The organism is Actinoplanes sp. NPDC026619 (genome assembly GCF_040638295.1).
GTDB lineage: Bacteria > Actinomycetota > Actinomycetes > Mycobacteriales > Micromonosporaceae > Actinoplanes.
This window is the reverse complement of the sequence record NZ_JBEZYA010000031.1, coordinates 1-57,671: the sequence shown is the minus strand read 5'-3', so window position 1 is coordinate 57,671 and position 57,671 is coordinate 1. Positions and strand designations below refer to the sequence as shown.

36 protein-coding genes (1 of these 36 running past the window's edge) are annotated in these 57,671 nt (G+C 71.3%); 22 read left to right on the top strand and 14 right to left on the bottom strand.

Annotation, left to right across the window (positions count from 1 at the left end; all coding sequences use genetic code 11):
* Together AB0E90_RS42865 and AB0E90_RS42860 are read left to right on the top strand one after the other, a co-directional pair.
* A protein-coding gene (locus AB0E90_RS42865; RefSeq protein WP_360418077.1) for an EAL domain-containing protein crosses the window boundary here: on the top strand, positions 1 to 407 show its final stretch. It extends 1,618 nt beyond the left edge of the window; 407 of the gene's 2,025 nt are visible here — the last part of the coding sequence; the start codon falls outside the window, past its left edge; the stop codon is at positions 405 to 407.
* A 124-nt stretch (positions 408 to 531) separates the two neighbouring features.
* Positions 532 to 3,885: a hypothetical protein gene (locus AB0E90_RS42860; RefSeq protein WP_360418076.1), complete on the top strand. Its 3,354-nt coding sequence runs from the start codon at positions 532 to 534 to the stop codon at positions 3,883 to 3,885.
* Positions 3,886 to 3,938: 53 nt separating this feature from the next.
* On the opposite strand, the gene AB0E90_RS42855 is transcribed toward AB0E90_RS42860, so the two are convergent.
* On the bottom strand, positions 3,939 to 5,309 hold the full coding sequence (locus AB0E90_RS42855) for an MFS transporter (RefSeq protein ID WP_360418075.1): 1,371 nt from the start codon (positions 5,307 to 5,309) through the stop codon (positions 3,939 to 3,941).
* Positions 5,306 to 8,674, bottom strand: coding sequence for an AMP-binding protein (locus AB0E90_RS42850; RefSeq protein ID WP_360418074.1), 3,369 nt, complete (start codon positions 8,672 to 8,674; stop codon positions 5,306 to 5,308). Before AB0E90_RS42850 ends, AB0E90_RS42855 begins: the two co-directional genes overlap by 4 nt.
* A gap of 75 nt (positions 8,675 to 8,749) precedes the next feature.
* Between AB0E90_RS42850 and AB0E90_RS42845 the strand changes: the two genes are divergently transcribed.
* The 3 genes from AB0E90_RS42845 to AB0E90_RS42835 are packed head-to-tail and all read left to right on the top strand — an operon-like array spanning position 8,750 to position 22,688.
* Positions 8,750 to 10,330 carry a PfaD family polyunsaturated fatty acid/polyketide biosynthesis protein gene (locus AB0E90_RS42845; protein WP_360418073.1) on the top strand — a complete coding sequence of 527 codons (1,581 nt, stop codon included), beginning with the start codon at positions 8,750 to 8,752 and terminating at the stop codon, positions 10,328 to 10,330.
* Positions 10,331 to 10,389: 59 nt separating this feature from the next.
* Positions 10,390 to 16,293 (top strand): SDR family NAD(P)-dependent oxidoreductase, encoded by a 5,904-nt coding sequence (locus AB0E90_RS42840; RefSeq protein WP_360418072.1) that lies wholly within the window; start codon positions 10,390 to 10,392, stop codon positions 16,291 to 16,293.
* Positions 16,290 to 22,688: a beta-ketoacyl synthase N-terminal-like domain-containing protein gene (locus AB0E90_RS42835; protein ID WP_360418071.1), complete on the top strand. Its 6,399-nt coding sequence runs from the start codon at positions 16,290 to 16,292 to the stop codon at positions 22,686 to 22,688. The genes AB0E90_RS42840 and AB0E90_RS42835 overlap by 4 nt, the downstream gene beginning before the upstream one ends.
* A 282-nt stretch (positions 22,689 to 22,970) precedes the next feature.
* Here the strand turns inward: AB0E90_RS42835 and AB0E90_RS42830 are convergent, their stop codons facing one another.
* Positions 22,971 to 25,076, bottom strand: coding sequence for a M91 family zinc metallopeptidase (locus tag AB0E90_RS42830; RefSeq protein ID WP_360418120.1), 2,106 nt, complete (start codon positions 25,074 to 25,076; stop codon positions 22,971 to 22,973).
* Between the two features lie 2 nt (positions 25,077 to 25,078).
* Positions 25,079 to 25,408, bottom strand: a complete 330-nt coding sequence (locus tag AB0E90_RS42825; RefSeq protein ID WP_360418070.1) for a hypothetical protein — start codon at positions 25,406 to 25,408, stop codon at positions 25,079 to 25,081.
* 74 nt (positions 25,409 to 25,482) lie between these two features.
* Here AB0E90_RS42825 and AB0E90_RS42820 point away from each other — a divergent pair, with 74 nt between their 5' ends.
* Together AB0E90_RS42820 and AB0E90_RS42815 are read left to right on the top strand one after the other, a co-directional pair.
* Complete coding sequence (locus AB0E90_RS42820; RefSeq protein ID WP_360418068.1) at positions 25,483 to 28,422, top strand: tetratricopeptide repeat protein; 2,940 nt, start codon at positions 25,483 to 25,485, stop codon at positions 28,420 to 28,422.
* A 98-nt stretch (positions 28,423 to 28,520) separates the two neighbouring features.
* The gene (locus AB0E90_RS42815; RefSeq protein WP_360418067.1) at positions 28,521 to 29,033 is read left to right on the top strand and encodes a peptidase M23; all 513 of its coding nucleotides are present in this window, start codon (positions 28,521 to 28,523) and stop codon (positions 29,031 to 29,033) included.
* A gap of 7 nt (positions 29,034 to 29,040) precedes the next feature.
* Here AB0E90_RS42815 and AB0E90_RS42810 read toward each other — a convergent pair whose 3' ends face one another.
* Positions 29,041 to 29,364 carry a hypothetical protein gene (locus AB0E90_RS42810; protein WP_360418066.1) on the bottom strand — a complete coding sequence of 108 codons (324 nt, stop codon included), beginning with the start codon at positions 29,362 to 29,364 and terminating at the stop codon, positions 29,041 to 29,043.
* Positions 29,365 to 29,508: 144 nt separating this feature from the next.
* Between AB0E90_RS42810 and AB0E90_RS42805 the strand changes: the two genes are divergently transcribed.
* From AB0E90_RS42805 to AB0E90_RS42790, 4 genes are all read left to right on the top strand, one after another.
* Positions 29,509 to 29,937 carry a hypothetical protein gene (locus AB0E90_RS42805; RefSeq protein WP_360418065.1) on the top strand — a complete coding sequence of 143 codons (429 nt, stop codon included), beginning with the start codon at positions 29,509 to 29,511 and terminating at the stop codon, positions 29,935 to 29,937.
* A gap of 2 nt (positions 29,938 to 29,939) precedes the next feature.
* Positions 29,940 to 34,460: a hypothetical protein gene (locus AB0E90_RS42800; RefSeq protein ID WP_360418064.1), complete on the top strand. Its 4,521-nt coding sequence runs from the start codon at positions 29,940 to 29,942 to the stop codon at positions 34,458 to 34,460.
* Positions 34,461 to 34,588: 128 nt separating this feature from the next.
* A complete protein-coding gene (locus AB0E90_RS42795; protein ID WP_360418063.1) occupies positions 34,589 to 35,821 on the top strand; it encodes a hypothetical protein in 1,233 nt (410 codons plus the stop codon).
* An 80-nt stretch (positions 35,822 to 35,901) separates the two neighbouring features.
* Positions 35,902 to 36,510: a response regulator transcription factor gene (locus AB0E90_RS42790; RefSeq protein WP_360418062.1), complete on the top strand. Its 609-nt coding sequence runs from the start codon at positions 35,902 to 35,904 to the stop codon at positions 36,508 to 36,510.
* A gap of 210 nt (positions 36,511 to 36,720) precedes the next feature.
* Here AB0E90_RS42790 and AB0E90_RS42785 read toward each other — a convergent pair whose 3' ends face one another.
* Complete coding sequence (locus AB0E90_RS42785) at positions 36,721 to 38,217, bottom strand: hypothetical protein (protein WP_360418061.1); 1,497 nt, start codon at positions 38,215 to 38,217, stop codon at positions 36,721 to 36,723.
* 569 nt (positions 38,218 to 38,786) lie between these two features.
* Here AB0E90_RS42785 and AB0E90_RS42780 point away from each other — a divergent pair.
* On the top strand, positions 38,787 to 39,590 hold the full coding sequence (locus tag AB0E90_RS42780; protein ID WP_360418060.1) for a hypothetical protein: 804 nt from the start codon (positions 38,787 to 38,789) through the stop codon (positions 39,588 to 39,590).
* A 92-nt stretch (positions 39,591 to 39,682) separates the two neighbouring features.
* On the opposite strand, the gene AB0E90_RS42775 is transcribed toward AB0E90_RS42780, so the two are convergent.
* Positions 39,683 to 39,934: a hypothetical protein gene (locus tag AB0E90_RS42775; RefSeq protein ID WP_360418059.1), complete on the bottom strand. Its 252-nt coding sequence runs from the start codon at positions 39,932 to 39,934 to the stop codon at positions 39,683 to 39,685.
* 133 nt (positions 39,935 to 40,067) lie between these two features.
* On the opposite strand from AB0E90_RS42775, the gene AB0E90_RS42770 reads away from it, so the two are divergent.
* Both AB0E90_RS42770 and AB0E90_RS42765 read left to right on the top strand, forming a co-directional pair.
* Positions 40,068 to 40,571, top strand: a complete 504-nt coding sequence (locus tag AB0E90_RS42770) for a hypothetical protein (protein WP_360418058.1) — start codon at positions 40,068 to 40,070, stop codon at positions 40,569 to 40,571.
* A 46-nt stretch (positions 40,572 to 40,617) separates the two neighbouring features.
* Positions 40,618 to 40,980: a VOC family protein gene (locus tag AB0E90_RS42765; protein WP_360418057.1), complete on the top strand. Its 363-nt coding sequence runs from the start codon at positions 40,618 to 40,620 to the stop codon at positions 40,978 to 40,980.
* Positions 40,981 to 41,021: 41 nt separating this feature from the next.
* On the opposite strand, the gene AB0E90_RS42760 is transcribed toward AB0E90_RS42765, so the two are convergent.
* Complete coding sequence (locus tag AB0E90_RS42760; protein WP_360418056.1) at positions 41,022 to 41,162, bottom strand: hypothetical protein; 141 nt, start codon at positions 41,160 to 41,162, stop codon at positions 41,022 to 41,024.
* On the bottom strand, positions 41,159 to 41,593 hold the full coding sequence (locus tag AB0E90_RS42755; RefSeq protein ID WP_360418055.1) for a hypothetical protein: 435 nt from the start codon (positions 41,591 to 41,593) through the stop codon (positions 41,159 to 41,161). Before AB0E90_RS42755 ends, AB0E90_RS42760 begins: the two co-directional genes overlap by 4 nt.
* A gap of 178 nt (positions 41,594 to 41,771) precedes the next feature.
* On the opposite strand from AB0E90_RS42755, the gene AB0E90_RS42750 reads away from it, so the two are divergent.
* Positions 41,772 to 42,548, top strand: a complete 777-nt coding sequence (locus AB0E90_RS42750) for a hypothetical protein (RefSeq protein WP_360418054.1) — start codon at positions 41,772 to 41,774, stop codon at positions 42,546 to 42,548.
* An 80-nt stretch (positions 42,549 to 42,628) separates the two neighbouring features.
* Here AB0E90_RS42750 and AB0E90_RS42745 read toward each other — a convergent pair whose 3' ends face one another.
* Complete coding sequence (locus AB0E90_RS42745; RefSeq protein ID WP_360418053.1) at positions 42,629 to 43,150, bottom strand: hypothetical protein; 522 nt, start codon at positions 43,148 to 43,150, stop codon at positions 42,629 to 42,631.
* Positions 43,151 to 43,367: 217 nt separating this feature from the next.
* Here AB0E90_RS42745 and AB0E90_RS42740 point away from each other — a divergent pair, with 217 nt between their 5' ends.
* On the top strand, positions 43,368 to 44,441 hold the full coding sequence (locus AB0E90_RS42740) for a PQQ-dependent sugar dehydrogenase (protein ID WP_360418052.1): 1,074 nt from the start codon (positions 43,368 to 43,370) through the stop codon (positions 44,439 to 44,441).
* Here AB0E90_RS42740 and AB0E90_RS42735 read toward each other — a convergent pair.
* On the bottom strand, positions 44,432 to 45,631 hold the full coding sequence (locus AB0E90_RS42735) for a M1 family metallopeptidase (protein WP_360418051.1): 1,200 nt from the start codon (positions 45,629 to 45,631) through the stop codon (positions 44,432 to 44,434). The genes AB0E90_RS42740 and AB0E90_RS42735 overlap by 10 nt on opposite strands.
* Positions 45,632 to 45,786: 155 nt before the next feature.
* Here AB0E90_RS42735 and AB0E90_RS42730 point away from each other — a divergent pair, with 155 nt between their 5' ends.
* On the top strand, positions 45,787 to 48,939 hold the full coding sequence (locus tag AB0E90_RS42730) for a LamG-like jellyroll fold domain-containing protein (protein ID WP_360418050.1): 3,153 nt from the start codon (positions 45,787 to 45,789) through the stop codon (positions 48,937 to 48,939).
* A 24-nt stretch (positions 48,940 to 48,963) separates the two neighbouring features.
* Here the strand turns inward: AB0E90_RS42730 and AB0E90_RS42725 are convergent, their stop codons facing one another.
* A complete protein-coding gene (locus tag AB0E90_RS42725; RefSeq protein WP_360418049.1) occupies positions 48,964 to 49,740 on the bottom strand; it encodes an XRE family transcriptional regulator in 777 nt (258 codons plus the stop codon).
* 227 nt (positions 49,741 to 49,967) lie between these two features.
* Here AB0E90_RS42725 and AB0E90_RS42720 point away from each other — a divergent pair, with 227 nt between their 5' ends.
* The 3 genes from AB0E90_RS42720 (at position 49,968) to AB0E90_RS42710 (ending at position 52,636) form a co-directional block, all read left to right on the top strand.
* A complete protein-coding gene (locus AB0E90_RS42720; protein ID WP_360418048.1) occupies positions 49,968 to 50,780 on the top strand; it encodes a methyltransferase domain-containing protein in 813 nt (270 codons plus the stop codon).
* Positions 50,777 to 51,796, top strand: a complete 1,020-nt coding sequence (locus tag AB0E90_RS42715; RefSeq protein WP_360418047.1) for an ABC transporter substrate-binding protein — start codon at positions 50,777 to 50,779, stop codon at positions 51,794 to 51,796. The genes AB0E90_RS42720 and AB0E90_RS42715 overlap by 4 nt, the downstream gene beginning before the upstream one ends.
* A 108-nt stretch (positions 51,797 to 51,904) precedes the next feature.
* Positions 51,905 to 52,636: an ABC transporter permease gene (locus AB0E90_RS42710; RefSeq protein WP_360418046.1), complete on the top strand. Its 732-nt coding sequence runs from the start codon at positions 51,905 to 51,907 to the stop codon at positions 52,634 to 52,636.
* A 10-nt stretch (positions 52,637 to 52,646) separates the two neighbouring features.
* Here the strand turns inward: AB0E90_RS42710 and AB0E90_RS42705 are convergent, their stop codons facing one another.
* On the bottom strand, positions 52,647 to 53,567 hold the full coding sequence (locus AB0E90_RS42705) for a superoxide dismutase (protein ID WP_360418045.1): 921 nt from the start codon (positions 53,565 to 53,567) through the stop codon (positions 52,647 to 52,649).
* Between the two features lie 137 nt (positions 53,568 to 53,704).
* On the opposite strand from AB0E90_RS42705, the gene AB0E90_RS42700 reads away from it, so the two are divergent.
* Both AB0E90_RS42700 and AB0E90_RS42695 read left to right on the top strand, forming a co-directional pair.
* Complete coding sequence (locus AB0E90_RS42700) at positions 53,705 to 54,028, top strand: helix-turn-helix transcriptional regulator (protein ID WP_360418044.1); 324 nt, start codon at positions 53,705 to 53,707, stop codon at positions 54,026 to 54,028.
* Complete coding sequence (locus AB0E90_RS42695; protein ID WP_360418119.1) at positions 54,029 to 54,556, top strand: DinB family protein; 528 nt, start codon at positions 54,029 to 54,031, stop codon at positions 54,554 to 54,556.
* Here AB0E90_RS42695 and AB0E90_RS42690 read toward each other — a convergent pair.
* On the bottom strand, positions 54,537 to 57,566 hold the full coding sequence (locus tag AB0E90_RS42690) for an NPCBM/NEW2 domain-containing protein (protein ID WP_360418043.1): 3,030 nt from the start codon (positions 57,564 to 57,566) through the stop codon (positions 54,537 to 54,539). The two genes, AB0E90_RS42695 and AB0E90_RS42690, sit on opposite strands and share 20 nt — an antisense overlap.
* Between the last annotated feature and the right edge of the window lie 105 nt (positions 57,567 to 57,671).

Genomic DNA, 57,671 nt, shown 5'->3' with positions numbered 1-57,671 from the left:
AGATCACCGAGAGCCTCCTGCTGGACGAGTCCGACATCGTCACCGCCGAACTGGGCCGGATCAAGAGCCGGGGCGTGCGGCTGGCCATGGACGACTTCGGCGCCGGCTACTCGTCGGTGGCGTCCCTGCTGCGCCTTCAGGTCAGCGTCCTGAAGATCGACAAAACCTTCCTCGACCTCGACAACAGCAACCAGGGAACCCTCATCCGCGCCGTGACCGAGCTCGGCCACACGCTGGGACTCACGGTGGTGGCGGAGGGCGTGGAAACCGAGGACCAGCTGGCGCACGTACGCCGGGCCAACTGCGACAGCGTGCAGGGCTTCCTGCTGTCCCGCCCGCTGCCGGAACACGAGGCCCACAGCTACCTGTCCGGGTCCGTTCCCGAGGGCGTGCCGCTGCGCGGATGAGGCGGCCGGACCAGAATTTCGGCGAATGGCGCGTGGAGGACGTTTCGCCGCCATAACGTGAGTCTGCGTCGACATTTCTCGGATTTGTCGTGCATTCAGACACGGCTCACGGCGGGACGACGAGATGTTCGGATCTATTCCGCGGCGCTGGTGCGCCGCGCTGCTGACGGTGCTCGTGGTCGGCCTGGTCGGTCTGGTCGGCGCACCACCGGCCATGGCCGAGCCGGCGGTGAACGGGCTCGGCGAAGCCATCCTCTACTTCACCGCATCGGACGGGCTCACGCGCGTCGGGCCGTACGGCAGCAATCCGAAGACCTTTCCGGTCGCGGATCCGGCCGGCGTGGCTCTCGACGTAGACGGCGCCGTCTACGTCGCCGGCGGGTCCGGGGCCGGCCCTCTCGTCCGCGAGTTCAAGCCGGACGCCACGTGGGGAGAGTCCCTGTTCCCCGATCTGTCGAGCGCCTCCGACGTCGCGGTCCGGGACGGCCGGGTCGTTGTGGCCGATTCCGACTCGCTGCAGGTCAAGGACCCCGACGACGTGGCGGCGATCTTCGCGCCGGGTGTGCACCCGACCAAGGTGGTCAGCACGGCGGCCGCCGTGTACTTCATCGACGGCGACGACGGCGGTGTCTATCGATACCGGAGCGGCGACGGCGTGCAGGTGGTCGTGCCGAGCGAATCCACGTCCGGCCTCGCGGCGGATGCGGCGGGAAATCTCTACCTCGGCCAGCCCACGAGGATCGTCAAGTACGACCCGGTCCAGGAGTCGGAAACGGTCCTCGTCGGCAACCTGGACGACGCGCCGGTCGACCTGGCGGTGAGCGAGAGTGGCGACCTGTATTACGCGTCGAGCGATGGCAAAATTCTGTGCCGGCCAGCTGCGGAATTCTCCTCGACGACGGTCGCCACCGGTATCGAGGGGCTGACCTCCATCGCCGTGCGGACGGCCCCCACTATGCCGGGCGCCGTCTCGGCCGAGGGCGAAGACGGGCAGGTACGGGTCTTCTGGAGCCCCTCCGGGACGAACGGCGGCGGCTCCGACATCCGGTACGAGGTCGCCACGTTCGTCGGTGACGAGATCGGTGAACCGGTGCCGGCGCCGGATGTTCCGGTCTGCGCGACCCGAGAGACGACGTGCACCATCGAGAACCTCGAGAACGGCAAGACCTACATGTTCGGGGTTGCCGCCTTCAACACCGCGGACGGGAACGACACCGGCGGCTCGTTGCCGAACCAGTCCAACAGCGTCTCTCCCCACATCGGCCCCGACAAGCCGGTCTTCGGTACGCCGGTGCCAGGCAACGCCGCCGCGACGGTGACCTTCACGCCGGGGGCCGACAACGGCGTTCCGACCAGGGGATGGATGATTTCGGTCGATCGCGTCGAGTGGCGCGGGGTCAACGTCGTCCCGACCGCCGAGAACGAATTCGAGGTGGTCTTCGACCGGCTGGTGAACGACGAGACCAACACCCTGTACCTCCGGGCCTACGACCCGGCCACCGACATGACGGGTGCGGTGGCGAGCACCACGGTCACGCCGGACAGTGACTTACCGGCAGTTCCGTGGTTCTCCGAGGTCCGGGCGGGCGAGAGGTCGGCGACCCTGTTCTTCCCGCCGATCGATCCGGGCATCAGCGAGATCACCGGCTACGAGGCGAGCGTCAACGGTGCGGTCTGGACTCCGGTGGCGGCCACGGACGGACTTCCCAGCGACGACGAGAGCTCGCCCACGGAAACGCCGAGCACTCCGTCCGAGGACGTGAGCCCACCCGCCGACGAGCCCACCACACCCTCGGACGACGAAAGCCCGCCCGCCGACGGAGACGATCAAAGCGCGCAGAGCGAGGGTACGGACGACGGGTCGGACACGCTGAGCGTCGTGATCGAGAACCTGACCCAGCCGGCGAACCTGATCCGTCTGCGCGCGAAGAATGCCGAGGGTGCCGGCGTCTACGCCTCCACCATGGTCTTCCCGACCCAGGTCGTCGCGCCCGGCGCCCCGGCCGACGTGGCGCTCGAGTCGGGCGACGAGCGACTCACGGTGGTCTTCATGCCGAGCCGGTATCCGGCCGACCGCTTCGAGGTGAAGGTCGGCGATGGCGAGTGGACGCCCTTGACCCTCGACGACATCGACCGGGGAGGACGACAGGGCGGCGTCGTCACCGGTCTGCAGAACGGCACGACCTATGAGGTACGGGTGCGGGGCGTCAACCAGGTCGACGACGGCGAGGAGAGCGAGCCCGCATCCGGCACCCCGGCGGCGCGGCCCTCGGCGCCGAGGGAGCTGCAAGCCACGCCCGCCGACGCCTCGGCCCGGCTGAGCTTCCTCCCACCGGCCGACGACGGCGGTGATCCGAGCCATCTGACCTACCAGGTCCTCCTCGAGAACAGCGAGGACTGGGAGCCGCTCACCACCGAGCCGGGGACGGACGGGGCGCTGATCGCCACGGTGTCCGACCTGTCGAACGACGAGACCTGGAACATCCGGCTGCGTGCCCACAACAGCAGCGGCGGGAGCGAGGAGGCGACCGTCGCGGTCACGCCCTCGACCCTGCCGCCCACGACCCCGCCGACCAGCGAGCCGACCACAACTCCGACAACCCCGCAGACCAGCGCTCCGACCACGACCGCGCCGGCCTCCTCAGCACCGGCCACCACCGCACCCGCGGCGACGCCGACTACAACGGCACCGACGAGTACGGCGCCAACCGTCGCGCCGACCACGACGGCACCCACGACCGCACCGCCCACAACCGCACCCACGACCGCGCCGACGACGCCCGCGCCGGTGACCCCGCAAGCGCCCACCGGCGTCAGCGCCACCGCCGGCCTCGCTTCGATCACCGTGTCGTGGAACGCGCCGGCCGCCAACGGCGCGGTGATCACCGGCTATCGGGCCACCGCCTTCCCGGGCGGAGCCAGCTGCACGAGCACCGGCGCCAGCTGTGTGGTCGGCGGGGACGCAGGGACCTCATACACCGTCAGTGTGGTGGCCGTCTCGGCCGCCGGCGACTCGCCGAGCTCGGCGTCCTCGAACGCCGTGACCCCGACCGAGCTGACGGTGCCCAACGCGCCTCCGGTCACCAACCTGCCGCTGGAGATGCCCGACGGCCCGGTCACCTCGGCCGCGCCGGGTGGAAAGCTGAAGATGTCCGGACGCGGCTACGCGCCGTTCTCCGTGATCACGCTGGCGGTCTACTCGAAGCCCACCGTGCTCGGCACGGTCACCGCCGACGCCGACGGCGCGTTCGAGACGGAGGTCGACGTTCCGGACAACCTCAGCGTCGGCACGCACTCGTTCGTCGCCGCCGGCGTCGACAAGTCCGGCAAGTTCCGGGCTCTGCGCCTCGACCTTCCCATCGCGAAGTCCAGCACCGGCACAACACTGCCGACGACCGGATCGGCCCTGCTGTGGCTGTTCGTCGCCGGTTTCGCCAGCGTCGTGACCGGCGTGGCGGTGCGGCGGCTCGCGAGATGAGACAGGCGGCCGACGCGGCGGTCCCGCAATCCCACATTCTCGGCACGCGGAGGTCAGTCGCCGGTGGCCAGCAACTGCGCCCGGCGAACTCCGGGGAGCAGCAACGCCAGGGCCGTTCCGGCGGCGACGATGACGGCGGCGGCGGCCAGGGCCGGGACCAGGCCGTCGACGAAGGTGGTCGGGGTGTAGCCGCCCTCGGTGGCGAAGATGGAGACCAGCATCGCCACGCCGACGGCGACGCCCAGCTCGCGGGCGGTGTTGTTGACGCCCGCGGCCACGCCGCGTTCGTGTTCCGGGACGGCCTCGAGGGCGACCGCGCTGATCGGCGGGTAGCTCAGTCCCAGCCCGATGCCGGCCAGCAGGAACGGGCCGAACAGCACCGGGAAGGGGACGTCGGCGGCGAAGACCGTGGCCATCCAGACCAGTGAGAGCGCCACCAGCGCCTGCCCGGCGACGACCAGGCGGGGCGCGCCCCACCGGGCCATCAGCAGGCCGGTGGCCGGGCCGACGAACAGCGGGACCAGCGAGCAGGGAAGGGTGCGCAGACCGGCCTGCAACGGGTCGGCGCCCTGAACGACCTGGAAGAACTGCGCGAGCAGGAAGATGCTGCCGTAGACGCCGATGTTGAGGCTGAAGGACAGCGTGTTGATGACGCTGAACTCCCGGGAGCGGAACAGGCGCAGCGGCAGCATCGGCGCTGCGCTGCGCGACTGCCACCAGAGGAACAGGCCGAACACCGCCGCACCGCCGGCCAGAGCGGCCAGGACCCGGGGCGAGCTCCACCCGTGTGCCGGCGCCTCCACCACGCCCCGGACCAGCACGAAGATCGACGTGGTGAGCAGGGCGATGCCGCCCAAGTCGATCCGCCGTGGTTGTCCACGGGATTCGCTCAGCAGCCGGCCGGCCAGCAGCATCGCGACCAGTCCGACCGGCACGTTGAGCCAGAAGATCCAGGTCCAGTGCAGCCCCTCCACCACGGCTCCGCCGAGCACCGGCCCGATCGCGACGCCGAGACCGGTGAACCCGCTCCACAGGGCGATCGCCAGGGGCCGCCGCCCGGCCGGCACGCCGGCGGCCAGCAGGGCCAGCGACAGCGTCATGACGAACGCGCCGGAGGCGCCCTGCACCGCGCGGGCGATCATCAGCGCGCCGACGGTGGTGGCCAGCGCGCAACCGGCCGAAGCGCAGGTGAAGACGACGATGCCGATCATGAAGATCAGCCGCCGGCCGAATCGGTCACCGAGCGCCGCCGCGGTGAGCAGCAGCGCGGCGTACGGCAGGGTGTAGGCGTCGACGATCCACTGAAGATCACCGGTCGAGGCGTCGAACGCGGTCCGCATCGCCGGCAACGCGGTCGTGACCACCAGATTGTCCAGCGAGACCATGAACGCCGGCAGGCCCACCGCCGCGATGACCGCCTTCACGACTGGTCGGTCATCAGGCCGCGCAGCTCGCCCGCGAACCGGGCCGTCCACTCGTCGATCTCCGCTCCGGTCCACCCCAGGTGGTGCGGCGAGTACCACCAGTCGAGGCGGGTCGTCCCCTCGATGATGGAGCACTCGAGGTAGAGCGGCGGCTGCTTGAGGCCGCACTCGGCGTCCCACATGTCGCCGAGCGGGGCGTCCCGGGGCGAGAAGAGGCCGCTGCGGCTGCGCGCCGGCACCTCGCCCTGGAAGTTGAACCAGAGCGTCGGGACCGGCGAGCCGGCGAGGCCCGGGTCATCGGTCAGGTACTGCAGCGCCTCGAACGAGACGCCCGCCGAGGGCACGAGGGTGAGCCGTTCGGCCACCGCGGTCAGCGTCTCGCCCGGGCTCTGGCCGGAGCTGTCCTCGAAGGCGAGCGGGAAGGTGCAGTGCATGTCGCCGGCCGTCCGCGACAGGTCGAGGCCGTGCACCGCCGCCTGCCGTCCCGAGCTGGAGAGCCGGATCGCAAGACGACCGCAGCTCCACCGGTGCTGAGCGGTCCGCACCAGCGCGGTGAGCAGCGTGGTGGCGATCGGCGAGCGGCGGCCGTCCCTCCGCACGGCACGGAGCGCGCGCGTCTCGTCGGGACTCAGGTATTGGCGTACGAAAGTGACGTCTTTCTCTTTGAGGCCCGGATGCACCCGGGAGTCGTAGCCGGCCGGCGGCGGCGCCTCGAGTTGCGCGCGCCAGAAATCCAGATCGGCAGCCGCTCCCCCGCGAGCAAAATCATTCATCCAGCGGGTGTACGCGTCGAACGGCGCCGACGTCCGCGCCAGAACCAGCGGCTCGCCCCGCTCGTCCAGCCGGCAGAGCTGGTCCAGTTCGTCGACCAGGATGCCCAGCGTGACGCCGTCCATGACGAGGTGGTTGAGGACGATGAACAGCCGCTGCGCGGGGCCCGCCCCGATCAGCAGGAGCCGCATCACCGGGCCGTTCTCGACGTCGAGGCGGTGATGCTGGTAGTTCAGGAGCGCTTCACCCCCGTCGGCGTCGACCGACTCGACGGCGAAACTGCTCTCGGCGTCACCGTAGTGCTGAGCGAACCGGCCGCCTTCGCGGCGGAACCGCAGCCGCAGCGCGTCCTGCCGGGCGACCAGCGCGGCCGCGGCCCGGCCCAGGCGCTCCGGGGTGAGCGGCCGGTGCACGTCGAGCATGATCGCGCGGTTCCACCAGTTCCAGTGGTCCAGCCGCAGGGCGTGCGCCTGAGCGGGGCTGAACGGGACGTCGCCCGGTTGCGGGGCTTCCGGCGGCTCGGCGGGCGCCCGGTCGAGGCCGGTCATGACGAAGGCCGCCATGTCGCGCAGGGTCGAGCCGTCGGAGACGGTCGCCGGCGAAACGTGCGCTCCGGTCCGGTCCTCGATGCGCTTGGCCAGGTCCATCATCCCGAGCGAATCCAGGCCGGCATCGCGCAGCGGCTGATCCACCGGCACGTCGTCCGGGGCGGGCAACTGCAGCAGGGCCGCAACCTCGGTCTGGAGCAGCCGGAGCACGTACTCCCCCGACGGCGCGTCCGCCACGGTGCCCGACCGTTCCGGGCCGGAAAGCGCCGCCTTACGCAGCGAGCCGTCCGCCCATCGGTCCCGGCTTTCCCCGCGCCGCGGCTTTCCGCTGGTCGTCTTGGGAAGGCGGCCGGGCCGCAGGAGCAGGACCTCGTGACACTGCACGCCGCTGTGCGCGGCCACCGCGGCCCGGATCGACGCCACCGCGCGATCGAGCGGGACCGCCTCGCCGCCGTCCAGGGCCTTGCGGCGCACCTCGGCCGCCACCACGACCCGCTCGGCGCCGCCGGCCCGCACGCCGAAAGCGACCGCGCTGCCCGGCCGCAGGATCGGATCGGCCGCCACCACCGCCGCCTCCAGGTCCTGCGGGTGGATGTTGCGGCCGCCGACGATGATCAGATCCTTGCGGCGGCCGCAGATGAACACCTCGCCGTCCGCGCCGATGGCCCCGAGGTCGCCGGTGCGCAGAAATCGCCGCTCGTCCCCGGTCGCCAGGCGCGCGGCGAAGACGGCCGCGTTCTCCTCGTCGCTGCGCCCCCAGTAACCGCTCGACACGCTGGCGCTCGACACCCAGAGCTCGCCCACCACGCCCGGTGGCCGGGGCTGTCGTGTCTCCGGGTCGACCGCCAGCACCGAAACGCCGAGCTCGGCGTCGGGGACGCCGCTGCCGACGAGCGTCACCGCGGGCGCGCCCGGCGAGGCGGGGACGACCACGCCGTCCCGGTCCAGCGTGGCCCGGTCCGCGTGCAGCAGCGTCGGCGCGTGGCCGACCGGACCGCTGATGAAAAGGACGGCCTCGGCCATGCCGTAGACGTTGACGAACGACGCCGGATCGAAGCGCATCGCCGCGAGCCCGGCCGCGAAGCGATCCATCGTCGCCGCCAGCATCGGCTCACCGCCCTGGAGGGTGGCCCGCAGCGAGGACAGGTCGAACGCGTCGTCCTCGCGAAGTCCACGTAGGACGTACTCGTAACCGAAGTTGGGTCCGGCGATGTGCGTGCCGCGGTAGCGGTCGATCGCTTCGAGCCAGAGGCGCGGGGCGGCGAGGAAGGTCAGCGGGGAGAAGACGATGCACCGGGCCCCGGTGTACATCGCGTTCAGGATCCCGCCGGCCAGGCCCATGTCGTGGAAGAGCGGCACCCAGCCGACCAGCACCGAATCGCCGTCGACTTGGGTGTTGCGCGCGATGAGCTCGAGGTTGTGCACGAGGTTGCGGTGGCGCACCACGACACCCTTGGGCGCCGACGTCGAGCCGGAGGTGTACTGCAGGTACACGATGTCGTCCGGGCCGAACCGCTCCACCGCGCGGGCGAGCCGGGCCGCGGCCGCCGCCGGCGCCGCCCGCTTCACCCGGTTCGACAGGAGCCAGGAGAGCTCGGGCCAGCTCGCGGTATCCCGGCCGCGCAGCCGGTTCGCCACGCCGTCCCGCACCGACGCGAGCCGGGTGAACGCGCGGTATTTCGCGTGCGTCAGCGCGACGCGGGCGCCGCTGTCCTCGGCGACATGACGCAGCTTCGGCAGCTCCCGGTCGAGATGTCGCGGATCGGGGCTCGCCACCGGAACCGCGATCGCGCCGAGCAGCATGCACCCGAAGAAACCCGCGACGAAGTCGAGCGCGTCGTCCGGCGGGAAGACCAGCAGGACGCGGTCGCCCGGCCCGACCCCGGCCGCCTCGAGAAGGTCGGCTGTGCCGGCCGCGCGCCGCACGATCTCCGCGCAGTCGGCCGCGTCGGCCTCCCGGCCGTGCCGGTCGAGAACGGTGTAGAGCGGTGCCCGAGCGGCGGCGTCGAGGCGCTCGGCCACGGTGATGAGCAGGCTCGGGGTCACGCCGCCATCTTAAGTGGACCAAGGCAAGCGCCGATGCACTAACGTGAGGGGCGCCTGCCGGGGGGAGGTGTCGCGGTGCGCTGGTTGCCGGGAGAACGTGCGGCCGACTTCTCGCCCGCGGGCATCGCCGAGTGCGTGCACCGCTTCCGCGAGCCTGCGCACCTCGTGCGCGATCGCGCCGGCCACGAGCCCGGGGTCGCGCTCGGCGGCCGGCTCCACACCGCCTCGGCCGGCCCGGAGCCGGGGCTCGAACTGGTCGGTTCGCTGCCCCCGCTCTATCCCGAGTGGCTCGGCGACCGCTCCTTCAATCAAACCCACGGCGTGCGATTTCCGTACGTCGCCGGGGAGATGGCGGGCGGCATCGCGACCGTCGCGTCGGTCGTGGCGATGGCCCGCGCGCAGATGCTCGGATTCTTCGGCGCCGCCGGGCTCGCCCTGCCGGCCACCGAGCGGGCGGTGGCGGAACTACGCGACAGCCTGCCCGGCCGGGACAACTGGGGGGTCAACCTGATCCACTCGCCGAGCGAGCCCGGGCACGAGGAACGCCTGGTCGACCTGCTGATCCGTGCCGCGGTGCCCAAGGTCTCGGCCTCCGCCTACATGGAACTGACCCCGGCGGTCGTCCGCTGCGCGGTCGCCGGGCTGCGCCCCGAGGGCCGGGCCCGGCAGCTGTTCGCCAAGGTCTCCCGCCCCGAGGTCGCCGCGCGGTTCCTGTCCCCCGCGCCGCCTGAGATCCTGCGCCGGCTCGTCGAACGCGGCCAGATCACCCCGGACGAGGCCGGCCTCGCGGCGCGGGTGCCGCTGGCCGAGGACGTGACGGTGGAGGCGGACAGCGGCGGCCACACCGACAACCGGCCGCTCGCCGTCGTCCTCCCGGTGATCCGGGCGCTGCGCGACGAGCTGACCAGGAAATACGGATACACCCGGCCGATCCGGGTCGGTGCAGCCGGCGGGCTGGGCGACCCGGCCGGGGTGGCGGCCGCCTTCGCCGCCGGCGCCGACTACGTCGTGACCGGCACCATCAACCAGCTCTCCCGCGAGGCCGGGCTCTCCGCGGCCGCGAAGGAGATGCTCGCGCAGGCCGATCTGGCCGACGTCGCGATGGCGCCGGCCGCCGACATGTTCGAGTACGGCGTCAAGGTGCAGGTGCTGCGGCGCGGCACGATGTTCGCGGCGCGCGCCGGTCAGCTCTACGACGTCTATCTGGCCCACCGGTCGCTCGCCGAGATTCCGGACGCGACCCGCGAGCGGATCGAGAAGGAGATCCTGCGCGGCACCTTCGAGGACTGCTGGCAGCAGACCCGCCAGTTCTGGCGGGAACGCGACCCACGCGAGGTCGAGCGGGCGGAGCTGGATCCGTACCATCAGATGGCCTTGGTCTTTCGCTCTTATCTGGGCCTGTCGAGCCGCTGGGCGATCACCGGTGAAGCGACCCGGCAGACCGACTTCCAGATCTGGTGCGGCCCGGCGATCGGCGCGTTCAACCGATGGACGGCGGGCAGCCCGCTCGCCCAGCCGGCCCACCGCACGGTCGTGCAGATCGCCCTCAACCTGCTCGAAGGCGCAGCCGTCGTGACCCGCGCCCACCAGTTGCGGTCCTACGGCGTCCCGGTGCCCGCCGAGGCCTTCGCCCCGCGCCCACGTCTGCTGTCCTGAGTCGCGCCCACGTCTGCTGTCCCGAGTCGCGCCCACGTCTGCTGTCCGGAGGAGAGGCCATGGAACCGATCGCCGTCGTGGGGCTGGCCGCCCTGATGCCCGGGGCGCGCGACGCGACCGAGTTCTGGCGCAACATCGTCACCGGCCGCGATCTGATCACCGAGGTGCCGCCCGGCCGCTGGCCCGCCGAGGGCTTCTACGATCCCGACCCGGCGACGACCGACACGACGTACAGCAACCGGGGCGCGTTCCTGCCGGAGATCGAGTTCGACGCCCTCGCCCACGGGCTGCCGCCGAGCACGCTCGGCGCCATCGACCCCGCCCAGTTGCTCGGCCTGACCGTGGCCGACGCCCTGCTGGCCGACCTCGGCCGCAACCTGGCCGCCCCGCTCGACCGGGAACGGGTGAGCGTCATCCTGGGCAGCTCCACGCTCAGCCGGGTCGGCACGATGGACGCGCGCATCCAGCGCCCGCTGTGGCTCCAGGCCCTCCATTCACTCGGGACGTCGCTGCCCGAAGCAAAAAAGATCTGCGACCGGATCGCCGAGCAGTACGTGCCGTGGCAGGAGGATTCGTTCCCCGGCCTGCTGTCCAACGTGGTGGCCGGCCGGATCGCCAACCGCCTCGACCTGCACGGCACCAACTGCACCATCGACGCTGCCTGCGCCAGCTCGCTCGCCGCGGTGGCGGCCGCGGCCAACGAGCTGGCCCTGGGCCAGGCCGACCTGGTGGTCACCGGCGGGGTGGACGCGACGAACAACCCACTGATGTACGTGTGCTTCAGCAAGACACCGGCCCTCTCCCCCACCGGCGACGCCCGCCCGTTCGCCGCCGACGCCGACGGCACCCTGCTCGGCGAGGGCCTGGCGATGCTCGGCCTCAAACGCCTGGACACCGCCGAACGCGCCGGCGACCGGATCTACGCGGTGATCCGCGGCTTCGGCACCTCCTCGGACGGCCGGGGCGGAGCCATCTACGCGCCGATGGCCACCGGGCAGGTCCGGGCACTGCGCCGGGCGTACGAGGCCGCCGGCTACGGCCCGGAGACGGTCGGCCTGGTCGAGGCGCACGGCACCGCGACCCGAGCCGGCGACGCCGCCGAGTTCGAGTCGCTGCGCCGCGTCTTCGGCGAGACCGGGCGGCCCGGCACCGGCTGGTGCGCGCTCGGCAGCATCAAGTCGCAGATCGGCCACACCAAGGCGGCGGCGGGCGCGGCCGGCCTGGTCAAGACGGTGCTGGCCCTGCACCAGCGAGTGCTTCCACCGACCATCAAGGTGCGCGAACCCCATCCCGGCCTCGGCATCGAGGACAGCCCGTTCTACCTGAACACGGTCGCCCGCCCCTGGACCCGGCCCACCGCCCATCCGCGGCGGGCGTCGGTCTCCAGCTTCGGTTTCGGCGGCGCCAACTTCCACGTCACCCTCGAAGAGCATGCCAACAACAATTCGCCCGTACGCCTCCGGGCCGGCGCCGCCGAACTCGTCCTGCTCAGCGCCGATTCCCCGGCCGGTCTCGTGCGGAGCGACCACTTCGACGCCCGTGACCCGCACCGGCTGGCCGTGGTGGCGAACGACGCCGCCGACCGGCGCGAGAAACTAGACCGGGCCGCGGAGATGATCGCCAGGCAGCCCGGAGTGCCGTTCACCCTGCCCGGCGGCGTCTTCTACGAGTGCGGGCCAGCCGACCCCGGCCGGATCGCGTTCGTCTTCCCCGGGCAGGGCTCGCAGTACGTCGGGATGGGCGCCGAACTCGCCCTGGCTCTCCCCGCGGCGCAGGACGTCTGGGACTTCACCGCCGGCCCGGAGCTGGCCGACGTCGTCTTCCCGGCACCGGTCTTCACCGACGAACAGCGGGCGGCACAGGAACGCCGGCTCACCGACACCCGCTGGGCGCAGCCGGCGCTGGCCGCGCACAGCCTGTCGCTGCTCGCGGTGCTCACGTCGATCGGGCTCGCCCCCGACTGCGTCGCCGGCCACAGCCTCGGCGAGCTGGTCGCGCTGCACGCGGCCGGGGTGATGGACGCGACCGGCCTGCTGCGCCTGGCCCGGCACCGGGGCGAACTGCTGGCAGGGCTCGCCGCCACCCCGGGCACGATGCTGGCGGTCGACGCCGACGCGGACACCGTCGAGTCGGCGCTCAAGGACGGCACCGCTTGGATCGCGAACCGCAACGCACCCCGGCAGACCGTCGTCGCCGGGACCGTGCCGGCCATCGAAGACCTGCAGGAACGCCTTGCTGCGGACGGCATCACCGCCCGGCGACTGGCGGTCTCCGCCGCCTTCCACAGCCCGTTGATGCGCTCGGCCGAGGCCCCGATGCACGACTTCCTGTCAAACCTCGAGCTGGCCGCACCGCGCCTCGACGTCTACGCGAACGAGGACGCGGCGGTCTACAGCCGATCACCCGCGGAGATCCGGCGCGCGCTCGCCCGGCATCCCGGCGCCCCGGTCCTTTTCCAACAACAGATCGAGCTCATGTACGCCGCCGGCGTGCGCACGTTCGTCGAAGTCGGCCCCGGCGCCGTCCTCACCGGGCTGATCGATCGGATCCTCGGCGACTGCGCGCACCTGGCGGTCAGCCTCGACCGCCGCGGCCGGCACGGCGTCACCGCGCTCTCCGAGGGCCTCGGCCGGCTCGCCGTGCACGGCGTAGCGATGGACCTGACAAAGCTGCCGCTCACCGACGACCCAGCGCCAAGCGCAGCGCCGCCCCGAATGCCGATGCGCGTCAACGGCGCCGGCTACATCGCTCCTCCGGCCCCCACCCGAACCCAGCCGGCCCCGACCCCGACGACCCTGCCAAGCCTGCCGACACCACCAGTCCTGCAAAGCCTGCCGACCCGGCCGAGCCCGCCGACCCTGCAGAGCCTGCCGACCCGGCCGAGCCAGCCCAGCCCGCCGACCATTCAGGAGCCTGTCGTCCCGATGACCCAGCCGAACCCCCAGCCCAGCGCCGAGTGGCTGGCCGCGGTGCAGGAGATGCAGCGCCAGACCGCCGAGGCGCATATGCATTTCCAGCGCGTTCTGGCCGACTCGCACCTGGCCTTCCTGCAGATGGCCGAGAACACGTTCGCCGCATTCACCGGGCAGCCGCCACGGCCGGATCAGTTCCGCCTGCCTGCCCCGCCACCAGGGGCCCCCGAGCCCTCGGCCTTCCAGCCCTCGGCCTTCCAGCCCTCGCCCTTCCAGCCCTCGCCCTTCCCACCGCCGCCCTTCCCACCGCCGCCCTACCAACCGCCGCCCTTCCAGCAGCCGGCTGTTGAGCCGCCTGCCTTCGAGGCACCCGGCCTTCGCCCGCCCGCTTTTGCCCCCGCGCCACCGCCACCGCCGGTCGAGCAGGTCGTGGCCGCCGAGCCGGTGAGTCTCGCGCTGCTGTTGTCCGTGGTCGCCGACAAGACCGGCTACCCGGCGGACATGCTGAACGGCGGCATGGATCTGGAGTCGGACCTCGGCATCGACTCGATCAAGAAGGTGGAAATCTTCGCCGCGGTCCGGGATCGCGCCGAAGGGCTGCCGGCGACCGACTCCACACAGATGGCCCAGCTGTTTCAGGCGCGCACGCTCGACGACGTCATGCGCGGCGTCACGACGGAGACCACCCAGGCCGCGCAGGCCGCTGAGACCGCGCAGGCCGCTGAGACCGCGTGGATCACTGCGTCCGCCCAGACCGCCGAGACGGCCGAATCCACGCTGCCGGCCTCCGCGCCGACCGCGAGCATCGGGACCGGCTCGGCGTCGATGCCGGGTCGTCCTGGGCTGCCGCGATTATCGGTCCAGCCGGTCGCCGCACCGGCTTGTGGCCTGGCGCTGGCCGGCCTCGGTGACGGACCGGTCGTCGTCATCGACGGCGGCAGCGCGCTGGCGTCCGCCGTCGTCGAGCGTCTCCGGGCGCATGGCATCGCCGCGACCAGCGAAGACGTGCCGCCGAGTGACGCGTATGGCGTGATCCTGCTGGGTGGGCTGGCGCCGGCCGCGGACGCCGGACCGGCTGGCCGGCTCGCGTTCCAGGCCGCCCGGGCGGTCGCGGCCGGCATGGCCGAACACGGCGGCGTCTTCGTGACCGTGCAGGACACCGGCGGCTGTTTCGGGCTGACCGACCCCGATCCGCGGCGCGCCCGGTTCGGCGGCTTCGCGGCGCTCACCCGGACCGCCGCGCTGGAATGGCCGGCGGTTGCGGCCAAGGCCATCGACTGCGAGCGCGGCGGCCGCGAGCCGGACGAGATCGCCGCCGCGATCGTCACCGAGCTGCTGACCGGCGGCCCGACCCTCGACGTAGGCCTGCGCGCGGACGGAACCCGATGGGCCCTGGCCGAACACGAGGCAGCGGGCGAGGCCACTGCCGGCCTGGCGGTAACCGCGGAGTCGGTCCTCGTCGTCAGCGGCGGCGCGCGCGGGGTAACCGCGGCCGCGATGCTCGCGCTGGCGGAGGCGGCCCGGCCGCGCATGCTGCTCCTCGGCCGCACCACCCTCGCCGACGAACCCGAGTTCCTGGCCACGGCCCGCGACGAGCCGTCCCTCACCCGCCTGCTGGCCGGACACGACCCCACCGCCACGCCGGCCCAACTGACCACCCGGGCGCGCGCCGTCCTCGCCCGCCGAGAAGTGCGCACCACGCTCGCCGGTCTGAAGCGGGCCGGGTCAACCGTGCGGTACGCGACCGCCGACGTCACCGACCGCCCCGCCCTGGACCGCGAGCTGGCCCAGGCCCGCCGGGAGTGGGGCCCCGTCACCGGGCTCGTGCACGGCGCCGGCGTCCTGGCCGACAAGCGGATCGCGGACAAGACCGATGAACAGTTCGACCGCGTCTACGCCACCAAAGTCGACGGGCTCGGCACCTTGCTCGAAGCGACCGCCGATGACCCGCTGGACCTGTTGTGCGTGTTCTCCTCGGTCGCAGCCCGCTTCGGCAACCCCGGGCAGTGCGACTACGCGATGGCCAACGAGGTGCTCAACCAGATCGCCCTGGCCGAACAGCGGCGACGGCCGTCCTGCCAGGTCCACGCGATCGGCTGGGGACCATGGGAGGCAGGCATGGTCACCGCAGCCCACGCCGCCCAGTTCCGCACCCTCGGCGTCCCACTCATCCCGCTCGCCGCCGGCGCACGCGCCTTCGTCACGGAGCTGACCACCCCCGGCGACGCAGTCCAGGTGCTGATCACCGGCGAAGACGCCACCGCCACAGACCAGCCCACCGGCGCAGGGTGGCCGCGCTTTGCTGCCGTGGCCTCGGTTGATGTGCGCACGCATGGCTTCCTGGCTGACCATGCGCCGGCCGGTGTGCCTGTGCTTCCGCTGGCCATGGCGGTGGAGTGGTTCTTCGCCGTTGGGCAGGCGCGGCAGCCGGGGCGCCCGGCCGCGCTGGCTGACGTCCGTGTTCTGCACCGGATCGAACTGCCCGGCCTGGCGACCTCCGGCCACCGCTTCACGATCGAGGCCACGGCCGACGAGCTGCGGGTCGGCGACCACTACCGGGCCCGGCTCATCACTGCGAAACGGCCGCGGGCGTGGACCACGCCGGCCTCGATGGGACCCATCACCGCAGTGTCCGCCTACGACTCGGCCGCGCTGTTCCACGGCCCTCGGTTCCAGGTGCTGCGAGAGGTGCGAGGGCTTTCCCAGGACGGCGCCGAGGCGTTGGTCGCGGGCGTGCGGGAGGCCGGTTGGCCCGATCACTCCTGGTGGACGGACCCGGCCGCGGTCGACGGCGCCCTGCAGACCGCGGTCCTGTGGGCCTGGCACGCCACCGGCTTCGCGACGCTGCCGATGGGCGTCGACGCGATCCACGTCCACCGTCCTGGGCCGGCGCCGGCCGCGCTGCGCTGCCTGGTGCGCGCCACGGCGGCGGCCACCGACGAGATGCGCTGCGACATCGCGCTGTTCGACGAGGACGGCGGGGTCCGCACCGAGCTGCTCGGCGTCCGCCTCATCCGGCGGCCCGACCTTGCGCCGGCGGCCCCGGCGTGACCGAACCGCAGTTCGAGCCGATCGCCATCGTGGGACGCGGTTGCGTGCTGCCCGGGGCGCTGAGCCCGGAGCAGTTCTGGGACAACATCGCGGACGGCCGAATCGATCTGGCGACGCCGCGACCGGACGAGTGGCGGATGCCGCCGGGCTCGTTGCGCACCGGCGTGATGGCCGGTCTCGTCCGGGGCTTCGACGAGGTCTTCGATCCGGCGGGCTTCGCCGCCGCGGCCGGGGACGTCGCCGCGTACGACCCGGCTCTGCAGTGGGTGCTGCACGCCGGGCGCGCCGCACTGCGCGAGGCCGGTGACCACGCAAGCCCGGGCCGCACCGGGCTGGTCCTCGGCAATCTGGGTTATCCCAGCCGGAGCCTGGCCGCCTACGCCGAGCGGATCTGGCTGGGTGACCACCCGGACGGCCTCGACCCACGGGATCGCTTCTGTTCGGGACTGTGGGCGCACACGGCGGCGGCCGCGCTCGGGCTGGCCGGTGGGTCGCTCGCCCTCGATGCCGCCTGCGCCTCCGCGCTGTACGCGATCAAGATCGCCTGCGACCGGCTGCACGACGGCTCGGCCGACCTCATGCTGGCCGGAGCGGTAAGCGGCTGCGACGGGCTGATCATCGATGCCGGGTTCGCGGCGCTGGGCGCGCTGAGCCCGTCCGGCCGCAGCCGGCCGCTGCAGCGCGGGGCCGACGGGCTGATCCCGGCCGAGGGCGCGGCCCTGCTCGCGTTCATGCGGCTGCGCGACGCGGTGGCCGCGCACGTTCCGATCCTCGGTGTCGTACGCGGCATCGGCCTGTCGAACGACGGCCGGACCGGCGGGTTCCTCGTGCCGTCGGAAGAGGGCCAGATCCGGGCCATGGACGCGGCGTACCGATCGGCCGGCTTCGGCCCGGGGACAATAGAACTGCTGGAATGCCACGCCACCGGTACGCCGATCGGCGATGCCGTGGAGGCCCGGTCGACCAGCCGGTACTTCCATGGGCGGGCGGAGCCGCTGCCGATCGGCTCGGCGAAGTCGAATGTCGGCCACCTGCTGACCGCCTCCGGCGCGGCCGGACTGCTGAAGCTCCTCGCCGCAATCGAGCACGGCACGCTCCCGGCGACGGCCGGCGCCACCGACCCGATCGACGAACTGCGCGACGCCCCGCTGCGCCTGCTCCGGGCGAACGAGCCGTGGCCCGGACCGCGGCGGCGCACGGCGATCAGCGCTTTCGGTTTCGGCGGCAACAACGCACACCTGATCGTCGAGGCCTTCGACGGCCAGCCGCCGTCCACCGCCGCAACGCCCAGCCAGCCGCCGTCCGTCGTTGCGGTGCCGAGCCGGCCGCCGCTCACCGCCGCAACGCCCAGCCAGCCGCCGTCCGTCGTTGCGGTGCCGAGCCGGCCGCCGCTCACCGCCGCGGAGCCCGACCGGCCGGCATTGCCGGAGATCGCGATCGTCGCGATCGGCGCCCGCATCGGGGACATCGGCGCCGACGGGCTCCGGGACGCCGTGCTGAGCGGGCGGCCGCCCGGTCCGGCGCCGGACACCATCGAGGTCGCGCTCGACGACCTGCGTTACCCGCCGCGCGATCTCGGCGAGACGCTCGGCCAGCAGATCCTCGTGCTGGAGGCCGCGCGCGAAGCCGTCCGCGGCATCGACCTGCCGCCGGAGCGCACGGCCGTCCTCGTCGGCATGGGCTGCGATCCCGAGATCGCCCGCGCCCACGCCGCTCAGCGCCTCAATGCGGGCGACGAGTTCAGCCCGCCCCTGACCGCCGCCCGCGTGCTCGGCGCCATGGCCAACATCACGGCCAACCGCATCGGCGGCCAACTCGGCCTCTCCGGGCCAGGCTTCGCCGTCAGCGCCGAGGAAGCCTCCGGCATCGTGGCGCTGGAGCTGGCGGCCCGGGCCCTGCGGGCTGGAGAGATCGACGCCGCGCTGGTCGGCGCGGTCGACCTCTCCGACGAGCCCGTGCACCGAGCCGCCGTCACCGGGCTCCACCGAACCGACACCACCGAGCCCCGCCAGACCAACACCACCGGGCCCAACCAGACCAACACCACCGGGCCCAACCAGACCAACACCACCGGGCCCAACCAGACCGACACCGCCAGGCCCGGCCAGACCGACACCGCCAGGCCCGGCCAGACCGACACCGCCAGGCCCGGCCAGACCGACACCGCCAGGCCCGGCCAGACCGACACCACCAGGCCCGGCCAGACCGACACCACCAGGCCCGGCCAGACCGACACCGCCAGGCCCGGCCAGACCGACACCGCCAGGCCCGGCCATACCGACACCGCCGGACCTGGCCGGGCCGGGGAGCCGGTCGACGCCGCCGTCGTCCTCGTGCTGAAACGCCGGGACGACGCGCGCCGCGACGGCGATCAGGTCCTGGCCCTGATCGACCGCGAGCCGCCGGCCGGCGGCGACTTCCCCACCGGGCTGCTCGGCGCGCCGCATGCCGCCGCCGGGCTGCTCGACGTCGCGGTCGCGGCCGTCGCGCTGCGGCACCGGGCTCGGCCACGCGCGGGACAACCCGCACAGCCCGACCCGGGCATGACCGCCGACGTGGTCACGCCGGTGCTCGGCGCGCCACCCGCCCGGGTCCGGCTGCGCGCGGCCGACGCCGCGCCGTGGGCGCCGGGTCCGGTGCCCACGCTGCACGTCTACTCGGGTGCGGATCGGGCAGAAGTGCTCGCCGCCGCGGCGGCCGGCGTCGAGAGCGACATCGGCCCGGCCCGCCTGGCCGTCCCCGCCCGCGACGCCGCCCATCTGGCCGCGCAGCTCGCGGGCGCACGAGCCTGGCTGCGCGGCGAGGCGCTGCGGCCGGCCGGTGTGGCCTTCCGCGAGACGCCGATCGGCAGCGAGACGGCCTTCGTCTATCCCAACGGCGCGTCGTTCTACCCCGGTATGGGCGCCGACCTGGCGTTCGCGTTCGCTCCCCCGGCGTCCGGCGCGGAGCACGACGGCCGTACCGGATCCGAGTTCCTTGACCAGATCCTCGCCGTCGGCGCCCTCGCGAGCTTGCACACCCGAATCTCGCGCGGGGTTCTGGGTCTCGAACCGCAGGCCGCGCTCGGCTACTCGGCCGGCGAATCGGCCGCCCTCGTCGCGCTGGGGGCCTGGACCGACGTGGCCGGCATGGTCGCCGACGCCCGGGCCGACGGCCTGTTCACCCACGATCTGAGCGGCGAGCTGCGTGCGGTCCGCCGCTTCTGGGAACGCCACGGCATAGCCGGGGAGCGCTGGGCCGGTTACCTCCTGGCGGCGGACCCGGAACTGGTGCGGGCCATGGTCGCCGGCGAGCGGGCCGTGTACCTGTCGGCGGTGTGCGCGCCCGGGACCTGTGTGGTCGCCGGGGAGGAGAAGGCCTGCACGGCGTTCGCCGAGCGCTTCGACCCGTCCGCCCGCATCCGGCTCCCGCTGCTGGTGGCGCACGTGCCCGAGGTGGCCGAGGTGCGCGATCGCTGGCGGGCGCTGCATCGGCGGCCCACGGCGAGCGTGCCGGGCATCCGGTTCTACCGGGGCGCGACCGGCGACTGGTACCACCCGGACACCGAATCGGCCGCCGACGCGATCACCGAGCAGATGCTCTCCCCCGTCGATTTTCCCCACCTGATCGATCGGGCCTGGCAGGACGGCGTCCGGGTCTTCATCGAGCACGGTCCGGGCGCGCAGTGCACGGGCTGGACGCGCCGCATCCTCGGCGGGCGGGATCACGTCGCGGTGGCGCTGGACGCCGTACCCGGTCAAGGTCTGTGGTCTTTGTCGGTGGCGGTCGCCGAGCTGGCTGCCGCCGGCGTTCCGGTGCGGCACGACGCGCTCGCGAAGCATTTCGGGTTTCCGCCCGCGGGCGGCGGCGCGACGATCAGCCTGCCCAAGCGGCTCCCCGCCCCGATTTTGACCGAGACGGCGCAGGAGTACGAGGTGATGGCGCCCGCCCCGGACCTCGCGCCGCAGCGAGCACCGGCGCCGGCTTTCGCCTGGTGGGCCGCCATCACCGCCACGCACCTCCAATATTTGGAGCTCCAGGCCGCCGCGCACGCTCGTTTCCTGAGCGGCCGGGCCGTGGTCGCGAGGCCCGAGGCGACCACCGGATTTCCCGGGCCGAAGTTCGACCGCGCGCAGCTCGAACACCTCGCGCACGGCCGGATCTCCGACCTGTTCGGACCCGCGTTCGCCGGGCAGGACGCCGATCGGCGGCAGACCCGGATGCCCGGCCCGCCCCTGCTGCTCGCCGATCGCGTCCTCGGGATCGACGCCGAGCCCGCCCGGCTGGGCACGGGCGTCATCTGGACCGAGACCGACGTGCGCCCCGACTCCTGGTACCTCGACCCGGCCGGCCGGATGCCCGCCGGACTGGTCGTCGAGGCCGGCCAGGCCGACCTGCTGCTGATCAGCTGGCTCGGCGCCGACCTGCACAACCGGGGCGACCGGGTCTACCGCCTGCTCGGCAGCGACGTCACCTTCCACGGCCCGCCGCCCGGGCCCGGGCGGACGCTCCGCTTCGAGATCCGGGTCGTCCGGCATGTCACGCACGGCCCGATCCGGCTGTTCTTCTTCGAGTACGACTGCCACGTGGGCGACGCGCTGCTGCTCACTGTGCGCAACGGCCAGGCCGGGTTCTTCACCGACGACGAACTGCTGAACACCGGCGGCGTGCTGTGGGACGCGCCCGAGGTCAGCCCGCCGGATCCGTCCGCCGCCTCCTTCGACGCCGGAGCCGTGGCCGCGTTCGCCGAGGGGCGCCCGGACGAGTGCTTCGGACCCGGCTGGGCGCGGACCCGCGCCCACGTGCGAACGCCTCGCATCGGATCGGGCCGGCTGCGACTGCTCGACGAGGTGCCGGTCTTCGATCCCCGCGGCTACCTGCGCGCGGAGACGGCGGTCCACCCCGGCGACTGGTTCTTCGACGGGCACTTCCACCACGACCCCTGCATGCCCGGCACGCTCATGTCGGAGGCCTGCTTCCAGGCGCTGTCGTTCTATCTGGCCGCCTCCGGTCACACCATCGATCGCGACGGCTGGCGCTTCGAACCGGTGCCGGGGCGCGCCGCGCGGATGCGCTGCCGGGGCCAGGTCACCCCGAAAAGCCGCAAGCTGACGTACGAGGTGTTCGTCACCGAAATGTCGGCCGACCCGTTCCCGACCCTCGTCGCCGAGGTGCTGGTCACGGTGGACGGCGTGAAGGCCCTGCACATCGCCGACTGCGCGGTGCGGCTGGTGCCGGACTGGCCGCTCGATCACTGGCGGCATCTCGGGCCGCCCGTCGTGCAGCCGACCGCCCAGCCTTTGCCCCTTCCGGAGCTCGGCGGTCTGGCCGGACACCGCGAACCACGGCCGGTGGCGCGGCTCGGGGACCTGCCGCTCGGTTACGCCTCGCTGCTGGCCTGCGCATGGGGCCGGCCGGCCGACGGGCTCGGGCCGATGGCCGACGCGTTCGACGGCGCCCGCCGCGGACCGCGTCTGCCCGGGCCGCCGTACCACTTCCTCAGCCGGATCACCGCCGTCGATGGCCCGTATCAGGGCATGGCGGCCGGCACTGCGGTTGTGGCGGAGTACGACGTACCGGATGAGGCCTGGTATTTCGTCGGTGGCTCCATGCCGGTCGCCGCGCTGATGGAGATCGCCCTGCAGCCCTGCGGCTGGCTGGGGTGTTACGTCGGCAGCCCGGTGCAGATCGACGCTGAGCTGCTGTTCCGCAACCTCGACGGCGACCTGGTCGTGCGGCGCGAGGTGCGGCCGGCCACCCGTGTCGTGCGCACCCGCGCCGAACTCACCAACATCTCCCGCGCCGCCGGAATGATCATCGAGACGTTCCGGATCGAGTGCCACGCCGACGGCGAGCCGCTGCTGAGCGGCACCGCCGTGTTCGGGTATTTCCTGACGACGGCCTTCGCGCAGCAGCCCGGCCTGCCCACGACGCCAGCCGAGCGCGAGCGCCTGACCGAACCGTGCGACAACATCCCGTCGCTCGCCCTTACGGCCGGTCCGATGCTCTCGATGCTCGACCGGATCACCGGCTACTGGCCCGGCGGCGGGGCGGCCGGTCTGGGCCGGTTGCGGGCCGAGAAGGACGTCGATCCCGGCGACTGGTTCTTCAAGGCGCACTTCTTCCAGGACCCGGTCATGCCGGGCTCGCTGGGCGTCGAGGCGATGTGCCAGCTGCTGCAGTGGTACCTGACCGACCGCGCGGACCGGCCCGGCGCCCGCTGCGAGCCGATCGCGCTCGGCGAGCCGCTGAAGTGGACCTACCGTGGCCAGGTCGTGCCCACCGACCGCCTGATCACGATCGAGCTGGAGATCCTCGAGATCGACGACCGCACCGCGTTCGCCCGGGGCTGGCTCTGGGTCGACGGCCGCCGGATCTACCGCGTCGACCGGCTCGGCGCCCGGCTGACCGGATAATCGGATGACCGATGAGTTCGACCGGCACGCTGGGTCAGTCACAGCAGAACCTACGGAAGGACAATCCCATGGCTGAGCTCAACGCCGAGCACGCCCGGCAAGCGATCGTCGAACAGACCCGTCACCTGGCCGAATCAGCCCCCTCCGCGTCGCCGGCGACACCGCCCTCGCCCAGTATTGGCTGGACAACACCGCCCATCTCAGCGGCTGACGGCCGGTCGAGCTTTTCACTTCATCCACCGGCGACAAACCGGGCCCGCTCCGAAGATCGGTGCGGCCTGCTCAGTACTCCGTCCGGAGCGGCGAGCCGAGCTCCGAGCGCAGCCCGTTCTCGGTGAGCTCGTACGGATGGCGGGGGTCGATCCGGTCCGGGGTGGACGGGTCGAAGTCGTCGTCGATCGGCAGGCCGGCCGCCTCGCGTTCGAGATTCGGCACGCCCGGATTGTCGTCGCCGGTGTAGTCGCCCGGGACCCAGGTGTCGTACGTGAAGTCGTACACGTGGGCGAGCTCGTGATAGAAAACCGCGACCGGCGGCCCGCTGTGGTTGGTGTCGTGCGACGGGTTGATGGTGACCTCGGACGAGTCGAAGCCGGGCGGAATCATCGTGGTGAGCTCCATGCCGTTCTCCGTCGCGTACTCCCGGATGGTCACCCCGCTGCCCTCGTAGAACCAGCCGGCGGTGTCGTCGTGCATCTGCTGGAGCTTGCCGAGCAGTTGCTGCCCGGTGGGCGACGTGCGCAACAGGTCGAGATCGGACTGGACCCGGTCGACGAACTCCGGCGAGCCCTCGATCACGAAGTACTTCGCCTGGTCGGAGATCTGCACGTCGACCGCATTCTCGGCACTCTGCACCGAGTCCTCGCCCGCCTGGTGGTAGACCGTGTCGAGACCCGCGCCGGCGTCGGCGACGTCCCGGCCGGCGCCGGTGTAGATGACGTCGTCGTCCGCGCCGCCGTGGATCACGTCGTCGTCGCGGCCGCCGGAGAGCGTGTCCGGGCCGGCGCCACCCTCCAGCAGATCGTTGCCCGCGCCGCCCTCCAGGTAGTCCTGCCCGAAGCCGCCGTCGAGCCGGTCGGCGCCGGCCAGCCCGTAGAGCGTGTCATCGCCGAGCCCGCCGGCCAGCACGTCGTCGCCCGCGCCGCCGTCGACGTAGTCGCGGTCGGCGCCGCCGGCGAGCGTGTCGTCACCACCGCGACCGAAGACGTTGTCGATGCCGGACCCGCCCCGTGCCGTGTCCACGCCCTCGCCGCCGTCCAGCGTGTCGTCGCCGCCCCCGCCCTCGATCAGGTCGTCGCCGTCGCCGCCGAGAATCCGGTCGCCGGCGACGTCACCCCCGGCCGGCCGGGTGAGGATCTCCTTGCCGCTGAGGCTCCCGTAGAGCCGGTCGTTACCGGCGCCACCGTCGATCTGGTCGAGAACCCACAGGCGCTCCCCGTCCGCGGTGGCCGGCGGCGGGCTGCTCGAGCCCGCCGTGATCAGGTCATCGCCGCCGCGGCCCTCGATCACGTCCCGTCCGGCCAGGCCGAGCAGGCGGTCGGCGCCATCGCTGCCACGCAGGACGTCGTCGCCGTCGCCGCCCAGCACGGTCAGCGCGATCCGGGTGCCCGGGGCGACGTCCACCACGTCGTTGCCCGCGCCGGCCCGGATCGTGATCGCGTCGCCGGCCGGGAACCGGGTGGTGATGCCGTCCACCAGGACGATCTGCTCGCCGGTGACCGGATCCCGCGAGATCAGCACCTGATTGTCGCCGGGGCCGGTGTTCAGCACGACCGAGTCACCGTCGTAGATCCAGTTGAGGCCCTGCGCCTCGGCGGGCGGCGCCCAGCCGTCGTCGTTGCCGGCCGCCTGGTCACGCCACGGCCCCGCGAGCGACCGCAGGTCCAGCTCGGCCTCGTCGATCCGGGACCGGAAACGGCTCTGGTCGGCGTCCAGGCCGCCCCGGGTCCGCATGGCCTCGTCGATCGCGACGTTCAGCCGCTCGACGTCCTCGGCCGAGGCGAACCGGAAGGTGATCCGGTCGCCCGACACGGTGGCGGGCACGCCGACCCGGCTGAGGCCGGCGTCCAGTTCGTGCTGGGCGGTGGTCAGCGCGTCACCCATCTCGGCCAGCGCCGCCCCGACCTGCCGTGCGTCGTCGAGCAGCTCGGTGACGCCGGCGTCCAGCTTGTCCAGGTGATCGTGATAGGTGTCGGACGCCTCGCCGCTCCAGGCATCACCGCGCAGCAGCTGGGCGGCCGGCGGCACCGGGTCCCGCGCGGCATCGGCCGCCTGCACGAAGGTCAGCCACAGCTGCCCCGCCCGGTGCACGGCGGCCGGGTCGGCGGCCAGGTCCCAGAGGTTGTCCATGGTGGCGGGCGCCGGCGGCGGGGGCGGCGGCTCGGCAGGCATCGTCACAGCGGCCCCCGTATCCCGCCGCCGGTGCGCTGCCGATCCGCCGCCTCCTGATCGGACTGGAGGTACGCGAACGCCACCCGGTAGAGCCGGTCGACGTCGCCCTCGTACACCCCGGTGATCACGCGCCAGGTGTCGTCGGCCGCCGCCTCCGCCTGCGCGGTCAACGTGGCGCACCGGCCGGCCTGCTCGGTGTTCCCGAAGGCGGTCACCGGGGGCGCCAGCGCCTCCTGCGCCGCCGACCAGGCGGTTGTCATGTCATCGGCCGCGGCCAGTGTGGTCTTCGCCAGCCGAACCAGTGCACCCGGCTCCGCCCGTACCTCATCCATGTCCTTCATGGTGTGATCTGCCGGTATGGTGAATCCTTAGTGGATTGCTAACGCCCACTCCGGGGAAGTGCAGCGTGGAGCTGAGACTGCTGGGCGCGGTCGAGTTCGACATCGACGGCCGGTCGGTGACCCCGCGGCGTCCGCAGGAGCGCCTGGTGCTGGCCGCTCTCGGCCGCGACGCCGGCCGGCTGGTCAGCACCGAGACGCTGATCGACCGGGTGTGGGACACCGCCCCGACGAACGCCCGGCGCACCCTGCACGTGCTCATCGCCTATCTGCGGGGCCTGCTGCGAGACGCGGGCGAACCGATCATCGAGACCAGTTCCGGCGGTTACCTGCTGCGGCTGCCGCCCGACCGGGTGGACGCGCACCGGCTCCGCCGCCTGGTGGACGCCGCGGCCGCGGCGACCGGCGAGCGCCGCCGCGACCTGCTGCGCGAGGCCCTCGAACAGTGGCGCGGCGAACCGCTGGCCGGGCTGCGCGGCGCCTGGGCGGACCGCACCCGCGAGGCGCTGTGCCAGCTGCGGATCGACGCGGTCGTCGCCTGGTCGGCGGCCGAGACGCAGCTGGGCCGGCCGACCGCCGCGATCGAGACGCTCACCGAGCTGATCGGCGCGAACCCCTACGTGGAGACGCTGCCGGCCGCACTCATGCACGCACTGATCGCCGCCGGCCGGTCCGCCGAGGCGCTCGAGGTCTTCGGCCGCACCCGGCGCCGGCTCGCCGACGACCTCGGCATCGACCCGGGCGCCGAACTCCAGGCCGTGCACCATGAAGCCCTCACCGGTGGCCCGGCCCGGGCGGACCGCGCGCCGGTGCCCGCCGAGCTCCCCGCGCCGGTGCCGTCCTTCGTGGGCCGCCAGGCCGAGCTCGCCGAGCTCGAATCGCTCTCCGCCGTCTCGCCGGTGACGGTCATCTCCGGAACCGCGGGCGTCGGCAAGACCGCGCTGGCCATGGTCTGGGCCCACCGGGTCGCGGACCGCTTCGGCGACGGCACGCTCTATGTCAACCTGCACGGCTACGACCCGGCCCAGCCGATGAGCGCCGCCACCGCGCTGGAACACCTGCTCGCCTCGCTGGAGGTGCCGCTCGCCGACATCCCGGCCGACCCGGACGCGCGGGCCACCCGCTACCGCACGACCCTGGCCGGGCGGCGGGCGCTCATCGTGCTCGACAACGCCGCCGGGGTGGAGCAGATCCGCCCGTTGCTGCCCGGGGCGGGCCGGTGCGCCGTCGTGGTGACCAGCCGCGACCGGCTGTCCGGGCTGGTGGCGGTGGGCGGCGCCGGGCGGGTCGACCTCGGCGTGCTGCCCGCGCTCGACGCGATCTATCTGCTTCGCGAGCTGATCGGGCAGCGGGTGCTCGACGAGCCGGAAGCGGCACAACGGCTCGCCGCTCAGTGCGCGCACCTGCCGCTGGCGCTGCGGATCGCCGCCGAGCACGCCGCCGGGCGGCCCGGGTTGAGCCTGCGCGACCTGGCCGAGGAGCTGGACGACGAGCAGAGCCGGTTGGACGTGCTGAGCGCCGACCCGGATGCGTACGCGGCCGTCTCCGCGGTGTTCTCCTGGTCGCTGCGCCACCTGCCGGCCACGGCCGCCGCGACCTTCACCGCGCTCGGGCACCACCCCGGCGTCGACTTCACCACCCCGGCCGTCGCCGCCCTGACCGGCGGCACCCTCGACGACGCACGGGCGGCACTGGCCACGCTCGGCAAGGCGCACCTGGTCTTCCCGGCCGGTGGTGGCCGGTTCGGCCTGCACGACCTGCTGCGCGCCTACGCCGCCCGGCTGGCCGCGGCGACCGGCGCCACCGCCCCGGCCGAGCGGATCTGCGGGCACTACGTGGACATGGCGGCCCGCGCTGCCGACCACTTCTACCCGGCCGAGGCGCACCGGCGGCCGGCCGTTCCCCCGGGCGCCGCCGTCATCCCGCTGCCCGATGCGGCCGCGGCCCAGGCGTGGCTCGACGCCGAACGGCAGAACCTGGTCGCGGTGGCCCGCACCGGCATCGGCCGCTATCCAGTCTGGCTGTCGACGATCCTCTATCGCTACCTCGACGGCCGGGCCCGCGACGAGGCGGCCGCCATCCACCAGCACGCGTTCGACGCGGCCGAGGCGGCCGGCGACACCACCGGGCAGGCCCATGCCGCGCTCGGGCTCGGCGCCACCGAACGGCGGCACGGCCGGTACGACGTCGCCGCCGACTGGTTCGCCCGCGCGAGCGAGCTCTTCGAACGCGCCGGGAACGTCGGCGCCCAGGCCCGCGCGCTGGGCAATCTGGCCGGCGCCGAGGAGCAGTGGTGCCGCTACGCAGATGCGGCCGAGCATCTGCATCAGGCGCAGCAGCTCTACAATCGGGCCGGCGACCGCACCGGACAGGCCCTGGCGCTGTGCCACCAGGCCGTCATCGAGATCCGGCTGGGCGCCTACGACGACGCCGGCCGGCACCTGCGGCAGAGCATCGGCATCGCGCGGGCCCTCGGCGACCGGCCGGCCGAGGCGACCGGCCTGGCCAACCTCGGCGACGTGCATCTGCGGCTCGGGCAACTGCCGGAGGCCGAGCGATGCCACCGCGAGGCGCTCGACATGCACGTGCACGACGGCGATCGGGTCGGCGAGGCGTGGGGACTGACCGCGCTGGGCACGACGCTGACCACGATGGGCGATCCGCGGGCCGGCGCCGACCACCACGAGCGGGCGCTGCGGCTGCTGCGCGAGGTCGGCCAGCTCGACGGCGAGGCGTGGGCGCACAACGGCCTCGGCGAGGCCGCGCACGCCGCCGGCGACCACCGCGCCGCCATCGAGAGCCACCGCGCGGCCCTGGACTGCGCGACCCGCACCCAGGCCCGGGACCAGGCGGCTCGCGCCCACCACGGCCTCGGCCGGGCGCACGGCGCGCTCGGCGACGCGACGACCACACGCGAGCACCTCGGGCAGGCCGCCGACATCTACCGTGACCTGGGCGCGCCCGAACTCGCCGAGGTCGAGGCCGACCTCACCGCCGCGGCGGGATGAGTCCAAACGGCTGATGTGGACCCACCGGGGTGGACCGGTAACCTTCGCCGGACCCCCACCCCCGAAAGGCTTCTCTCGTCGTGCGCGCGTTTTTCGTTGTGGTAGTCGCTGTACTGGTCGGTTTTTTCCTCAGCTCCCTGCGGCACGCGGACGCCGACGCGGCCTGCACCCCCGCTCCCACCGCCTCCGCCGCCAAGCCGGCCACCGCCAACTGGAGCGACGAACAGGTCGCCAACGCGCGCACCATCATCACCATCGGCAACCAGCGGCGGGTGCCGAAGGCGGGCCAGGTGATCGCGATCGCCACCGCCCTGCAGGAGTCCCGCCTGCGCAACCTGCGCGGCGGCGACCGCGACTCCATCGGACTGTTCCAGCAGCGCCCCAGCCAGGGCTGGGGCACGCCCAAGCAACTGTCCGACCCGGCCTATCAGACCCAGAAGTTCTACGACAAACTGCTGCGCACGCACGGCTGGCAGAACATGCGGGTCACCGAGGCGGCGCAGGCCGTGCAGGTGTCGGCCTTCCCGGAGGCGTACGCGAAGCATGTCCCCGCCGCCACCGGCCTGGTCGAGATGCTGAGCAGCCCGGCGCCCTGCACGGCCGCGGCCTGACGGCGGGTCAGGCCAGGTCGTAACCGATGTCGATCAGGTACTTGCTGGTCGGACAGGTCTTGCCGATGATCGAGCTGTCCCCGGTGTGGTTCCACGGGCCGTAGTAGAAGGACCCGCCCGAGGTGCCCTGCACGTTGGTGGCGCAGTAGACCATGGTCCGGTAATAGCCGTCGCCCTTCTGGCACCAGTAGGCGCCACCGCCGCCCAGACCCCACTTGACCGAGAGCCGAGTGCAGCCCTGCGCGCTCGCCGAGGCCGGTGCGGCGGCAACCCCGATGCCGGTGCCGGCCAGCAGAGCCACCAGCAGTGTGCGCTTGATCAGATTGCGCATGCATTCCCCCACGTCGATCTTCTTGATCTACGAGCGGCCGACGGTACACGGAGATTCCGGCCGCAGCAGCCCCGGCCGGCGGGGTCTCGGGGCAGTCGAGATTGGACGGTTAACGGTAGAATCCGGGGCGGCGAAGGGAGTTCGGTGGACGTTCAGATCGTTCTGGCGGGGGCGGCCGATCCCGATGAGCTCGCAACTCTGCACCAGTGGCTGGCCGGTGAGCCGGAGCTGCGCGGCCGGGTCACCTCGCGGCACGCGCCGCCGCTGCCGGGGACGCTCGGGCCGGTCCTCGAGGCGCTGCTGGTCGCGATCGGGCCGGGGAGCACCGCGGCGGCGCTCGGCGCCGCGCTGGTGACCTGGGTGCGGGGCCGCCGGGGTCAGGTGTCGGTCATCGTGACGAGGGCGGACGGCACCACCGTCACGCTGGAGGCCAAGCGCGTGCGAAACCTGAATACGTCCGCCCTGTCCGCCGAGCTGAACCGGATCGTGGCGCTGCTCAACGAGACGGAGCGCCCGCCCGCCGACGATCCCGAGCCGCCCGCCGATCCCGAGCCGGCCGGCCCGTCCGCCTAGCGATGACCGAGCTTGCCGGCGCGGAGGCGACGATGCCGGGCCGTCCATCCACCGGGCTGTCCGGGTCGGGTGTGCGGATCCTGGTGATCGGCACCGCCGCCCATGACGGGCCCACCCTCACCCCGGTGCCGGCGGCGCGGCGCAGCGCCGAGGCGGTCCGCGCCGCCCTGATCGAGGTGGGCGGGGCCGATCCGGAGCGGGTGCGGCTGGTCGTCGACCCGCCGGACGCGGACACGATGTCCGACCTCGTGGCGGAGGCCGCGGCCGAGGCCGAGTCGGTGCTGCTGATCTACTACGTCGGCCACGGACTCATCGGGCCGGACAACCAGCTGAACCTCGCGGCGTGCGCCACCGACGTGCTGCCCCCGGCTCAGGCGAGACGCCGGGGGCTGCCGTTCAGCGAGATCGGCGAAAGGCTGGCCGGGAGCCGGGCGGCGACCCGCATCATGATCCTCGACTGCTGCTTCTCGGCACGGGCGGCACTCCCCGAAACACCGTGGCCGACGATGCCGGGGTTCAGCCCGGCGGCGGCCTCCGGAACGTATCTGCTGGCCTCCGCCGAGCGACTGGCGCGTGCGCCGGAGGACCGGGAGCTGACCACATTCAGTGAACGGTTCGTCCGCCTGCTCACCGAGGGCGACGCCCGTACCGGCCCGGTGATCAAGCTCGATGTGGTCTACCGACGTCTCCGCGCGGAGGCAGAAGCCGTCGGCGAGGCCCCGCCCCGCAGCAAGTCCGGGGACCGGGCCGGGTCGTTCGCGCTCGCGGTCAACCGCGCCCACCAGATCCCCGGACCGGAGCAGCTGATCCCGCCGACCCCCGGCGATTGCCCCTATCTCGGACTGGCCGCGTTCGGGCCGGAGGATGCCGACAACTACTTCGGTCGCGAGGAGACGGTTGCCGCCCTCGTCGGCGGCGCGGCGAGCGCGGCCCGGGCCGGCTCCCCGTTGATGCTCGTGGCGGCGTCCGGGGCCGGCAAGACGTCACTGCTCAACGCGGGTCTGCGGCCGGCGCTGGCTGCGGGGACATCCGCGCTGGAGGGTTCGCCGGGCTGGCCGGTGCTGCTGATGACCCCGGGCGAACATCCGATGTCCCGCCTGGTCACCCCGCTCGAGGCCGCAGCCGCGCGGGCACACCGGATGCCCGAGGACCTCGGCGGGGAGCGGGCGGCCTCCACCGGGCCGACCGACGTCATGCACCTGGCCGCGGACGCCTGCGAAAAGCGGAGCGCAAGCCGGCTCGTGTTGATCGTCGACCAGTTGGAGCAGCTCTTCACGCTCTGCGAATCGGCGGCGGAACGCACCCCCTTCCTGGCCACGGTCCGTGCGCTGGCGCAGCAGCAGCATGTGGTCGTGCTCGCGCTGCGCGCCGACTTCTACGGCGTGGCGGCCGAGCGCCCCGAACTCACCGATGCGCTGCGCCACCACCAGACGCTGATCACCGCGATGACCCCCGGCGAGATGCGCGCCGCCATCGAGGGACCGGCCGCGGCCACCGGGTGGCGCGTCGATGACGGGCTGGCCGACCTGATCCGGCGCGATCTCGGCGAGCACGACCGGTTGCCGCTGCTGTCCCACGCCCTGTGGGCGACCTGGAGCAAGCGCGAGGGCAACCGGCTCACGGTGGGCGGTTACGGCCGGGCCGGCGGGGTGGACGCGATCGGCGCGACCGCCGAGGCCGCGTGGGCGAGCCTCGCCGAGACGGAGGCCGGCGCGCTGCGCCACCTGCTGCCGCGGATGGTGCGCGTCGGCGGCGAAGGGCCGGAGACGATCCGGCCGCTTCCCCTTGCCGACCTGTTGCGCGGCCTGAGCGATCCGGCGGCGGGAGAACGCGCGCTGGAAAGATTCACCACCGAGCGGCTGGTCACCCGGGACAACGAGTCGGTCCGGCTCAGCCACGAGGCGCTGCTGCGTTCCTGGCCACGGCTGCGCGAGTGGATCGAGGAGGACCGGGAACGCCTGCGGACCGGCCAGCGGCTCACCGCGGACGCACAGACGTGGCGCGACGCCGGCCGCGACCCGGCACTTCTCTACCGCGGCGCCCGGCTCGGCGTGGCGGCGGAGGCAGCCGCCGAACTCGGGCCGGCTGCGACCGCGTTCCTCGCGGCGTCGCGGTCGGCGCAGCGCCGCTCCGACCGGATCCGCCGCTCGGTGATCTCGGTGCTGGCGGCGCTGCTGGTGGTGGCGGTGGTCGCAGCGATCACCGCGGTGGTCTTCCAACGGCAGGCCTCCGCGCAGCGCGACCTCGCGCTCTCCCGCCTGCTCGCGGCCGAGGCCGACCAGCTGCGCGATCGGCAGCCCAACCTGGCCAAGCAGCTGAGCGTGCTCTCCTACCGGCTCGACGCGGCCACCGGCACCGGCCCGGTGCTGGCCAGCCTCGCCAGCCACGGCCTGCTCCACGGCGGAACGGTCGCCTACGACCTGGCGCAGTCGGGCGACGGCGGGTTGCTGGCCATCTCGACCGGCGACGCGCTCGTGCTGCAGGACCCGCGATCGGCCGCGGTGGTCAGCGCGTTCGGCGGCGGCGAGTTGAACGGCCCGGTCGCTCTCAGCACCGACGGCAAGTTGCTGGCGGTCGCGGTCGGACCGGACTCGCCCGGCGCCAACAGCCAGAACATGCGCGACCTGTCCCGGCCGCAGGTCCGGCTCTACGGGCTCGCCGACCCGGCGCACCCGACGCCGCTCGCCGTGCTGGAGACCGGGGACACCAGCATCACCAGCGTGGCGCTCCGGGCCGACGGCAAGACCCTGGCGGCGGCCGGGCACAACGGCCGCATCCGGCTCTGGGACGTGACCCAGCCCGCGCAGCCGCGCGACGCCGGCACCATCGACGCGCACCAGGGCGTCGTGGACTCGCTCGCCTTCTCCCCCTCGGGGCTGCTGCTCGCCAGCTCCGGCCTCGACAAGAAGTCCCGGCTGTGGGCCCTGCCCGACCGGGCGAAACGCGCCGAGATGACGTCGCCCGCCGACTGGCTCATCAAGCCCCGCGTGTTCACGCACCGGGTCGCCTTCGACAAGAGCGGCCGATACCTGGTGACCGTGGCCGGCGCCAAGGGCCACGAATATCCGCGGATCTGGGACGTCGGCAATCCCGGCCAGGTTTCGGCGATCAGCGACGACAAGAACGCGTCCAGCAGCACCTGCAGGTACCTCAGCTCGCTGGCGTACAGCGTGGACAAGGTCGGTGACAAATACGGCTACGTCGTCGCCGGCAGCGACGGCGACCTCTGCGTCTGGCGGATGCTCAGCGACGGGCTGTGGTTCGCCAACCGCACACCGGCCGGCACCAGCCAGAGCCTCGGCGCCGTGGTGATCCTCAAGTCGGCGCAGCCCGACTATCCGGTGGTCGCGACGCCGACCGACGCGGGCGTGCTGCTCTGGGACCTCGCCGACGCGTGGCGGCCGGGCGCGACCGGGTCGATGCCGCTGCTGAAGGCCAGCCTCCTCAACGGAGTGACCTTCAACCCTCAGGGCCCGGCACTCGTGGCCGACACCAGCTCCAACATCGGCACCCGGGTCTGGAACGTCACCAACCCCCGCTTCGCGGTGCCGATACGCGACTTCCCGTCCCACGGCAACAACATGTTCACCGACACCGGCGAAGGCATCGACGCGTCGAGCTCCTTCAGCCCGGACGGCGCCCTGTTCGCGGTCCCCCGCACCGACGGCGACGAGGCGCTCGTCGACATCGTCGACACCAGCCGGCTGCTGGCGGCCACCTACAGCAAGCCCCTGGAGCCGCTGGCGACACTGACCGACTTCACCTCCGGCGCCATGGGCCTCACGTTCGGCGGCGCCGACGGCCGAACGCTCGCGGTGGCCGACGTCTCCCACCGCGCCGACGGCAGCCCGTCGTCGATGCGCCTGTTCGACGTGCGCGACCCGGCCGCGCCGAAGCTGCTCGTCAACCTGCCGACGGTGGCCTTCCACTTCGCGTTCTCACCGACCGGCCCCTACCTGTACAGCTTCAGCGACAACGAGATCCTGGCCTGGGACATCAGCGACCCGGCCAACCCGCGGCCGCTGGGGTCACGCCCGGTCACCGCCGACAGCCTCGTGGTCGACGGCCGGCTGACCTCCGACGGCCGCTACCTGATGGCCGGCGACTCCGGCCGGTTCGTCCGCATCTTCCCGATCGCCGGCGACGGCCGGCTCGGCGACCCGATCCTGCTGGGCGGCCAGGCCGTCTTCAAGAACACCGACCTCGCGGTCAGCCCCGACGGCAAACTCCTCGCGCTCCCGGGCGGCGAGTTCGGCTCGGACGGGGTCGTCGACCTCTACGACATCAGCGATCCCAGGACCCCCCGGATGAACGCGAGCCTCGCGGTGAACACCGACGTGAACGGGCTCGCCTTCAGCCCGAACGGCAAACTGCTGGCGGTACGCGGAAGCGACGGCGTCGACTTCTGGTCAACCGACCCCGCGGAGGTCATAACCAGGGTGTGCGCATCGTCCGGCGACCGGATCACCGCCGCCGAGTGGAAGACGTACGTGCCCGGTCTGCCCTACAAACCGCCCTGCTGACCTGCTCGATGCGTGTCATCGTGCCGGGAATGGGTAAGCAAGTCTGAATGCGGAGCGGAATCACGCGAGCAGAGCACGGCGCACCCGGGGCAACCCGGCGCGTTGTCCGCCTGCTTGTCCTGCTCAGCATGGCCGTCGCGGCATATCTCGCACTGTGCCTGCTAGATCACGCGGCCCGCGCCGACACGGGGTCGCTCGGCCAGATCGCCGCAACAGATCCGGTCACCGCGATCAAGACCACGGCCGCCGCCTCCCAAAAGGCCGCCCCGAACCCGAAGTCGCTCATCCCGAAGGCACCCATCCCGAAGGCGACCAGCTCGAAGGCGACCAGCTCGAAGGCGACCAGCTCGAAGGTAACCGCCCCGGAGACCCATCCGCAGAGGATCACCCGGCCGGCGGCCAAAGCCCACCTGACGAGGGCCCCGGCAGCAAAGAAGATCAAGACCCCGAAGATCCAGACCGGCGAGGTTGTACGTCGGGAGCAGCTCCGGACATCGAGGCTCATCCAGCCCAAATCCGAAGCAGTCCGGGGCGCTGTCCGAGCCTCGGCGTCCCCGGCGCGGGCGGCGGTCGTCCGGCAGAAGTCGGCGCCCTCGGCCCAGCTCTCCTCGCGGCCCGACCTCACCACACTGCCCAGGCTCACCGCAGTGGCCGGACCCGCCGAGCTGCCTGAATCCGCCAAGCTGCTCGAACTCTCCGCATTGCCCGGACTCGCCAAGCTGCCCGAGCCCGCCGAACTGCCGCTTCTCACCGCGCTGCCCGAGCTACCGCAGGTCGAACTCCCCGCCTGGCCGCAGCTGCCATCGTGGCCGCAGGTGCCGTCCTGGCCGCAGCTGCTCGCGTGGCCGGAACTGCTCGGCCTGCCGCAGGCCGGGCTCCCCGCTTGGCCGCAGCTCCTCCCCCGGCCGCAGCTGCCGGGCCTGCCGCAGGCCGCACTCCCCGCCTGGCCGCAGCTCCCGTCCTGGTCGCAGCTGCCGGGTTCCTCGTCGACCCGGGCGCCGGCGGCGACCCGAATGACGGCCACTTCCAGCGCCCCGGGCGCGAACCAGGCGCTCATACCGCCGGCGTCCGCGCAGGTGGGGCCATTCCCGCAAGCCTCGGCCCTCGGACTGTCCGGTGTGACCAAGCCGCCGGCAGCTCAGGCCCAGCCGCTGACCGTGCCGCTGCCCGGTCCGCCGCGGCAACCGGCCGACCGCTCGACCTCCACCGGACAGGCACGTGACTCCGGTGGCAGCAACGCGCCCGCGATGGGCACCGTCCCGTCGTCGTGGCGGCCCGAGCTGACGGCCGCCGGCCGCCACCTGGCCACTGATTTCATCGCCCGCGGGCGCACTGTCCGCTACGCGGGCCCGCCCAGCTGAACGAACTCCCGCAGGGATCCGGAAACCGGCCGACATCCAGTTCGGCCGTCCCGAAGCTCGACCCTGGCTGGGAGGCCTTCATGATCCGCATTCTGCTCGTCGAACCCATGAATCTGCTCCGCGGCGCCCTGACCGCGACACTGTCCCTGGAGGAAGACCTCGAAGTGGTCGCCGACCTGGGCGCCCTCGACCAGGCCTTGGACATGGCCCGCGCCGTCCCGCCGGACGTGGCCGTGGTCAACATCGCGCTGCTGGCCGGCAACGGCCTGGCCACGATCGCCCGCCTCACCGCCGAGCAGCCCGGCTGCGCCACCCTGGTGCTGGCCGGCCCGGACGAGTCAGGCTCCCTCAACCGAGCCCTCGACCTGCGCATAGACGGCGTCGTCGGCACCCAGGCCGCCCCGTGTGAACTGGTCCGCGGCATCCGCGCGGTCTCCCGCGGCGAACGGGTCATCGACGCCGGCCTGGCCGTAGCAATGGTCGCAGCGGCGCGCAGCCCACTGTCGCCCCGAGAGCTGAACGTGCTGAGCGTCGCCGCCTCCGGCGTGCCGTCCACCGAGGTAGCCGCTGAACTGCACCTGAGCACCGGCACCGTCCGCAACTACATCTCGGCGATCCTGCGCAAAACTGGCGCCCGCAACCGCCTGGAAGCAGTCCGCCTCGCCGAGGGCGCCGGCTGGTTCCAATGACCGAGCCCCAAACTGGTCTCGTTCGCGAGCCCCGGTGCCACGCTTAGCTGGCCTCGCTACGCCTCTTGCCACCGAGCACGCCGGTAACGCTGTGTCGGCAGCGCCGTGTCCAACGAGCGGACTGTCACGGATATCGAGATAGGCCGATGAGCGGATAAGTGCTCAAACGCCGGCGAACTGAGGTCTTGCCTCGGGCGACCACTGGCGAGGTCAGAACTCACGCCACTCGTCGAACCAATCGTCGGCGCTGTCGGTGGAGACACCAGCTCGGACGGCAAGGCCGGTAAATACGTCTCCGGCTTCCTCACGACGCAGGGTATCGATCAGTTCGTACCGCTGATCGATGCGGTTGAGCTGCGAGACGAAATTGCGCAGGATCAGCTCGGCGGCAGCCGCGCGGCCGGGCGCGTCACCGGGTAGCGCGTCGATTGATCGAACGGCTGCCGCGTACGCCTTACATGCGGCCGCGCCGCCGCGTGGATCGTCGTCGGCCCAGTCGCGAAAAGGGTTGGTGAGGTTGGCGGCCAGCCAGGTGTCGTTCTTGGCCCCCGTGATGCGCAGGTGAATGGGCATACGCCGGTAGCGGGCCTTGACCGCGGCCGCCACGGTGCGGCGCAGGCCGGCGATCGTCAACGCGGTCAGCGCGGGCAAGTCAGGCAGCGTGTCTGCGTCCAGGCCGTACGCGTCGGTCAGGGTGAGGTGGGCCAGTCGGGGCAATCCGCTCAGTGCCGCCGCGTCACCAAGGTCGCCGGGCGCGTCACGCCAGGCCAGCCACAACGACTCCAACTGCCGCAGGCCACGCAGCGGTGCGGCGCTGATCGTTCCCCGGCCGACGTAGCGCAGGTCGCGCAGCCCGTCGAACCCGGACGGCAGGCCGCCGCCACCGTCATCGGTGACCGTCAAGGTCAACCACTCGCCCTGACCGGCGGCCGAGACCGCTTCAACTCTGGCGCCGGCCATCAAGTGCAGGGACGTCAGGGTGTCGGGCAGTTGCAGCACGCCAATGGTCCCGGCAACGGACAAGCTGGTCAGGCCGGTGGCGCGCAGGTCGAGGCTGGACGCAGCGGCGGTCCACGTCAGGTCCTCGACGATCGGGTGGCCGTCAAGCGCGGCGACCAGTCCCCGGCCGGGACCTGACCAGGTGAGCGATGTGCAGCACGCCAGTTGGTCCAGCGCCGGCCAACGCACGGGCCCGGCCGGTGGTGGGCTGACGTGCCCCGCACCGGTCAGATCAAGTCGGCCGGTCGCCGCGCCGAGGGTCACCGGCCCGGCGCCGAAGTCGACTTCGACCTGGCCGCGGGTCGCTGCCGCCCGGTACGCCTGTTTTGCTGCGGCGGACAGATGGTGGTCCCATCGCCGCTGCGCAGTGATCTGGGCCGGTAACCACTTCCATCCCGCGAAGCTGTCGCTGCTGCCCGACACCGCCGTGGGGGCCGTCAGCCTGCCGAGCCAGACCCAGCCAGGCGGAGGCGGCTGATCGCCACTGATGCTGATTCGCGCCAACTCAGCCTGGTGGGCGTGATGATCCAAGATCAGCGGCGGCGCGTCGGCAAGCTGCCACAACTCAGGCAGACCCTCGGACTCCCACGCCAACGCGTAAACCGTTACCGCTCCCTTGTCGATCCCGGCGACCTGGCAAGCGCCGTACCCGCCCACCGGCACTCGCATCACCGCGACATCTCCGACCGCAGGCACCACCGTCTTCACCCCCGGGAGGCTAACCGCCCGCAACTACGCCCTGGCTGCCGCATACGGATTTGCCGCTGACCGCGTACTGCGGTGGCCCGTATTGCTGGCGAGGAGTGCCTGCCGCACGCCGGTCAGGAGCCTGGACGACGGTCGACCTGAGCTTGATCAACGTCGGCATCCGATGGGAGGAGGATCGCGAGTGTTTCCCTGATCGACAGGAGCGGATGCCACCACGGAGGTACCTGAAATCTCAGCGTAGCCCGTATAGGTGACGTGTCTGCGTGGCCTAGTCTGTCCGGCCCGAGCGCCCTTTATCGTCGGCTGGCCCACTAGTGGACCACCTGAAAGGTTTGCCCCCCCATGGTCAACGACTACTACCTGACGCCCCGGTTCGAAGTGTTGGTCGGCGACATCTGGACCCCGTACACCGCCGAAGCTCTCGGGCTCACTTCGGACGACGTCCCCCGGAGTTCTACAGTAGGCCGCCTGGCTACCTGGAGGAGTTCGCAAGTCCGGAGGAGTTCGCCGCCAGTCAGCTGGACTCCGAGCTCGCCGCCATCACCAAACGCGAGCCTGGCCTGGCCGCCATGACCGGCCTGCGCGTCCTGGTTTGGTACGGAGAGCCGCACGAGACCACCGGCGAGCCCGTGCACGTGCTGGCCGCTACTGAGCGCCAGCTCGCCACCGGCCGGCTCCGTGCAATCGCCCGCGGGGTCGAGTTCGCCGCCCGGAACCTGGATCAAGCTCGTACCGAGCTACGCGCGCAGGCGGTCGAAGCGGCCTACACCGACAGGCTCGGCCGTAACGAGATCGCACGGGTGGCGGGCGACGCGATGGCTCGCCGTTTGCTGTTGCAGTACTTGGCCGGGCACGACCGGGCCCGGCAGATTCTGGCCGCGCTCCCAGCCGAGTGGGGCCGTGGTTCCGGGTGGCCGTGGGAACCCCAGGATGCAGGGTCGTTGAGTGATCGGGTCGGCCCGCTGTCAGCCGGGATGGTGTACCTGGAGGTCACCTCTGCTGGAGTGGTGCACCTGAACCTGGACTCAAGCTATTGCGGACCTGATGCCGAAGAACGCACCCGGATTCTCCGGACGGCCGGTGGGCCGGAGCTGGCTCGCAGGGTGGCACAGGTGCGTGCCCATATGAATGAGACGGCCAGGGAGGTGGTGGCAGTGCTGGACGGGCTGGGCTTGGTCGGGCTCATTGGGCAGGGCCGACCGGCTGCGGCTGCCGACCTTTGCCCGGCCTTCGTGCCCGACTTGGCCTCAGCGATGGTGCTCGACCCAGCGGAAGAGATTGTGCGTGATGTGGGGCTCGGGTGCGGACCGACGGTGACAATCGCGCAAGCGGTTTCGATCGCGGAGGTCGATGACGGCCTGGCCGTGGCCTAACCCGCCCGGAAGAGGGCATATTTCCGCCGCGTGCAGACCTTACGGCGCATTCATTTGCCGCGAACCGTCCGCGTTGGAACGCTATATCCCGATCAGGTCGACCGAAGGCGCCCGCGTCGCGCAGCAAGTCGCTGCTGGAGGTCCCCGTATGCCTGTTCGGGTGTATCTCCACCACCGACCTCCTCGGCCCGCTCCGCAAAGAACCCAGCGCACGTCACGTCGTCAGCGTTCCACTCGGGCGATAGTTCGGTCGGCCAGCAGGCGAACGCGATCCACACGCCGGGTTCGTAGATCCCTCCGTAGCGCGCCTTCACGATCGTCACCCGCTGCAGGTCGTCATCCACTTGACCCACGATGCCAGAAGCTACCTGCGGCTTCCTGCTGCTGCACTAATCTGCCGCCCTACCCCCTTACCCAGGTGGAGCCCGGCGCGACGGACCCCCGGACGTCGGTGGTGCGGTCTGGCACGATCTTGCGATGGCATTCTTCGGGTATTACGCGGTCGCTCGGACAGGACAGCCGATTGATGAACTCACCGCGGTCCGGCGGGTCCTCGATGCTGGTGTGGATGGCATCTCCGCCGGCACCCTTGAGGGGCGCTGGAGCGACGGCGACTGGCAGCTCGTGGTGATCTATCAGGGCTGGGGACTGGACGCAAACGACCTTGTCGCAGAGACCGGGGCCCCCGCTCTGATCGTCTACGTGATCGAAAGCGCGGTGGGCGTCGTCGAGGCAGCCACCGTGGACGGCGGCTCTTGGCGCGCCTGCCTCAATCCGGACGACGCGATCCGCGCGTTCGACTTCGAAACCGACGACGCCGGCACGGTAGCCGGGACGACCGAGCTGGCAACAGCCTGGGCCGCCGCCGCAGGCCGGACGCCGAACCCGGAGACGATCGCCACCGCGGTGAAGCAATACGTCGGCCCATCCGGCGACGGTGTATCGGCGTTTCTCATCGGTCTGGGGTTCCAATTCCAGTAAATGTGTGCCCTGACGGAGGCTTGGGATAGTCGCTACGTTGGGCGCCATGGGGACATTCGGCCGCTTTGCCGGCGTAACGATCGACTGCCAGGATCCGCAGAAGCTGGCCGATTTCTGGTCTGCGGTGCTCGGCGGACGAGTGACGGAGTCCCTCCCTGGCTGGCGGCGGGTGACTGTCGACGACGGCACGCCGGTCTTGACGTTCCAGCCGGTACCGGAACCCAAAGTCGGCAAGGCGCGACTGCATCTGGACATCACCGTCGCTGACGCCGACGAAGCGGTGGAGCGGATCGGGGCCCTGGGGGGCCGGTGGACCGGCGAACGACACGACTATCCCGAAGGCGCCGTCCTGGTCATAGCCGACCCCGAGAACAATGAGTTCTGCGTCGTGCAGTACTACAACACGTAGTATTCAGAGTGCCCGCTCATGGCCGATGAGAGCGCCACTGATCAGGTGGTCCAGCCAGCGTCTAGCTCGTCGGGGAAGGCCGTCATCCAGTAGTCGGGCAGGACCTCCTCGAGGGCCTTCCACACGACTACGGTCAGGTCGCGGCGATCTGCCACGGCGACCGGTGACTGAGGGGTATTCAACAGGCCACCCAGCAGTAGAGGCGGTCTTCCCTGGTCGACGCGGCCCGTGCCAGCTCGGCGATCCCGGACAGGAGGGCCGCCGCCGTTTCTACATCGATTTCCGTGCCGTCGGCCAGGACCGCCGGGAGCCATGCCTCAGCGACTTCACGCAGCCGCCGGGGGAATGCCTTGATCAGATCGGTGACAAGTTGCTCCGGCAAGGCGAACACTGCGCTGCCGTCGTTGACGAAGTCGGCCACCATGCGCAGGTCGGACAGGTCGGGAACAGTGTTACCGGCCAATAGGTTCCGCCACGCGATCACCGCGTCGTCGGCATCGAAATAGATGTTGCTGGCGTCGACAGACGCATACTTCGCGGCCGGCCCCCTGTTCCGCACGGCGGCCGCAGCGGCGTCGCTGGGAGCGGCGAAGAACGAGATGTACTGACTCACTGGTGCATCCTCCTGCATCGACGCCAACAAGCGATCTCGAAGTAAGAAAAGGTACCGAGGCTGGCACGCCATCCGGGCAAGACGAGAGCACCGGCTCCGCGTCGGGTGCCCCGGTGGCGGGTAGTGCTGTTGATCATCTTTCCGATGCGGTTGATCTTCCAGACCGTACGATGCGCCGATGCCACCCCGCGTCCGCGCGCTGCTCGCCCCACTGTTCGTGGTTCTGACCTGCGCGCTCTCGCTCAGCGTGACTCTGTGGCTGCAACCTTTCACGTGGCGGATCAAGCCGATCTTTGCCGGCATCGCGGTCTATGTGCTCCTGATCGCGGCGGCTGCGGTCATTCCGGCCGGGGCGTATGCCCTGATCACCGGAGCGTTCCGACGCCGGCCGGCCGCCTGGGAGAGCGACCCGGCCGGGCGCCGGTTCAGCGCGCCGTCATCTCCGCGCCAGGCGACATTGACGATCCTCTCGGCGTGGGTGGTCGCTCGGTGCGTTCCCGTGGAGCGGGTGCCGAATCTGGATCGGGCGCGGATCGCGCACCTCGGGGCGTTCACGACGATCTTCATCGTCATCGCTGTGGCGCTGCTGATCGACATCGCGCTGCGGTCAATGACCAACGGTCCGAGCCTTGTGCTGAGCCCGGACGGGCTGACCCTGCGTCGTCGTGTCCGCCAGGACCAGATCGGGTGGGACACCTTGCTGCCCGGCGGACCGCGACGGCCGGCGAAACGGAATCCGGCCACGATTCAACTGCGCCGGCACCGGACCGCGCCGGATCGGCCGACCGGCCGGCTGTCGCTGCCGGCCGTTGGTTTGCTCATAGATCCGGCGTTCCTGGCGTACACGATCCGCTGGTACGTCGAGCACCCGGAACGGCGCGCCCGGATCGGCGACGCCGCGGAACTGGCGGAACTCCAGCGCCGATTCGCCGGCGACGGCCACCAGCAAGGATGACTGCTGCGCCCCACGACGGCGGCGCAGCCGCACCTGGCGGGGTGCGACTGCGCCGGCGTTTCCGGTCAGAGCTGAGCGGGTCAGAGCTGGCCGAGCAGAGCGAGGATGGCGTTCAGAAGTGCGGCCAGGCCGCCGGCGGTCGGGGTGCCGTCCAGCAGGTGGGTGATCGCGCACAGCAGGTTGCCGAGCAGGTTGCCGGCTGCCTGCACCGCGGTGATCACCAGGTGCACCTGGTTCAGGTCGACCACCAGGCCGAGCAGGTCGAGGTGCAGCGGGCCGAGCACCAGGTTCAGCACCTGACACGTCACCGCGGCGACGGTCACGGGCATGCTGACGGTGCGGGAGACGGTGCCGACGGTGGCGCCGGACGAGTCGCTGACCGTGCCCGCGAGCAGGCCGGTGGCCAGCAGGTTTCCGTCCTGCGTCACGAACTTCGAGGGGGTGAAGGTGCCGGCGAAGGAGCCGTTGTCGGCGGTGCCGGTGATCGGTGTGGCCAGGGCGGCGACCGGCGGCGCGGCGGCTGGGGCGGTCGGGGCGGCGTTGGCCACACCCGTACCCGCGAAGCTGAGACCCAACGCGGCGAGCACTGTTACGGCGATCATCGATAGCCGTTGCCGATGTGTCATCGTTCCTCCTGCTGATCATGATCGGGGTCTGGCTTCTGCTGTCATCGACAAGCCTCGTTGCCGGAGCGGGCTCAACCCAGTGAGCACTGTCAGCGGCATCGCTGACAAATGTCAGGTTTCGCCACCAAGAAACCCGATTAACAGCCGTGTAACATAGACAGCCGTCACTCTGTCAATAAACGGAGGAGGGCACATGAACTCGCGTTTTGTCATTACCGCCGCGGTTTGCGCGGCCGCTGTCGGAGCGGGCGCGGTGGCCACCGCCGTGACCGCGTCCGCCGCGACGCCGAGCTTCGACTTCGACAACGCGGAGGTCGTCGCCACCGGGCTCGAGGTGCCGTGGGGCCTCACCTTCCTGCCCGACGGCCGCGCCCTGGTCGCCGAGCGCGTCTCCGGCGAGATCCTCCAGGTGGGCCCGGGCGCCGCGCCGACGACGGTCGCGACCGTGCCCGGCGTCGTGCCGAACGGCGAGGGCGGCCTGCTCGGCCTGGCCGCCTCCCCGGACTTCGCCACCGACGACTACCTGTACGCATACTTCAGCGCCGCCACCGACAACCGGATCGTCCGCTTCAAGCTGAGCGCGCCGGCCACGGTCGAGCCGATCGTGACCGGGCTGGCCACGGCGAGCATCCACAACGGCGGCCGGATCGAGTTCGGCCCGGACGGCATGCTCTACGCCGGAGTGGGCGACGCCGGCACCACGTCGAACGCGCAGAACCAGTCGAGCCGCAACGGCAAGATCCTGCGGATGGCCCCGGACGGCAGCGTCCCCGCGGACAATCCGTTCGCCGGCTCGCTGGTCTACAGCCTCGGCCACCGCAACGTGCAGGGCCTGGCCTGGGACGCCGAGAACCGCCTGTTCGCCACCGAGTTCGGCCAGAACACGTGGGACGAGGTGAACCGGATCGAGGCCGGCCGCAACTACGGCTGGCCGATCGTCGAGGGCATCAGCACCGACACGCGGTTCGTCAACCCGATCGTGCAGTGGTCGACCGCGGAGGCCTCACCCAGCGGCGCCGCCATCGTCGGCGACACCCTTTACGCCGCAGCCTTGCGGGGCACCCGGCTGTGGACCATCCCGCTGACCGCCGACGGCGGCGCCGGCACGCCGGTCGCCGAGCTGCAGGGCACGTTCGGCCGGCTACGGACCGCCGAGCTCGGCCCCGACGGCTACCTGTGGCTGACCACGAGCAACCGGGACGGCCGCGGCACCCCGGTCGACACCGACGACCGGGTCATCCGCATCCCGCCGGCGGGTCAGGGCTGAAGACCCGCTGCGGAAAGGACAGGCAACAGAGACCGAGGTGTACGGGCGGGGGCCGCGACCGGGGTGTCCAGGACAGGCTTGACCGGCGCGTACAGCCAGGCCTGGAACAAAGCGCCCAGGTCCCGGCCGGAGATCCGCTCGGCCAGCGCGATGAACTGGGCGGTGTCGGCGTTGCCGTAGCGGTGCTCGGCGACCCAGGAGCGCAGGATGCGGAAGAACGCGGCGTCGCCGACCGCCACGCGTAGCTGGTGCACGGTCATCGCGCCGCGGAGGTAGACCTCGGGCGTGATGACCGGAACCCCGGGGTCGCCGGGCGGCACCGTCCAGAGTTCGTCGTCCTCGCCGAAGGCGCTGTACAGCGAGTCGAACATCTCCTGCGCCGTGCCGTCACCCACGTGCTCGGACCAGAGCCACTCCGCGTACATCGCGAAGCCCTCGTTGAGCCAGATGTCCTGCCATCGTCGCAGCGAGACGGCGTCGCCGAACCACTGGTGCGAGTTCTCGTGCACGACGACGTACGGATTTGCGCCGCGCTGGAAGTATCGGGCGCCGTACGTCGGCCGGGTCTGATTTTCCAACGCTGTCGGCGGCGCGTCGGGTGGGGTCACCAGACCACCCTGCGCTTCGAACGGATACGGGCTGATCACCTCGACGCCGTCCGGCACGGCGACCGCGACGTCGAAAAGGGCCTTGTCCGACGGGTGGTCGTTGGACGGGAACCACCACCACGCCGACTCCGGCTCCCCCATCGCGACCGCACCGTCCGGCGTGCGGGCCCACACGGTGAACCCCTCGCCGAGCCTGGTCGACGGCGTGTCGGCATAGGTCACGCGGACCGTCATCGGCTCGCCCCGCCGCAGCGGCCGCGCCGGCGTCACCACCAGCTCGTGGTCGCCCTGCCGGGCGAAACCGGCGGGCCGGTCGCCGACCAGCACCGACTGCACGTCGAGAACGAAGTCGAGGTCGAAGCTCGTCAGGTCCTCGGTGGCCCGGGCGAGGATCGTGGTGGCGCCGGAGAGCTCATCGGTGGCCGGCTGGTAGCGCAACCGGATGTCGTAGTGGGAGACGTCGTACCCGCCGTTGCCGTAGTCGGGGTAGTAGGTGTCGCCGACGCCGGCGGCCCCGGCGTGCGGGACCGGACCGGACAGGATCACCGGGACGGCGACCAGAGCCATTGCCGTTCGTCGCATTCGGTGACCTCATCCACGTTGATTGATCAACACGGATGAGTAAGTCCGGGCACACTCCTAGCGAAAATGTTGGTACTTGTTGCATTTCGTTGACATCACGGATGTCTATACATAAATGTGATCGCAACGCGTCGTTGATCGGAAGGAAACACTCGATGCTGCGATCACCCCTGCGACCACTACTTCTTGCTCTTCTGATGGTTCTCTCGATATTGGTGGCACCGGCTGGCGTCGCGGCCGCCGCGGCCGCCGACGTGCACGGGCTCAAGGGCGAGTACTTCCGGATGTCGGCGCCCGGCGCCCGGGACTTCGCCGAGCTCGGCGGCATCGTCCTCGACCCGAACATCGACCTGGGCGGGCTGGTCGGCACGTTCCAGTCGCTGACCGGGCGCACCGAGCACACGACCGCCCGCTGGACCGGCAAGCTCACCGCCCCGGCGACCGGCGACTACACGTTCTCGATGATCGGCGACAACGGCTTCCGCTTCTTCGTCGATGGACAGCCGGTGGTCGATCACTGGGTGGGCGACTGGGACGTCGAGCAGAACAGCGCGCCGGTGCACCTGGTGGCGGGCGAGGCTCACGACGTACGCATCGAGATGTTCCAGGATGTCGGCGGCGCGAATCTGTTCCTGCGCTGGGCCGCGGCCGGTCTCGAGAAGCAGATCGTGCCCGAATCCGCGTTCACCCCGCCGGACGGCTTCCAGATCTTCCCGGTCGACTTCACGGTGGACCGGACCGGCACCACGCTGACCGCGGCCTTCGACGCCACAGTGACCGCCCTCGGGCAGTTCGCCGTGAAGACCACGGTCGAGGTCGACACCACCCCGTTCCCGATCAAGTCGGCCAAGAAGGACGGGACGCGAGTAAAGATCACCCTCGGCGAGCCGGTCCAGAAGGGTCAGAAGGTCCGGGTCAACTACGACGGCACCGGCGGCCTGGTCGTCGGCACCGAGACGGTTCCGCAGGTCATCCGGTCCGCGACCAACAACTCCACGCACCGCCTCACCACCCCGTGGGGTGACCGGGTGGACAAGAAGCACCCGCTGCCCGAATACCCGCGACCGCAACTCGTCCGCAAGGACTGGCTCAACCTCAACGGACCGTGGGAGTTCGCCGGCGCGGAAGCGGGCCAGCAGCCGGTCTTCGGCACCAAGCTCGCCGAGACGATCACCGTGCCGTACCCGGTCGAATCGCAGCTGTCCGGCATCGAGCGGCGCGAGGACCACATGTTCTACCGCAAGCTCGTCAGCGTGCCGAAAGACTGGCGCAAAAAGCGAATCAAAATTAACTTCGGGGCCGTCGACTACCAGGCCAAGGTCTGGGTCAACGGCTCGCTGGTAGCCGAACACACCGGTGGCTACACCGCTTTCACCGCCGACATCACCGATGCGCTGCGCCCGGCAAAGGAGCAGGAGATCATCGTTGCGGTCACCGACGAGACCGGCCCGAACCAGCCCAAGGGCAAACAGTCGCTCAACCCCGGCGGCATAGTCTACGAGCCCTCGTCGGGCATCTGGCAGACCGTGTGGCTGGAGCCGGTCGCGCCGGCCTCGATCGACGAGGTCGTCACGACGCCCAGCCTCACGTCGGTAACCGTGCAGGTCAACTCGACGGCGACGGAAAAGGTGACCGCCACCGCCTACGACAAGGAGGGCAGGAAGGTTGGCACGGTCAGCGGCGCGGCCAACACCCCGCTCACGCTGACGGTCGCCAAACCGCACCTGTGGACGCCGGACGACCCCTACCTCTATGACCTGGACGTCAGGCTGGGCAGCGACCACGTTCGCAGCTACTTCGGGTTGCGCACGGTAGGCGTACAAAAAGTTGGTGGTTTTCCGAAGTTGGTGTTGAACGGCAAACCGATCTTCTCGCTCGCCAACCTGGACCAGGGCTTCTGGCCGGACGGCCTCTACACCCAGCCGAGCGACGCGGCGCTGAAGTTCGACCTGGCCGAGACGAAGAAGCTCGGCTTCAACGCGGTCCGCAAGCACATCAAGGTCGAGTCGGCCCGGTGGTATAGGCACGCCGACGAGCTCGGCCTGCTGGTCTGGCAGGACTTCGTGTCCGCCGACATCGACAGCGTGGCCGGCCAGCAGGCGTGGCTCAGTCAGGGCCGGGAGGAGATGCGGCAGCTGCACTCATATCCGAGTGTGATCGGCTGGGTGGTCTTCAACGAGGGCTGGGGCGAGTGGGACCGCACCGCGACCGGGCAGATCGCCGAGCAGGTCAAGGCGGCCGACCCGTCGCGGATCGTCAACGCGCACAGCGGCGTCAACTGCTGCTCGTCGAAGGGTGACTCCGGCAAGGGCGACGTGATCGACCACCACGACTACGTCAACAACGACCCGGCCTACCCGGACGCGACCCGGATCGCGATGGACGGCGAGCACGGCGGCTTCACTTTGCGAACGCCGGGTCACATGTGGCCCGGCACGCCGGCCGCCATCTACAGCGGGGTCGCCGACAAGGCCGCGCTGACCGCGAAGTACGTCGACAACACGTCGCGCTATTACCTCGAAGCGGCCGGGGCGGAGCTGTCCGGCTCGGTCTACACCCAGATCACCGACCTGGAGACCGAGCTCAACGGCCTCTGGACCTACGACCGGCGAGAGATCAAAGTCAATCCCGGTGCCGTACGGGCGGTGAACGCCCAAGTCATCGCGGCTGGGGCCGCGGCCGGGGCGGACGCCACGTTCCCGGGCCGGGGCGACTGGACGCTCGACGGGACCACCGCGGACAGCGGCGGCAGCAAGGCCGACCTGACGCTGAGCGGCAACACCGCCTGGACCGACGGCGTACGCGGGCAGGCGTTGAAGTTCGATGGTGACGGCGACTCGGCCGACACCGCGGCGCCGGTGCTCGACACCACGAAGGACTACACCGTCGCGGCGTGGGTGACGCTCGACCAGCTGCCCGGCAATTACGCCTCCGCGGTCAGCCAGGACGGCCGGGCCACCGAGAACCCGTTCTACCTGCAGTACGGCCAGGGCGCCTTCGCCTTCAGCACACCGGGCGGCAACCGGGCCCGGCTGGCGGTCACGCCCGAGCTGAACCGCTGGTACCACCTGGTCGGGGTGCGCGACCACGCCACCGGTGAGGTCCGGCTCTATGTCGACGGTCAGCGAGCGGCCGCGGCGCCGGCCGGTCCGGATGTGATCAGCACCGGTCCGTTCGCGATCGGGCGAGCGAAGTACGCCGGCACCCGGACCGACTACTGGTCCGGCTCGATCGACGAGGTCCACGCCTACCAGCGGAGCCTGAGCGACGCCGACGTGGCGGCGCTCTACGCGGCCGAAAAGGCCTGATCCGAATCGGCCCGGCGAGAGTCGTCAGACTTCTTGCCGGGCCGCTCCGGGCCACGGAACGGCGGATTTCCAGATTCGCTCGAAGGCGTCACAGTAAAGATCGAATAGCAGTCCGCCGTCGATCTTTTGCAGGCGGATGGCCGGGTTCAGGCTGGACGGGCTGCCGTAGACGTGCGGATTGACGACGAGCTGCTCGTCGTACCGGAAAATGCTGTTGTAAAGCGTCGTGCCGTGCAGCCGAATTTCCGCGCCCTCCACATTCAGCAGATCGCGGTACCGGGTGAGGCTGGCGTGAATCTGCGCGGGAAGAGTGCCGGCCAGGCCTTCCTCGGCGTCACGCACCGCCACCGCCGCGCTCTGCGGGTCACCGAAGCAGAGCCGCACCCGGACGCCGTCGCGGGCCCGCTCGGCGAGGTCCTCGGCGATGCGCGGCTGCACCTGGGCAAAGAAGGCGCCGGAGAAGACCAGAACGTCCACATTGCTCTGTGCTTCGCCGAGAAGTCGCAGCCAGGTCTCGCGCGGCACGCTCGCGCGGTCCGAATACAGCTCGATCAGCTCGGCCCGGCCGGCCACCCGGTTGCGGATGCCCCGGCTCAGGATGCTCGGCCACAGGTAGGTCTCGTCGGCGTCCAGCAGCTTGGCGGCGGTCCACCGGTTCTGCCGGTGCGGCACCCGGCCGTGCGACAGCCAGCGCTCGACACTCTTCGTGTCGATGCCGCACTTCTCCGCCAACTCCTCGGCGCTGATGCCGCGCTGAAGCATGAGCGCCCGTAATTGCTCGTTCGGCAGAGGTTTGGTCACCTCGATACGGTCCGGTATCTATCGGCACTTTTCAAGCGTTTTCCGGGGACATTTTCTTCGATCAATACGTCTTCAAAAGGTCCCATCAAGGCGGGTGAAACGTCCCAGCGGTGCGGGTTGACTTGCGAGCGATTTGGCAATGGATCTCCACGGCCATATATCGATCTTGCGGTCGACGTGATTGTCAATAATCACGCGGCTGATTTCATGCGTGAGAGGAATCGACCATGTCTACGGTCGTCCGGGAACCCGGAACCCCCTATGTGTTCAGCAACGACCGGCCGACGGCCCGGCAACTGCTCGATGCGCTCGGGCAGATGCACGACCCGTTCACGATCCGCCGGCTGACCGAGGCCGGGGTGAAGCCGGGCTCACGCTGGCTCGAGATCGGCGCCGGGGCCGGCACGATCGCGGGCTGGCTGGCCGACCAGGTCGGCCCGGACGGCGAGGTGATCGCCACCGACGTCCGCCCCCAGCACATCCGGGAGCACTCGGGCGTCACCGTCATCCAGCACAACATCGTGACCGACCCACTGCCCGCCGGTCAGTTCGACGGCATCCACGCCCGCGCGGTTTTGCAGCACCTCCCCGAGCGGCACGAGGTGCTGGCCCGGCTGGCCGGCGCCCTGAAGCCGGGCGGCGTGGTGGTCATCGAGGAGATGGAGGCCGGCTGGTCGAGGTCGGTGCTGTCCACCCCGGACGAGCGGCTCCACGAGATCACCGCGCACTACGAGGCGGCCCTGCAGCAGGTGCTGCGCACCGCCGGCAACGACCCCACCTGGTGCCGGTCGGTGTTCACCGCGATGGAGAAGCTCGGCCTCGACGAGGTCGACACGCAGAGCTGGCAGGGCGCCTGGCGCGGCGGCACCGGGGCGGCACTGCTCGCCTCGGCCGGCTCGACCGAGCAGCGCGAGCGCCTGATCGCCGCCGGGATGACCGCCGAGGAGCTGGACCTGCTGGCCGCATTGGGGATGGACCCGCGGGTGGTCCTGCGCGGCATCCTGGTGCTGTCCACCGTGGGACGGAAGGCGGCGGCATGAGCGTCCTGCGGAGATTCGGGTCGATCGCCCTCGTGGCGACGGTGCTGCTGACGGCGGCGTGCAGCAGCGGCGACGACAAAAAGGTGGCGGCCGACGCCGGCGGCGCGCTGACCACCGTGAGCTACCTGACCGGCGCCGGCGTGCAGGGCCGCGAGGCGTTCATCTACGTCGCCATCGAGAAGGGCTTCTTCAAGGAGGAAGGCCTCGAGGTCAAGGTGCAGCCGGGCAACGGGACCGAGCAGAACCTCAAGCTGCTGCAGTCCGGCCAGGCCGACTACGCGATGGTCGACATCACCGCGTCGCTCATCGCGTACGGCGAGAAGAAGTTCACCGACTTCACCATCGTCAACGCCGTCCAGCAGCTGAACCTGTCGTGCATCATGGCGCTCAGCGGCAGCGGCATCGCCGGCCCGAAGGACCTGGCCGGCAAGACCATCGCGTACATCCCCGGTGGTGTGGTCTACAGCCTGTTCAAGGCGTACGCCCGGCTCGCCGGGGTGGACGGCACGAACATCAAGTGGGTCGTGATGAACGCCCAGCAGATGCCGCAGAACCTGGCGGCCGGCAGCATCGACGCGGCCACCCAGTTCGCGGTGGGCAAGCCGGCGGTCGAGGCCGCGGGCAAGGGCAAGACCGCGGTGGTCATGCCGTTCAGCAACTACCTCAACGACCTGTACGGCAACGGCCTGGGCGTCACCAAGAAGAAGCTGGCCGAGAACCCCAAGCAGGTCAAGGCCTTCAACAAGGCCATGCTGCGCGGCGTCGAGTATGCGATGGCCAACCCCGACGAGGCCGGCCAGATCTACGCCAAGTACCAGAAGCTGCAGCCGGCCAAGGTCGCGGCGGCCGAGAACGTGCTGATGAAGTCGTACGTCGAGGGTGGCGCCAACGCCGCGCCGATCGGCAGCCTCAACCGCGACCGGGTGGCGCGCAACATCGCCATCATCCAGAGCGCCGGCCTGGTTCAGGCCGGTCTCACTCCCGACGACGTGATCACCTTCCAGATTCCCTCCTGAGTTGCCGTGGGGCCCCCTCCCGTCCGATGGGTAGGGTGGCCCCACGGCCAGGCTTCGCCCGGAAGGCAACCCACCATCATCCGCAACCGCCGCGTCCTCACCCAGATCATGTTGCCGGTCGCCGGCGCGATCGCGCTGGTCGCGGTGTGGTGGGCCGCCATCGTCCTGCTGGACATCGAGTCCTACCTGGCGCCGACCCCGCCGCAGGTCCTCGCCGCGCTCGGCAACATGACCGGCTACCTGGCGAGCAACGCCGTCACCACGCTGCTGGAGGTGGTGCAGGGCTACGTGATCGCGGTCGGCCTGGGCCTGGCCGCCGGCGCCGTGCTGGCCATGTCCGGCACCCTCGAGCGCGCCTTCATGCCGAGCATCGTCGCCGTCAACGCCGTACCCAAGCTGGCCTTCGCGCCGTTGCTGCTGGTCTGGATGGGCTTCGGTCAGGGCCCCAAGATCGTCATGGTGGTGCTCCTCTGCGCCTTCCCCATCCTGCTGGCCGCGGTCGCCGGCCTGACCCGCACCCCGGCCGAGATGATCGAGTTCGCCCGCTCGCTGCGCGCGAGCCGCTGGCAGATCATCATGCGGTTCCGCCTGCCGTCCGCCCTCCCCCAGATCTTCGTGGGCCTCAAGACCGCGATGCCGCTGGCGGTGATCGGCGCCCTGGTGGGCGAGCTGTCCGGCGCCACCGCCGGCCTCGGCTACGTCATCGCCAACGCCGGCGCCGACACCGCGACGTCCTTCGCCGCGATCGCCCTGCTCGCCGTGATCAGCGTCGGCCTCTTCTACCTCCTGGTCCTGGCCGAACGCCTCCTGCTCCCCTGGGCCCGCGCCATCACCGAGTGACGGCCGCCGGTCACCGGATCCCGACCGACTCGATCGAGCCCGGCCCCGGCCGGCGGCCGTTGGTCACGTAGAAGATGTTGTGGTGCTCGGTGATGCCGGCCGGGGCGACGAAGCGCGGGTCCCGGTTGCGCGAGACCACCTGGCCGGCGGTGCCGGCCGCGTCGATCTCGATCTTCGTCACTTGGGCGTGCCGGGGCTGCGCCACGTACAGGGTGCCGTCTTTCAGGTGCAGGCCGTCGCCGCCGAAGACCTTTTCGCCGCCCAGGTCGACCTGGGTGCTCACGCCCTGGTCGGTCACCCGGTAGAGGTTACCGGTCACGGCCTGGACCACCAGGAACGCGGATCCGTCCGGCGTGCTGGTGAGACCGTTCGCGTTGATGCCCGGCCGATACCGCAGCTCACCGGTGATCCGCACCCGGGTGGCGGCGCTCGGGAGCGGCTCGTCGTGGCCGAGCTCGAGCCGGTAGAGCTCCGGGTTGATCCCGTCGATGAACCAGGCGGCCGCGGTCCCGGCCACGACGTCGTTGACGTCGGACCGGTGGTGGAACCTCGGGTACGACGCCAGCAGCTCGCCGGTCTCGGAGTCCAGCACCTCGATCATGTGCCGGCCGGCGCCGCCGGCGACGAAGAGCGGGCCGTAGCGGCCGACCGCCAGGCCGCGCGCCTGCCGGCCGGGACGGCCCGCCCGCACCTGGGTCACGTCGCCGTGCTGCAGGTCGACCCGGTAGATGGCGCCGTCGTGGCGGGAGCTGACGGCGGCGTGCGGGGCCCGGCCGAGCATCACGATGCTGTCCGGCTGGACGCCCGGCGGCAGGTCGATGGTCGGCGGGTACTGGACGTCCGGTCCATCGGCGAGGGCGGGGCCGGCGGTGGCGATGACGGCCAGGCCGGCGCCGGCGCCGAGGGCGGACAGGAACGTACGTCGAAGCATGGTGTCTCCTTCGCATGGGGTGGACACCGCTGAGTCCACTCCGGACGGTCGCCGATGTCTGTCGGGTTCCGTCGCCGGCGGGTGGAAGGAGCAAGAACGGTCAGGTTCCGGGCAGTCCGGGCCATCACCATTCAGGGGTGACGAACTTGGGCCGGGACCGGCTTCGGGAATTGCTCGACGCGGTGCTCGCGGACGGCGAGTCCCGCTCGCTGGACGACATGGCCGGCGACGCGTTCTCGTCGCCGTTCCACTTCAACCGGCTGCTCGCCCGCGGGACCGGCGAATCCCCGGTGGCGATGCGCCGGCGGGTGCTGCTGGAGCGGGCCGCCTGGCAGCTGAAGAACGGATCGGCGGTGACCGAGGCGGCGTGGGCGGCCGGCTACGACTCGGCCGAGGGCTTCTCGCGGGCCTATGCGCGGGCGTTCGGGCACCCACCGAGCCGGGCCGCCGGGCGGCACTGACTGCCGGCGCCGAACGGCATCCACTTCCACCCGCCGATCTCGCTGTGGGTCGACGCGAACGAGCACCTGACGAACCCGCTCACCGAACAGCTCGTCCGGCATGACCTCGACGACACGGACGCCCTGCTCACGTACGCCAAGGGCCGCACCGAGGCGGAGCTGAACAAGGTCCGCCTGCCCGGGGCGGTGGTGCTCGACTGGGACGGCCCGGAAGAAACGATCGGCGACGTCCTGCACCATCTCGTCCGCACCAAGGAGACCTGGCTGGCCTCCATCGGCGGACGCGACACCCCGCCTGCCGCGCCGCGGCCCAGCATCGCCGAGCTGGTTGAACGGCACGAGGTCGCCGCCGCCGCATGGCTGGCGGTGGTGCGCGACCTGGAGGCACGCGGCGGGTGGAACGACCGGCTGATCGACGCGCTGTGCGAGCCGCTGCTGCCCCGCCGCCTCGATCTGCGGTTGCTCGAGACGGCACGGAACGCGGCCTTCGTGGCCGCCCGCTACGAGGTCACCCGCAGGTCAGCGTAGGCGCCGCCCAGTCGCCGTGGTCGCTGCCGTTCCCGTCGCCGCCGTCGCCCACCACCAGTTCCAGGGCCTGGGCGCCGGTGACATCCACGTCGATCGCCGCGGCCGGCTGGCGGCCCTTCAGAACCGGGGTCGTGGCCAGCGCGCGGCCGTCGGCGAGCACCTCGAAGGTCACGGTGCCGGCGCCGTTCTGCTCGTCGTCGACACCAGCGGCGGCGGTGAAGCGGGTGCAGTTGCCGCCCAGGTAGACCTGCACGTCGCTGACCGCGTTGGTGCCCAGGCCCTTGGGGTAGGCCTGGCCGGCGATGGTGATCGTCTTGCCGTCGCCGGCCACCTGCTCGCCGTTGCTGGTGTCGCGCTCGACCGGGCCCCAGCCGTTGGTCGCCGACAGGAACGGCAAGTCACTGACCGCGACCGAGCCGGCGGGCGGCGGGGCGTAGTTGCCGACGATGCGTTCGTCGCGTGCGGTCCCGCCCGGGTAGGGAACGGTCACGGTGAGCGCGGCCGTCGACGGCTGGGCGCCGGTCGGTGGCGTCACCTCCCAGGTGAGAGCGCTGAGCCGGCGGATGGTCCAGCCGTCCGGCGCGGTCAGGGTGGCGGCGCCGTGCGCGCGGCCGGTCACCGTCGCGGTGGCGGTGAACGGCACGCCGGGCTGAACGGTGGACGGCACCTGAAGGCTGACGCTGACCTTCGGGGCCAGCGCGATCGCGTACTTGCGGGCGTCGTAGCCGGGGCTGACGACATCGGCCACTCGCAGGGACGACGCGTAGCTTCCGTAGTTCGTCAGCGACACCTGGCCGAGGCCGCCGGTCGTACCGTCGAGATTCCAGACGGCAATGGCGATCGTGTTGCGCCCATCGGTCCGCAGAATGCCGTTCGGAATCGGGAAGCTGTGCTGCGGTCCCAGATAGTTGACGTAGTTGCCGAGCATCCAGCCGTTCACGTAGATCTGGGCCCGGTAACGGTGCGACGGGTCGTCGGTGAACGTCAGCCCGATCGAGGTGTCCTGGCCCTTCGGCAGGCTCAGATCGGCCGTCGTGCGGTACCAGGAAACTCCGGGAGTGGTGTCCCGGGCACTCGTCTTCCACCGGCGGTCGTCGAATCCGGGCAGCTGCCAGCCGGCCCGTTCGCCGAACAGTCCACCGGTGGAAAGCGGTCCCCGCACCGCATCGACGTCGCGGGCGCCCTGCAGGCGCCAGGTGATCGGGGTCGTGGGCGCGCCGATCAGCGAGGCGCCGGTGAGGCCGCGGGCCGCTTTGTTGCCGTTGCTGGAGTTGTAGTCCTCCTCGTGGCCCATATTCACGGTCAGCACCGAGACGATGTTGTCGCCGCTCGCCTTCAACGCGCCGGCTGGGAAGGTGAAATTGCCGGCGCCATTCGTCGAACTTCCCAGGAAGACGCCGTTGACCCAGGCCGAGAACGCTTGCGCGCCGCCGCCGGAATCCGAGGTGAGGTGCACGCCGGTGACGCCCGCCGACGAAGGGAATCGGCCGCGGTACCAGGTACTGCCGGTGTGGAATCCGTAGTCGTCGGCGTAGAGGACCGGCAACGATCCGGGGCCGGTGATGCTGAACGTGGTGGTCTTGTCGGCCACCGCCCAGGCCGAGTCGTCGAATCCGGGTTGCGCCTCGGGCGATTCGGCCTGGTGCTTCCAGTTGGTCAGGGCCGGCAGGGCAATCGGCGCGGCGGCCGGGATCACGCCGTGCGAAATGATGGCGCCGTTCCATCGGACGGTGGAAGCCGTGCTGAAGACCTCGATGTTCGGATCGGTTCCGTTGTCGCCGGTCAACGCGAGAGTCCGGCCGGACGACACCGCCGTCCGCAACAGATGGGTGCCGCGCACCAGCACCGGACCGGCCGCCGTGTCCTGACGCCAGAAGGTCTCCGCGGTCGGTTTGTCGGCCAGCAGGAGCAGAAGCGGCCGCTGCCCGGCCGGCGTGATCAACACCCGGGTCAGGCCGCTGTGGGTGTAATTGAGCCGCAGATCGCCCGTCGCCGGGTCCCAATTCTGCTCGACCGCGCCCCGCACCGCCGGCTTGGTCGCGAACCGCAGCACGGTCTCGCCGTCGGCGCCGGGATCGCCGTAGAGGACGGCGACGTCCTGCGCACCGATCGTGGCCTGGGTGAGCAGTTCGGAGGTCGAATACTGGAGCCGCGTCTGTCCCAGACGAGCGCCGGCGACCAGGAGGCGGGAGTCGCGACCGTTCAGGGTGATCGCGGTGCCCGGCTTCTGCGGCACGACCGGATAGACCGACTCGGTCGTGGCCACCGCCGGGGGCAGATCGATCGCGTCGACCGCGACGAAATTGTCGGTCGAGCCGGCCGCGTGCGTGCCGGTCACCACGATCTTCAGGGTGTGCGGGCCGTCGGCGAGACCGGTCGCCTGGAAGAGAACGGCCTGCGCGGCGCCGCCGGAACAATCCACGGTGGCCTGCTTGACCTCGTCGACGTAGACATCGGCGTACCCGTGATTGCCGGTCTTCGACCCGATCCACCGGATGGCGGTGCCGGTGAACGGAATGGTGAGCGCGTCGCCGGCGGTGCTGGAGAACGACTCGGTCTGCTGGTAATCGCTTCCGGTGTAGCTCTCGTTCGCCACGTGCGACCACGCGCCGGCGTATTGCAACGCCGGGTCGGGGTCGTCATAGGTGTAGGACGTGGTCGCCCGCGCATTGAAGTCGATCGCGATGTGCGTCCGGTCGACGGCGGTCGACGTCGAGTCGTTGTGCCGCAGCACGTGGAACTGGGCGCCGGTGTCGGGATTGCGCCGGGCGGTGTCGACGATCGCCGCATTGTCGGGCGGCGTCACCGCGATCCGGTCGGTCTTCGTCAGATCCGGCATCGATTGGGTCAGATAGCCGATCAGCTTGTCCTGGTAATACTTCGGGTCCAGCTGGCGGGTCTCGCGAATGGCCGCGCCGTAATCGTACGAGGTGTAGTTCTGCGGCATGCCGAGCCAGCCCCAGTTGGTGCCGCCGTAGGTCATGTAGAAGCTCTGCGCGGTCGAGCCCACCGCGATGTTGGTAACTAATCAGGTCGGCTGTTTCGGGCCGGTTTGATCTTGCCGGGGTTGTTCGGCAGGATGTCCGGGTGCCTGAGATGCCGTCCATCGTGGAGC

Coding starts and splice junctions, on each gene's coding strand:
- AB0E90_RS42735 (WP_360418051.1), bottom strand. CDS start 45,631: ATGCGACGAACGGCAATGGCTCTGGTCGCCGTCCCGGTGATCCTGTCC.
- AB0E90_RS42705 (WP_360418045.1), bottom strand. CDS start 53,567: ATGCTTCGACGTACGTTCCTGTCCGCCCTCGGCGCCGGCGCCGGCCTG.
- AB0E90_RS42840 (WP_360418072.1), top strand. CDS start 10,390: ATGGAACCGATCGCCGTCGTGGGGCTGGCCGCCCTGATGCCCGGGGCG.
- AB0E90_RS42770 (WP_360418058.1), top strand. CDS start 40,068: ATGGCATTCTTCGGGTATTACGCGGTCGCTCGGACAGGACAGCCGATT.
- AB0E90_RS42790 (WP_360418062.1), top strand. CDS start 35,902: ATGATCCGCATTCTGCTCGTCGAACCCATGAATCTGCTCCGCGGCGCC.
- AB0E90_RS42715 (WP_360418047.1), top strand. CDS start 50,777: ATGAGCGTCCTGCGGAGATTCGGGTCGATCGCCCTCGTGGCGACGGTG.
- AB0E90_RS42780 (WP_360418060.1), top strand. CDS start 38,787: ATGACCGGCCTGCGCGTCCTGGTTTGGTACGGAGAGCCGCACGAGACC.
- AB0E90_RS42750 (WP_360418054.1), top strand. CDS start 41,772: ATGCCACCCCGCGTCCGCGCGCTGCTCGCCCCACTGTTCGTGGTTCTG.
- AB0E90_RS42795 (WP_360418063.1), top strand. CDS start 34,589: ATGGCCGTCGCGGCATATCTCGCACTGTGCCTGCTAGATCACGCGGCC.
- AB0E90_RS42810 (WP_360418066.1), bottom strand. CDS start 29,364: ATGCGCAATCTGATCAAGCGCACACTGCTGGTGGCTCTGCTGGCCGGC.
- AB0E90_RS42720 (WP_360418048.1), top strand. CDS start 49,968: ATGTCTACGGTCGTCCGGGAACCCGGAACCCCCTATGTGTTCAGCAAC.
- AB0E90_RS42710 (WP_360418046.1), top strand. CDS start 51,905: ATGTTGCCGGTCGCCGGCGCGATCGCGCTGGTCGCGGTGTGGTGGGCC.
- AB0E90_RS42765 (WP_360418057.1), top strand. CDS start 40,618: ATGGGGACATTCGGCCGCTTTGCCGGCGTAACGATCGACTGCCAGGAT.
- AB0E90_RS42740 (WP_360418052.1), top strand. CDS start 43,368: ATGAACTCGCGTTTTGTCATTACCGCCGCGGTTTGCGCGGCCGCTGTC.
- AB0E90_RS42730 (WP_360418050.1), top strand. CDS start 45,787: ATGCTGCGATCACCCCTGCGACCACTACTTCTTGCTCTTCTGATGGTT.
- AB0E90_RS42830 (WP_360418120.1), bottom strand. CDS start 25,076: ATGCCTGCCGAGCCGCCGCCCCCGCCGCCGGCGCCCGCCACCATGGAC.
- AB0E90_RS42825 (WP_360418070.1), bottom strand. CDS start 25,408: ATGGATGAGGTACGGGCGGAGCCGGGTGCACTGGTTCGGCTGGCGAAG.
- AB0E90_RS42745 (WP_360418053.1), bottom strand. CDS start 43,150: ATGATCGCCGTAACAGTGCTCGCCGCGTTGGGTCTCAGCTTCGCGGGT.
- AB0E90_RS42860 (WP_360418076.1), top strand. CDS start 532: ATGTTCGGATCTATTCCGCGGCGCTGGTGCGCCGCGCTGCTGACGGTG.
- AB0E90_RS42800 (WP_360418064.1), top strand. CDS start 29,940: ATGACCGAGCTTGCCGGCGCGGAGGCGACGATGCCGGGCCGTCCATCC.